We start from the raw sequence: 57,671 nt of genomic DNA on the forward strand, positions 1-57,671 counted from the left end.
CCTCTAAAAAATCAACTTAAAAATCTTCGACTCCGCTGGCTCCAAGAGAACGCTTAAGTCTCCTGACGACTGATGGGTGGTTTCCTCCCAGAGATCGTGCAGCTCATATGTCGTATTTTGGGGCAGACCCAAACGCTCAATGGATATACGTTTCTCAACCGTTTCATCTTTATTATAGTTAAACACGGCTATAAAGCAGTCATCATCTGCCATTTGGAAAAAAACATCAGCAGAAGCAGCATCGGTATTTCCCTCAAGCGGAATAAAACTTTTACCTGTCTTTGCAATTTTTAGCAGCTCCGGCCGGGTCAACCAGTCCTCTGCCCTAGTTCTTGCTTCCTCTTTGCGGAAATCATCCCCCATGAGAAGAACTGTTCCGGCAATAAGGGAAGCGTTTAAACGACTCCTACCTTCCTGCACCATCGTAGGTTCTTGATTAAAGCTCTTATATAGAACGGTATGGTCAGGATCATTGAACGGATAAATGGTCCCATTCATCCACCATCCGTATGTAAGTGAATTCAACATGTACTCCGTATCCTTCAGTGTACCGAAAGCATCACAAGAGATGCGCCTGCTATGGGCGTATTGATGTGGAAACATCGGCGCGATGGACAAGTTGATAAAGAATGGACGTCCGATGACCATGGGATCAAGTCTATTCTTGATCAACGCCATGCCAAGGTTATACGCTTGAAGCCCTGTACGCACTTCCTTATCGAAGTGCACGCCCTCCAAAGCACCGTGTCCAAGGAAGTCGAGTTTGATGTAATCGAAGCCCCACCTGACAAAACGTTCAAGATGCCACTCCGTCCGCATCAGATTGCCAGGGTGCGTAGGATCAATTGCAAATCCGTCGTCTAAATCGGGTAAAATTTGCCCTTGCTCATCGCGCAGCAAGAGATCTCGGTACGTATACTTGCCGTCCGTGCCTTCCACAACCCGATCGAAATCGTTCCCCCAGAAGGCAAAAGGTGTCCAATAAATGCCGGGCTTTTGTCCATTGTCACGAACGTGGCGCACGGCGTCTTCGAGCTGCTGCTGTGTTAAGTTCGTCCAGAAGGAATCAAAGTTTATATAGACCGTCCCCTGATGATGAAATCCACCATCGTGCAATCTCTTTAGGAAGTCCGACGTATGGGTGTAAAGCTCGTAGTCGAGTTCTCCACCTGCCGCCGACCAGCTATTCCAACCGAAAGGAACACCGTGTTCCCATTGAAGAGGTCGAGCTATCACAGCATTGGCCTTTCCGTATTCCTCCAGTCCGGTTCTGTAATCCGCATACATCCCCACAAAGATACGCGGTGAAGCAATCGTTTTGCCGATCAGCGTACCGTGAGGAATGGTATCGCGCGTATACTCGCCAGCAACTCCACCGTATACCTCCAGATGGTGAATAGCAGCTCCTTCATGTCCGACTACTTTCAGACCTGTTTTCCATGTATCATGGGTAACAGAACCAACAACTAGCCCTTTTCTCGATGCAGGTTCGAAAATAGCCGTTACCTCATAGCTTTCCAGCTGGTTCGGCATGGCGGTTGATTCGTAACGTACCCACTTGTCGTTATCGAAAGGCACCAACAGCGCGCGCAGTTCCTCTGCCGCCATTTCCAAAGCTGATGATCCCTTAGCAGCATCCACTGTCAAAGGAGAAATATAGTTTGTCTCCAATTCTCCCGAGACACCCTCCAGCTCAACCTGAACGAAAAAATATGGCACTTTTTCATATAGCCAAAACGTCTGCGTCATAACCGGAAGCGACTCAGCCGAATGAATCACAGAGAACCGACAGCCGGTGCCGAAATCATCACGGATCATTTGAGCGCCGCTAGCGGCCAGCTTGTGCTCCGAATATTCGGTCGAAGCAACGTATTTGCCTCCATCGATCCGCGCTGCGCTGTAAGCGCCACTCAAGCGGCTTCCGGAATCCCATTCATACTCGATTAATCCGCTCGCGAGATCGACGATAATTCGGCATAACCCATTTTCTCCCACCACTTGGTTATTCAACTCTTGAAAGCTCAATGTCATCTTTATCCGCTCCTCTTCATACCAATAGACATTTAAATGAAGAAGGAAGCCGGATCAGTGCCTCGGCTTCCTGATCTTCATCTTATTTCCAAAGATCCATGCGTTTCTTGTAGTTGTCGTTAATGATTTTCTCCACCTTCTCGTCACCTGCTGCCTTCATATCGGCAAGCATTTTATCGAAAAGAGCGGCTGCATCCGTATCGGTCTTGGAGATGATGACTTTCGTAATCGTTTGGCTCATAATATCTGAAATCTTCTGACTGACGAGCGCATCCGGGGTGCCGCCGGCAGGGCCGAGATTATCATAAGCCGATGTTTCCCACACCGTATCGGACAAATTCTTCAGAGCCATCTGGTCGATCTCTCCACGCTGGTAACGGCCCGGCAAATCATACGGCGTACCGTCGGAGCCTTTACCGTTCTTCACGAACCAAGTCCATTTGCGAATACCTGTTTTCTTCGCGAAGTTATCCCAATCGTCTTTAAAGCCTTGAAGAACTTCCGGACGCGGCGTATGCTTGCCGTCCTTCTTATCCCAGTGCACACCCTCTATCCCCCACATGAGAAGGTATTGACCTTCTTCGCTAGCTAGGAAGTCAATGAGTTTCATCGTTCTTTCTGGATTTTTATTCGTCTTTGTGATCGCAATCGCATCCCAACCAAGCGAGCTTTTTGGCCCTAAAGTCGTTTTTGCCGGGTCAACGCCAGGTCCTACTAGCTTATATGGATAAAGCTGCTTTTCAGGTCCGCCTGCTTTCTTAAGCACACCGTTAGGCGTACCGAAATCCCAATAAGCGCCTGGTGATGCAAATACGAGTCCGTTAGAAATCTTTTGCTCCCACGTTTGCTTCTTGTTGACTGGCCATTCCGGATCAATCAATCCTTCGCGGTACAACTTATTCAAGTACATCAGCATGTCCTTATATTTCGGGTCCTTTACATCGTACTTCAGTGTTCCATTCTCTTCGTAATATGTCTTCATCCCCCACATGCCTTTAAACGTTCCGAGCAAAGCGCCCATATTTTCACCGTTGAAGCTCATCGGGAATACGTCTTTGCCGTCCACTTTGCCAAGCTTTGTTTTGAAATCCTTCAGCAGCGCCTCGAATTCATCTGCCGTGAACGGCTTTCCGCCTTCAGCTTTGTCCGGAGCAATCTGTTTAAGCCAATCCATGCGCATATTTATGCCGAATACAGGCTCATTCTCCGCGCCGTACCAGTTAGAAAGATAGTAGTTTTTCCCGTCGGTAAACCGCGTCTTTTTCAAAGTGTCCCCATACATTTTCTGCACGTTGGGACCGTATTTCGCAATCAGGTCATCCAACGGAATAATCGCCCCTGCGGCGATGTACTTACTAACGATGTCTCCTCCGCGGTCCATTAGCACAAGATCCGGCAAATCGCTGCTGGCGAGCATCAGATTCAGCTTTTCTGAAGGATTGCCCGTTGGCTGCTGAATTTCGATCGTAACGCCCGTCCGTTTCGTAATTTCCTTGGCAACCTCGTTCGTGAAGGCGTCGCCTGTATTTTTATCAAAGAACGTCATTTTAATCGGTGTCGTATCGTTTGCTTTGTTATCGGTTGCAACAGCTGGCTTATCGCTTGGCGAAGCCGTATTTTCTTTTGTAGAGCAACCGGCGATGACGGAACCCATAAGGACCGTTGAAAGCAGCACGTTGAACGTTTTCCTGGTCTTGAACATGGAATAAAATCCCCCTTGACTAATTGTATTGGAAACAGCTGATTACCTTGCTTAATAGGATATCGTCCTATCCTCTGCGGATTGCGCTCCCAACCACCGCCTTTCAAGAATGAGAAAGCTGGATTAGGCTTTAACTGCTCCCACGGTCATGCCTTTCACAAAATACTTCTGCAAGAACGGATACACGATGACAATAGGCACCGTTGCCACGATCGTTGCAGCCATGCGGATCGAATCCGACGATACGGCGAGGCGTTTGGCCGAATCCGCCATCTGTTGCGCATCCGACACCATAGAAGACGTCTGATACTGATTCAAAATTTTGACGAGAACAGCCTGCAGCGTCTTCAATTCAGGCTTGTAGGTGAATACATAGGAATCGAACCAAGAATTCCAATGGCCGATCGCCGTAAACAATCCTATCGTAGCAAGCACCGGAGTCGTCAGCGGCAATACGATCTTGACGAAAATTTGCAGATCGTTCGCGCCGTCCATCTTCGCAGATTCATCTAATTCCCCAGGAAGCTGCTGAATAAATGTGCGTACCAATATCATAAAAAACACATTCATAAGACCTGGCGCGATGTACACCCAGAAGGTATCAATAAGGTGAAGACTCTTTAAGATCATATAGTAGGGGATTAAGCCTCCGCCAAAGTACATCGTGAATATGAAGAAAAGTGTGATGAACTTCCCACCGACCAAATCACGCTTGCTGAGCGGGTAAGAAAGCAGACTGATTACCAGAACAGCTAGTGGCGTGCCGATCAACGTACGTGCAAGAGTCACTTTGACCCCATTAATAATTTCCTGATCGCCTAAAATCTGTGCATAGCTTGTTAAGGAAAACACCCTCGGCCAGAAATAAACGCCGCCCAGGATCGTATCCTCCGCACTGTTTAGAGACAGCACGAGAATATTCCAGAAGGGGTAGAACGTTGCGATAAATACGAGAAGAAGGAACACATAAACGACCCAGGTGAAGACGATATCGCCACTTGATCTTGTTCTCATTCAGACCCACCCTTTCCTATCTTTTCTTATTAGAACAAAGATTGCTGATTCATTCGTTTGGAGAGTGTATTGACGCTGACGACCAGGATGAAAGCAATGACCGATTTGAACAGCCCAACCGCAGCACCATAAGAGAACATGCCGTTCTGCAGTCCGTATCGGTATGTATAGGTATCGATAACGTCCGAATATTTCAAGATGGTGTTGTTTTGCAACAAATACTGCTGATCGAACCCCGCGTTCAAGATACCTCCTACTGACAAAATGGCCAGAATAACGATCGTTGGGCGTAAAGACGGAAGTGTGACGTGAAACATTTGGCGTAAGCGGCTGGCACCGTCAACTCTTGCCGCTTCATATAGTTCGGGATTAATAGCGGAAATTGCAGCCAAATACATGATTGCGTTAAATCCCATATCTTTCCACATATTGGATACAGCAATAATCCCCCAAAAATAATGGCCGTTTTGGAAAAATTGCACCGGTTGCTCCGTGATGTGCATAAGCATCAACAACTTGTTGATCAGCCCCTGCGAGGATAGCAGCGTTATGATGATGTTTGCCGCAATGACCCAAGATATAAAGTGAGGCAAATACGATACCGTTTGTACCACTTTTTTGAATAAGCCGGTCTTCACCTCATTGATCATTAGGGCTAACACAATCGGGGCCGGAAATCCAACCAACAGCGATAAGAAGCTTTGCGCAATCGTATTACGCATGATGATATAAAAATCACCGCTTGTAAAGAAGTACCGAAACCACTCAAAACCGACAAACTTGCTCGTAAAAAACTGGTGGAAAAAGGAACCACCGCCTGGCGAGTAATTGATGAATGCCATGTACAAGCCGAACATCGGACCATAGGAAAATAAGATGGTAGAGATGAAGGCGGGCAGGATCATTAAGTATAAATATTTTTGTCCTTTCATCCTTCTGAGTCGCGCTTCCATATGTATAACCCGCCTTTTCCAGGCTGCGGCGGCTTGTGCCGCTCAGTCACAACCATAATCATTTTGTATATTCTCATTATAGGAATGAGCAGAAAACAATTCTATACAAGCATCTTCAGAATTATATTCCAAATGAACGATCCTTTGGCGGGGTCATTGTTTATTTGAGTTATACGTTTTACAATAAAATGGGTCATATCAGCGTTTGGAAAGGTGGGAGCGCTTTCAATGTACAGCATACTGCTTGTAGATGATGAAAAAATGGAGCTCGAGATGTTGGCCGATTACGTTCGTTGGGGAGACATGGGCATTCGTGTCGCTGGCACGGCGAAGAATGGCAGAGAAGCACTTCTGCGCATGGAAGAGCTTCGTCCTGATATCATATTAACGGACGTCCGTATGCCGATTATGGATGGACTGGAATTCAGCAGACGGGCCAAACAACTCAATCGCAATGTCCAGATCGCATTCCTTAGCGGCCACGATGAGTTTCACTATATCAAAGCGGCACTGTCCGTGGAAGCGATCGGCTATTTATTAAAGCCTCTCGACATGGGGGAGCTCCAGCATTTAATGGAGAAAGTCAAACAGAAGTGCGAGGAATTCCGGATTTCCTCCCAAACCTCGGAAGTACTAAAGGAATCTTATCTGAGAGAGCTGATCTTGGAAAGTAGTCCCATGGTTAGGTCCCAATGGATTGATAAATTGTTACTGCTGCCATCCATGATGCCTTCGAGCGTTTTTTTTCAAATTTTATATATAACAGTTGACCCTATCCGCAATTATGGTGTGGAGCTCGTGACACTTATCCGTCATTTCGCGCAGACGGAAATCCCCCGTTCCTTTCTCTGTCAAATCAAGGAAGGAACATTCGTACTTCTCTGTCACAAGCCTGATACTCCGTCAATAGAGCTTTGCCATACAGGAGAGGAACTGATTCGGTATGTAAACGACAGAAACGACGCGATCATTTCAATCGGTGTATCGGACGTTGCTATGGGCCTCGAAAGCCTATACGAGTTATGTGCAGGCGCCAAACGAGCAAATGAAAGTAAATTTTATTTCGGCTTGGGATCGTGTACAAAGGCCGATCAAGCCGCTGAGCCGGTCTACATAGAGGTGAACCCTGAACCGGCAATTGCATCACTTTGTCATGCCATTTCCCACTTGCAGGAATCTGCAGCTATTACCGTGATTCGAGACTTCTTTGAAGCAATGCGCACCTCGAAGGTCGACAGGGATCTGGTATGTTCAAGCTCTTTACGCCTTATTACGGCCATTGAGCAGCATTTTGCCAATTTACTCGGGGGTGACTCCGTCAATTCGATGTATGTCGACGATTGGAAGCGTATCGCCAATTACTCCACCATAAATGAAATCGAAAATCACATCCTGGAGGTCTGCCATTCCATCCTCTCCCTTATGAAGGAAAAGGACAAGGACAAGAATCTTCATATCATTCATCAAATCGCTAGTCTCATCGACCGCAGCTTCAGCAGACAGTTGACCATCGAGGATATCGCTAAACAGGTGTATTTGTCGCCCAATTACGTGCGAACCATATTTAAGGATAAAACAGGAGAAACAATATTGGAATATTTGACACGTGTGCGGATTCATCATGCTGCTGAACTGCTCAAAGATAAATCCAAAAAAATCCATGAGATTGCTGCATCCGTTGGCTACGAAAACGTCTCCTATTTTTGCTCTGTGTTTCAGAAGTTCAAAGGAACGACACCCAACGAATACCGGAAAAAACTTTTATGATACAAGGACGATTGCCATTGCCACTACGGTTTATAGCCAAAACATTTCTTAATCTCAGTTTGCGCAGCAAGTTATTCGCCGTCTTTTGCATCGTTTCGATCTTACCGTTATTATTTTTCGTAAAATATTCGTATGACACGACCAAACGGGAACTAACGACGCAAATCTATACCAATATGATTACAACGACAGATCAACTTAACGCCAACTTGGAAACGAAGCTAGATTCCTATTCGAAAATATCTGCATCCATTTATTTGGATAATACGCTGCGTCTGCTGCTGACCAAAGATTACACCGAAAACAGTACAGACTACTTGGATTCGTACATTTACTTCAATAATGTGATTAATAATGTACTGGCCACGAATCCCGACATTCGGGCGGTATCCATCTACACAAGCAATACGACATTTCCTGCGGACAGTGTATATATAAAGCGAATTGATGCTGAGGCAAAAACAACCAATTGGTACGAGTCGATCGCCCACTCTTATGGGAATGTGACTTACAGCGTTTCCGCAACTACAGCTGTCACTGAACCCGTATTCAAGCTGGCGCGTTTGCTTAATAACAACAGCCTTAACTATCCTTACGGTATTCTTACGTTCGATATTGCCGAAGCCGACATTTATCGGCTCATGGAAAAGGAAGATAAACAAAAAGACATTTATATCGTTAACGAAAACGGAAATATCTTATCTAACCGCAACAAAGCGCTTCTGAACCAAAATATCGGCACACTGATCCCCGGTACCTTTGGTGAGAAAAACTCAGGAAGCTTCGACAGCATGTACAATGGCGAGAAATCGCTCGTCGTTTACAACACGATCAAGAATGGCTGGAAAACGATTTCCGTCATCCCTTACAAGAGCTTCATTACAAACGCACAAATCGCCTCCAAGCGAATTCTAATCATTGCTTTGAGCAGCATAGCTATCTCCGTTGTTTTGATATATATAACCGCACGGTTCTTCACCAAACGGATCGAATCCCTGCTTCAAGTCATCCGGCGGGTAGAACGGGAAGATTTTAATGTCAACATGAAGTTCATGGGCCATGACGAAATTGGCCAGTTATCATTTGCATTCAAAAAAATGACAGGTCGCCTGAAAGAACTGATCAATGAGGTCTACAAGAAGGAAATTTCGAAGAAAGAAGCGGAAATGAACATGCTGCAAGCCCAAATCAATCCGCACTTTTTATATAATACGTTAGCGTCCATCTCAGCATTGGCCGTTAAACACAAAGATAACACGACTAACGAAATGGTTTCTCACCTTGCCAAGTTTTACCGGATCTCCTTAAATAAAGGAAAAATGATACTGCCCATCAGTGAAGAAATCAAACTCACCAAGTATTACATTGCCATCCAGCAGATCAGGTTTGAGGGACTCCTTCGGCTCCATTATGCGATTGACGATTCCGTACTTGTTTATCAGACGGTCAAGCTGGCGTTACAGCCATTTGTCGAAAATGCCATCAATCATGCCGTTTGGGACGATGAAGTTGGAATTAATATCATTATCAAGGTGTACAAGGATGATCGCGATATTTATCTGGAAGTGATCGACGACGGAATGGGCATGCGAGCTGAAACACTGGAGCGTGCTCTGAATAAAACCGACAACGTCTCGGGGTATGGGATTACCAATGTTGACCAGCGGATCAAATTAGCCTTTGGCGACGAATACGGTGTTACGCTTTATAGTAAGTTCGGCGTCGGAACGAAAGCGCAAATTCGTATTCCGCTGCATGGTATTAGTTCATAATTATGATTTGAAAATAGATGGCTTATGCCGACCTTGGGTGAGAGTAAGGTCGATGCAAATCAGACTGAACCCAAGAGACGAAATGCATATGCTCAGTTGAATGATGTTGTATAAAGTGCAACAATTTCAGTCAATATCCCCCTCACTCCCCTTGAAGTTGTATAATGTACAACAATTTGGACCCAATAAGGCTATTTCGCAACAAATGGGTTCAAATTGTTGTACAAACTACAACTTCAGCTTGCAAAATAGCCTTTTGACGTGTGAATTGTTGTAGAAACTACAACATTGCCTAACCACGATAGCCTACCTACCTTCATGAAGCTGTCCGTCGCCTACCCCCAAAAATTGTAAAAAATAACTCTCCCAACAATGTTAAATACATTAGAGGGGCAGCTTTTTCATGGATACATTGCATCCATCAGGGTAGGCTTACTCTAAGGGGAACGTAGCGACGCTATTTACGTGAAATATGCTCTAATTCAAGAAACGAGGAACGTAGAGACGTTATTCCATTGTTTTTAACTTCGAATTGCACAAATTTCATTAAATAAAGCCTCCTCGTTCCGCTAATTCAATTTTCAGCTCATTTCATCCACTTTAGCGGCTTGTCGTTCCGTTAAGAACAACACTGACTAAAAAGGACCTCCCCCTATTGGCGGAAGTCCTCATGGATACGTGTAACCATCTTCATGGTAGATACCCCTCAGGGTCTATAACCCTTTTGGGACAGCCCTTTGCTTTACGGCTATTTACTGGCATTCTGGATGAAGTAATCAATGTCGGCGATGAGGATCACAGAGAATTCCTTGGTGATCTTTTTGCCAGTTAAAGCTTCCACAAAGAGTCGCAGCGCCTTTAATTGACGGACAGTCGCTTCTTTATTGTTGCTACGAATAATCGTTTCCACTTTGGCAAGCAACTCCTTGCCTTTGTCTGAAATCGTGATCGAACCGTTCGCAACACCGATGTTGATGAGATCAATGAAATGATTGGTATCAATCTGTACCTGAAGCGAATACGTACTCGCCGTTACATTGCCAGCCAGATCCGTCCCGGTTATCTCAATCACATGGTTTCCAACGGCTAAAGCAGCTGGGGCAACTTTGATTGGATTACTCGTGATTTTCTTATCCAGTTGAACGGTGCTATTGCTTATGCCGCTTAACGCATCCGTGATCTGAACAGGCAGGCTCAACGGATCTGTTTGCCAGATTGTTAATGAATCGGTTATTTGGACAACGGGTGCTGTACGATCAATGCCTAAAGTCACTTGCTTGGCATCCTCCACATTACCAGATCGATCCTTCGAACGATAATGAATGCTGTAAACACCTTCCTCGGAAAGCGTCACAGGTCCGTCTACCGTTACCCAATTTCCACCGTTCACCTGATATTCAGTCAATAGGAGGCCGGTGCCTCCCAGTTGATCCGCTGCGTTAAATGTCATAGTGATGTCTTTGTTGGTAAAGGTTCCAGAACCGCTGATCCCATCCAAAACGACGCTCGTCGTAGGAGGAATAGAATCAAGATGAAGCTTAAACAGTTTAGACTCGGCGGGCTTCAGGATTACGTTCAGCTTACCGCTCACCTTATCCTCGGCTCCCGTCCATAAATCCGTTCGTTGATAATTACTGATGCCATTCAATCCCGCACGAGCCAGATCGATGGACTTCGTCGATGAGGAAGCAGCGCTGTAATTGAAAACAGCCACATAATAAGTTCCGTTGTCATTCAGTACGAACGTATCAGCCGCATTTGCTCCCGTGTTCCCTTCGACCGCTTGGAAAGCTTTACCTAGTAAAGTGACTCGGTTAATTGCCTTATTCGTCAACAACTCGTTCATATAGGCTTGAGCGCTCACATTACGAACGTCATCGGAATTCAAGAATACCGTGCCGGAAATAACGGCAGAATTTACACGACTGCGTGCTTCGTCCAAGGAACTTGCCCTCGATAACGCCATATGATCTGGATCTGTGTATGGGTAAATCGTACCATTCTGCCACCAACCATAGGTGAGCGCATTTAGTTCATATTCCGTTTCACTGATTTTGCCGTACACATCACAAGAGATTCGACGGCTGTGTGCATATTGGCTGGGGAATAACGGCGCAATCGATTCGCTAATGAACATGCTGCCGTCAATGACACGGTTCACGTAAGCCATCCCTTGATTATATGCTTGAATACCGGTGGTCACGGTTGGGTCGGCATGCTTCCCTTCCAAAGAACCGTGCGTTAAAAAATCCAATTTGATAAAAGTGAAACCTAAGGTCTTAAATTTGCCCAAATAATAGTCCATTCGTGCCTTCGTGCCCGGATGAGTCGGATCAAGTGCATAGGCGCCGTCCAGAGTAGGCAGGATCTTTCCTGTGCTATCCTTCAAAACAATGTCTCCGTACGTATATTGATTGTTCGTACCCTCGACAGTCTGACTCATATCATTGCCCCAGTAAACGAAGGGTCCCCAATAAATACCAGCTTGCTGACCATTTTCCCGGATTGTTGCCACCGCATTCTGCAGCTGGGTATCCGTTAAATTGTCCCAATAGGAGTCCAAGTTAATGTATAGTGCACCTTTGTTGTTAAAATTATTGTTTTGAAGGTGCGTCTTGAAGTAATTCGACGTATCTATGACATCTTGGTAGGTGAGATTACTGCCGTAAGCCCCCCAACTGTTCCAGCCAACAGGAACTTCTTGGGCAACTGGGCCGCGGATGTTTAAAGGCGGAGTGAGAACGGCATTCGCACGGCCGTATTCCTCGAGACCGGCACGGTAATCCGCGAAGTAACCGACAAACACGGTTGGTGACGTTAATTTAGTACCTGAAATGCTCCCGTGAGGTTCGGCATCGTGCGTTATGTTGGATGATGCTCCGCCATACACCGTGAGATTATTCAATTTGTTATTAAACCCGTTCCAGGAAATGCCCGTCTTCCAAGTATCGTGAGTGACGGAGCCGATCACGATACCATTCCGATTCGCGTTATCATAAATAGCCGTTACTTCATAACCCGTGTTCGAAGTGTTGATCGATTGGGCCTTATACCGAATCCAATTATCATTATCAAATGGGACAAATAACGCTCTGTTATCCGCATAGCTTCCAATATCCACTCCGCCGCTATTGTTTACAACGATAGGAGCCATGTTATTCGTCGTCATGGATGAAGTGTTAACCGCCTCTAACTGTGTAAGGAAGAAGTTCTTTCCTTCATACAAGGTATAAATTTGATGCAGCGCAGGTTTACCGGATGATTCGTTGATAACGGTAAAACGAAGCCCAGTACCGAATGCGTCATGAACCGGGATAATCGCAGCATCCGATAAGGTGTGACTGGTATAACTCTTGCTAGTGACAAGTTCGCCCAATTGTAAGCTGCCGTATACGCCTTTTACAATTTTGGCGTCTTTCCAAGAATAATCCGCCAGACCGCTGTCTGTATGGTACGAAATGGTAGTCTCGCCGTTCGAAAAAGTCGCGCCATACGTATAATGCGTTACAGTGATGGAACCATACTGTTTCGACTCGCCGGGATCGCCGAGGCTGCCCCCAACGTTATCGTCTTCGCCAGGATTCGGTTCAATCTTTGGACCGACCACGATTTTATCCAAATCCGGGGAGTAGCCGTTGCCGTCTGCAAACTGGATCGTATTGCTGCCAGCCACTAAAGCTAAAGGAATAACGTACGTATTCACCGTGTTCCAGTCGGGTGTTTTCGGAAAATCGTACGTTTCAGCGGCTCCACCGTTTACACTGACTTGTACGGAACGAGGATCGCCGGATATATAAGAAACCGTTACTTGATAATTCCCGGTTGATCCCACCTCAACCCCATTAAATTGCAGGGAGCTACCTTGATATAGATTGCCGACTTTTTTGCCTTCGGAACAGCTGCTGCAGTTCGCAATGCTTGCTTTGCCTGCAAGTGTGTTAGCGGATGATTCCGCTTCATAGGTAACGATTTTGGGCGACACAGCGATCCTATCGATATCAGGGGAGTAAGCATTGCCGTCAGACAAGATGATCGTGTTGCTGCCCGCTTTTAAAGAAAGATCGACGTCAAACGTCCCAACTGTGTTCCAATCCGTCGTTTTCGGCAGATCATACAGCTCGGACGCCCCTCCGTTCGCACTCACTTGAACAGACCTAGGATCTCCGGATATATAGTACAGTTTCACCGTGTAGATACCGGGAGCATTCACTTGGATTTGATTGAATTGCAACGAGCTTCCTTGATACAGATTGCCGACTTTCTTGCCTCCTGAACACGTGCCGCAATTGGAGACGGAAGCTTTGCCAGTAAGCATATTTACAGCAGACTCAGCCTCGTAATTTTGTGCAAATGTCGGCTGCGGTTCGCTTCCGCCTCCACCACCGGGAGTTGCTGTGGGCGCTACTACGATCTTATCAATGTCCGGCGAATACCAATTACCATCGTCGAACACGATTGTATTCGTACCGCCATTTAATTGAAGCGTGACATCAAAGGTGCCGACCGTGCTCCAATCAACCGTTTTGGGAAAATCGAAATTTTCCGCACTCCCTCCATTTACACGGATATTCACCGAACGAGGATCGCCGGATATGTAAGAAACCGACACCTTGTAGCTCCCAGCTTCGTTCACGGTAATTCCGTTGAATTGCAGCGAGCTTCCTTGATAGAGGCCGCCTACCTTCTTTCCTCCCGAGCATACGGTGCATTCGGCCACTAATGCGTTACCGCTTAAAACATTAACCGAGGCCTCGGCTTCATAGGTCTGACTATCCGCATACGCGGTTTGAACGCCAATACCCGCGTTGGTTGGGACCGTCAAAAACAAAAGCATGAACAAAGCTACCCATTTCGCAATCCTTTCTCGCATAAAATCTCTCCTTGTACAATGTAATTACATTCATGTCCATTATAGGAATGAAATCAAAGAGATCTCTACACGATTATTTTCAGAAATATAACGATAATTAACGGTCTTTGTAATTTGCTAGCAAAAAACCCACAGCAACGGGCTGAGGGTCTAAGTTTTGAGTCAATCAGGAAAATGTTCAAGAAGTTCTTGCTTGAAAAATTGGTAAAGCTTTGAGCTTGCCTGTTTCAACGGATATTCCGAAGGCTTGGAGAGAAGGCCGAAAGTCATGTCTATAAGACTGCCGCTCATAGGCCGTATCGTCGTTCCTGTAGGAACTGGTTTCAAAACAATCTCTGGCACAAGGGCAATACCTAAACCGCTTTCGACATAATATTTCAAAGCTGTCATACTGCCAATCTCCATAGTATCTATTGGAATGTTCCCCGATTCCTGCAAAACCATCTCAAGTTTTCTGCGGTAAGGACAGGTTGCTGACGTGATAAGCAGACGATGTCCCGGAATATCCTCCGGCGCGATAACAGCTTTTTGGGCAAGCGGATGGTTCTCCGTCATCAAGACCACAAACTTTTCCTTAAATAAAGGTTCAAAATAGAGATCGGAACCCAGATCCGGTGCCGAACAAAGAGCCAAATCGATATCCCCTTTGAGAAGCCGCTCGCTCAATGTTGGCGTGTTTGCAAATTCCACAGAGATACGGATTTTCGGAAATTGTGATAAAAACCTCTCTAAGATACCAGGTAATCGATAACTGGCAGTTGGCTCCGTCACCCCTAAACGGATATTCCCCGTTTCGCCTAATCGCAAATCCGACAAGTTCGTTTGTAATTGCTCTATATTCTTTACAATTTGCAAACTCTGTTCATAGAACAGTCTCCCGGCTTCTGTTAACTTGATTTTTTTTCCGCGTTCGATAAGCTGAACTCCCAAGTCGGATTCAAGCTTTTGAATTTGCATCGTAACGGTCGATTGCACATAATTCATTTCATCAGCTGCGCGGATAAAACTACCGTACTTTACAATCATTTGAAACGTTTTTAATGTTTTAAGATCCATCGTAGTCCCCCTTGCGACCAAGTTCAATTTTTTTGAACATATCGATCAATTACTTCAATTATACAAATTCGAAATAGCAATATACAATCATTTATATCAAAGTGCAGCAAAAGGAGATGGCTACATATGGAATTAAAAGACAAAGTGGCTCTTGTTACTGGAGGAGGTACAGGGATCGGAAGGGCTACTTGCCTAGCACTTGCTGAGCGTGGGGCAACTGTCGCGGTGAACTATTCGCGGTCTAAAGACGATGCGGAAGAAACAGCACAAATCATCCGTACAAAAGGTGGCCGCGCAATAGCCATACAAGCCGATGTTTCTCAAGACAAAGAAGTCAGTAAAATGGTAGATACATTGGTTCAACAATTTGGGACAATTGATTTGCTTGTGAATAATGCCAGCATTACACGGCATATCCCGTTTGATGATCTGGAAGCGGCAACAGAAGAAGTATGGGATGAACTTTATGATGTTAATGTCAAAGGTATGTATTTCTGCGCTAGAGCTGTTGCCCCCTTCATGAAAATGAATAAACAAGGAGCGATAGTCAATCTCGGCAGTATAGCGGGACAAACAGGATTAGGCTCCTCACTTCCATACGCCGTATCCAAAGCGGCAGTTCACGGTCTTACGAAATCGTTAGCACGCGCCTTAGCTCCAGATATTAAAGTCAACTGCGTTGCACCGGGAGCCGTCGCTACAAGATGGTGGACTGGAAGAGAAGAACAAATGAACAAGTTAGCTCCTAATCTTCTGCTGCAGCGCATTTCCGCACCTGAAGATATTGCTAAATTTATCTGTGCAGCCTTGGAACAAGAAGCAATGACAGGTCAAATCATTACTGTGGATAGTGGACAAACGTTATAATCAAATTAAAAACAAGGAGTAGCTGCAACGGCAGTCTGCTCCTTGTTCAAAAAACTACTAGTAACCAGTCGATACTTATCCGTTTTTTACGTCCTCCATCTTGCCCATGATCACCCCGCCAGCAGAGGGACTTTTTTTCCTGAGGAAAAATGTGAGTGGTACCGCTATGACAACAAGTATCGTGCCGATTATAAACACGTCCTTTATGCTAAGGGAGAGTGCGCGCGAAGCCGCTTGGCTATCATTAGCTCCTGATTGTCCCATATAACTAAGAGTTCTGGAAGAAAGAATGGTGCTGAAAAGGCTCACAGAAAGCGCAGCGGTTCCTTGACGGATCCAATTCATGAGTGCCGACGCTTGACCTGACATTTGCGATGGAATAGCGGACATGCCGGCATTTGTTACAGGCATATTGCTCATAGCGATTCCAACGTAACGAATGGCAATCCAGGTAACGATGAAGATTGTACTAGAAGTCATGCTTAATAGGGACATAGCCCACGTAGCCACAGCCATCAGTATAACGCCAGACAGGACCAAGCGGAATGGCCCCACCTTGCTATATACTTTCCCCACCAGTGAAGAAACAAGCACCATCGCCAGTGTTCCCGGCAGCATGACAAGCCCGGTGTGCAGTGTGGATTCATGTTGAATTTTTTGCAGGTAAATGGGGATAAGGAAAGTTCCTGCATATAGCGAAATTGTAATGGTGCAATTCAAAATTAGACTGTACGTAAAACGCGGTATTTTGAATAAGCGCAAATTAAGCAGCGGTTCGTTTGAGTTAAGCGACCGCATAACAAAGTAAGCAATCATGATAATGCCCACAAGCATAAGCAACATCGTTTTCCATGATGTCCACCCCCAGCTATGACTTTGACTAAAGGATGTAAGCAGCGAGCTCGTTCCGATGATGACTGTTATGAATCCGATGAAGTCCAAGGATAAACCTTTCCCCAGCCGATAGTACGGAATAAATCGCTGTGTGACGATCATTGCTACGATTCCGATCGGAATGTTCATGAGGAATAGAGCTTTCCAGCCATAAAATTCCGTTAACCAGCCTCCGAGCGTAGGGCCGAATGCAGGTGCCAGCATCGCAGAAACGGTCCAAAGACTGATCGCGCTGGCTTGCTTCTCTTTGGGAATTACCTGATAAATAATTGTCATCGTTGTGGGCATAATAATGCCGCTAAAGAGCCCCTGAAGAATTCGAAAAGCGATAAGCGATTCCATACTCCATGAGAAAATGCAAAGTAAGGAGGTTAACATAAATCCACCTAACGCGTACACATACAACCGTTTGTAGCTTAATTTATCCCCGATGAATCCAATAACAGGAGCAATAACACCTGTTGCCAGCATAAATCCGGACATCATCCATTGAACGGTATTCAGCGGAGCATTAAAATCGTCCATGAAAACGGGCAAAGCGACATTAATGGAAGTCGTGCTCAAAGTCGCCATGAAATTCCCAAAAAATACAGCAAAAACAATACGCCAGAATGGTTTCTGTATTGAGTCTCTACTCTCCACTTCTTTTCCTCCAACTTGCCGCTGTACGTTCTATCCTTTCCTTTGGCATCCTTATAAAATGGACTGGAAGGAATGCCGAATAACATCCCCCCTGCTAATTATTCCGACAAGAACGCCTTGGTTTAGAACCGGCAGTTTTTTAATTCGTTTTTTACCCAATATGGCAGCAATTTGTTCAATATCCTCATCCGAATCTACGGTAAATACCTTCTTTCGGGCGATTTTCATCACATTCAAAGGAAGCAAGCTCTGAACTCTTTCGTGGAACTCTTGATTGTCTCCCTTGATGACAGCCGTGTAGAAATAAGAACCGAAGACATGGTCGTCATGCTTGCCGATAAAACGCATAATATCCCCATCACTAATGTAAGCAACCACTTCATTCCGATCGTTAACAACGGGAAGCCCACTGATTCTGTGCTTAATAAATTTTTCAATCACGTCGCGTACAGAATCGCCTTCCTTTACTTTGTAGACTTGACGAACCATGATTTCATTTGCCTTAATGACGGTTCCCCTCCAGTTTAGAAATTGCCTTCTGTTCAAATAAGTTGTATGATGAAACTATATACTTGCATTATACAACTATGTGATGCGAAGTCAATCCATATTCAGTCCGTATGTTCGAAGATATTCAAAACATACCGGGTATGTTACGATAAAAGTAATGAAGTTGTATAAAGAAATTAAAGACGAGGTAACCTATGACGAAACATCCAGCCGAAACCATTGAGCTTGAATTAGCCATTCTTATGCGCCGATTTATGGCCGCAACTACCAATAAAAAAGTTGGAAATCTTGATCGTTCTGCCTATCTTTTACTTCATCAAATCTCTTCACACGGATCTGCAGGTGTCAAAGCCTTGGCAGAGGAATTTCATCTGGATATCTCGACAATCAGCCGACAATCGGCCGCTTTGGAACAAAAAGGCTATGTATACCGGATTCTAGATCCTCAGGATGGACGTGCCTATTCCCTACAAATCACGGAAAGCGGGGCCAAAGAACTGGCTTCAAACAAACAGGCGCGATTCGAACGAGTAGCGGAGCTATTGCAGGACTGGTCTTTGGAAGATCAGCAAATGTTCGGAGAACTTCTGAGTAAGTTTAACCGCACTTTTATATAGCTCCTCCCATAGTTCCACCCTCATTGGATTCACGCTAATTTGCTTTGCAGACTTTTGTGTGATAAGATACATCTTATAAACAGTTTTCACATGAATTCACATATTGAAAAGGTGATCATTTGTGTAATGGTACCTTTTTCAATGTGTGATTTTTTTGTTAAAAAAACATGTTAATAACTATTTGGAGGTAATTTATTATGGAAACAGGAACAGTAAAATGGTTTAACGCAGAAAAAGGTTTTGGGTTTATCGAAGTAGAGGGCGGAAATGACGTATTCGTACATTTCTCCGCGATTCAAGGCGATGGTTTCAAATCACTAGACGAAGGTCAACGTGTTGAATTCAACGTAGCTCAAGGCAACCGCGGACCACAAGCCGAGAATGTTGTAAAACTGTAATACACAGACACAGTAAACTGTCCTTAACACGTGTTAAGGGCAGTTTTTTTAATCTAAGGAGGATAAACTATGTATTTTCGAAGAAAATCGTTAGAGGATCTCCCTCAAGAAAACACTACAATCTGGGCTTGCAAGAAAGAAGATTGTAAGGGTTGGATTCGAGACAATTTTGCGTTTGAATACGTTCCAACTTGCCACCTTTGCCATTCACCCATGATTAGTAGCGTGAAGATGCTTCCTCTGCTTGCCAACTCCAACATAGATATGAAGTCCCTAAATAAAGGCAGACAGATCTCGTAGGGGGAACCATATTGATTACGGTGCATACAAAAAAAGCTGGTTTCTGTTACGTACAGGAACCAGCTTTTTCGTTGTTTTATGAGACCCGTTGTTATTCCACGTTATGATACACCTGCTGCACATCCTCTAAATCTTCCAAAGCATCAATCAATTTATCGAATTGGGCTTGGCCTTCTTCTGATAAAGTGATGCTGTTTTGAGCTAACATCGTCAGTTCAGCAATGGCAAACTCCGTGATTCCAGCCTTTTTGAATGATTCTTGAACAGCATGGAACTGCTCCGGGTCAGCGTAAACCATAACCATTTCATCTTCTTCAGTAATGTCACGAACGTCTACATCCGCTTCCAGCAAAATTTCCATGATGTCATCGATGCTCTTGCCTTCAATACCGATGACAGCAGTGGCATCGAACATGTAAGCGACTGAGCCGTTTACGCCCATATTACCGCCATTTTTACTAAATGCTGCACGTACGCTTGAAGCAGTACGGTTCACGTTATTCGTGAGTGCGTCCACAATGACCATCGCACCGTTTGGTCCGAAGCCCTCATAACGAAGCTCCTCATAAATTTCATCTGAGCTGCCTTTTGCTTTATCGATAGCACGATCAATAATTGCTTTCGGCACATTATAAGTTTTTGCCCGTTCGAGGACAACTTTCAAAGCACGATTCGCTTCAGGATCCGGTTCACCCTTCCGAGCGGCTACATAAATTTCTAGGCCGAACTTAGCGTAAATTCGACTTGTATTTGCGTCTTTAGAGGCTTTCTTCTCTTTAATGTTATTCCACTTACGGCCCACGATTGATCCCACTTTCTATTTTTATTTCATTAATATAATAACCGATTTTCATTCTAAATGGAAAAAAAGTTGCATTCGTATTCCTGAGCTCATGTTTTTCGTTGTTGAAAATCATTTATGAGCTAATCACAACAGACGTGTAGGACGGTCTGCCACAGACTGTTGAGAAGTCGATTTTCGGCTTCTCAGGCTCTACCGACGAGCTTCGGCTCGCGGAACCATAAGGAAAGGGCTATCCCCGACCGATTCCATTCGGATTCGGAGGATAGCCCTCGAAGATAGTTCACCTATAGATTTACTTACTGCTGAAAAACTACCGTTGGATTGGACGAGGTATCGGTCACGCTTTCCTTGTGTGTCCCCAGGTAAGAGATCCCGAACGTATAAGAGCCGGGCAGCAGCTCTTTGCTGACCTCGCCGCCGCTTGTGCTTCCGATCGTCCGCCAACTGCCTGCATAATAGGCGGCCACACCTCCGTCAAGTGGATTCCCTTGACTGTCCTTCAGCTCCACCTTGACCTTCACCGTCTGGAAGCCAATAATAGCGTTCGTCGACGTATCCTGCACCTTCTCCTTGTATGTGCCTTCGTAAGTCATCGCAAATGTGTAGGACCCGGGCAGCAGCTCCTTGCTGACCTCGCCTCTGCTTGTGCTGCCGATTGTCCGCCAACTGCCTGCATAATAGGAGGCCGCACCTCCATCAAGCTGATTCCCTTGACTGTCCTTCAGCTGAAGCTTGACACTCACCGTTTGGAAGCCAACGACGACGTTCGTCGACGTATCCTGCACCTTCTCCTTGTATATGCCTTCGTATGTCATCGCAAATGTGTAAGATCCGGGCAGCAGTTCCTTGCTGACCACTCCGCTGCTTGTGCTGCCAATCGTCCGCCAGCTGCCAGCATAATAAGAGCCCTCACCGCCATCAAGCGGATTCGCTTGGCTGTCCTTCAGCTGCACCTTGACGTTCACCGTCTGGAAGACGACGACGGCGTCGGTACCGGTATTTTGCACCTTCTCGTTGCGTGTTCCTTCATACGTCAACCCGAATGTATAGGACTTGTTCGGCAGCGATTTACTTACCGATCCGGAAGCGTCGGTGATGCCGAAACCTTTCCAGCCGCCGTCATAATACATCACATTGCCGCCGCTAAGCGGATTTCCGTTGCTGTCCTTGAGCTGCACCTTGACAGCCGTCGTTGCGAGTATAAAGCCCAACTGCTGAGGAAGCTCGACATTTCCCGCTTGATCTGTAGCCTTGTAGAGCAGGCTGTAGGTGCCTTTTTTGTCAAACGTAACAGGTGTCGTATACAACTGCCAGGAAGTCCCGTTGTCCAGGCTCAACTCGGTTTTGCCCACACCCGATAAACTGTCGCTACCGATCAAGGTGACCGTGACCGGATTCACGTATGTCCCGTTCGGACCGTCCGGTTGCGTAGGAGATACACTCGCGCTTGTAACCGGAGCTGTACGATCAATATTGCTTACTATATAGCTTGTAACGTTAGACACTTTGCCATCAGCAGACGTTCCTCTAGCAAACACCGTGTTATTGCCGGAAAGAACGATAGGTGCTGTGTAAGCCGTCCATAAACCTGTTTGGCCGATCTTATATTCTTTTACCACTGCATCGGCAGGGTAGTGGATCGCCACAATGACATCCGTGTTGGTCGGCGCTGTCTTATCTGCCGTAAAGGTTGCATCCGCTGGAGCCACGGCATTCTTATATAGCGTGACATAATCGAACAAAATTTTACTCGTAAAGCGTGATGTACTAAAGCGGAAGGAATCAATGGACGTTGCCGTCGTATTGTTGTTATAGAACGGTATGCCGTTGATACGATAAGTACCGTTCGTTTTATCCAGGATGCCCGGAGTATCCACCGTACCGGTGTAACTTTTAAAAACGTCAGCCTGCATGATAATGTCATATGTCTTCGCAGCCATATCCATATCAAAGCGAAGCGTGATCCACTGATCCCGTGGAAGTGCAAGGCCAGCGGCTTTCGGAATTTTGACGGTCGTATTGGTGCCGCCGATCATCTTCCAGTAGCCGAATGTGCCATCCGAGAAGCCGTTGAACCGTACGACATCGGTTCCGGCATTGCGCAGCTTCAGATCGAAATTCGCGATATCGCTATTCACCTTGTTGAACATGAATTTGGTTTCGAACGAGAGCTTGCCGCCAAGCGCAGCATTTGCTCTCAACGCAACCGGACTTTCTGTATAATCGCTGTCCGATAAAGCGTAATTGTCCAGCAGCTGTAGTGCTTTACCCACACCATCCGGCGAAGATACGACCGATACGGACGTCCCGCTATTCGTACTCACCGTCCAGTTGTTGCCATTCGATACGTTTCCTGTCGTCCAATCGTCAAAGGAATCATAGTATACGCCGCTGCTGCCTGCTGTAGGAAGCGTAACCGTCGTACTCGGGCCGTCGATCGATTCGTTGCCCTGTGCATCTACAGCCTGAACACGGAACGTATAAGTGCCTCCCGGCTGTAGACCCGTCAAATCATACGCGTACGTACTGCCGCTCACCGTTGCAGCTTTCACGAAGGACGATTGTGCTCCTTCCTTTCGATAAATCGAATACGATGCTACCGTACCTGAGTTGTCGGTTGCCTGATCCCATGTAAATCTAGCAGCATTCGGGAACAGATAAACCGGTTGAATCGAGGCTGCTCCGCCCCATGCAGGAGCCGTTGTATCAGCCAAAGATGTCTTGTACAACGTCACATAATCCAGCAAGAATTTGCTTGTGTAACGGAACGAACTGAAGCGGAAGGAATCGATCGCCGTTGCCGTCGTATTGTTGTTATAAAACGGAATCCCGCTAACCTGATAAATGCCGGTTTTCTTATCCAGCTTGCCGGGAACAGCCACCGTTCCGTTGTAGATTTTGAAGGCTTCCGCCTGCATCGTAATGTCATACGTCTTCGCAGCCGTATCCAGATCGAAGCGGAGCGTGATCCACTGATCGCGTGGAAGCGTGAAGCCGGTGGCATTCGGAATTTTGACAGGCGTATTGGTGCCACCTATCATATTCCAGTAGCCGATTGTGCCGTCTGAGAAGCCGTTGAACCGCACGACATCCGTCCCGGAACCGCGCAGCTTGAGCTCGAAATTGCCGATGTCACTGTTTACCCTATTAAACATAAATTTGGTTTCGAATGTGACCTTACCACTTATAGCCGCATTATTTCTTATAACAATCGGGCTTTCCGTATAGTCACTATCCGATGTTGCGTAGCTATCCATCAACTGGAGCGCGTTGCCAATCGAAGCCGGCGACGGCACGATCGAGACCGACGTTCCGCTGTTCGTAGTCACCGTCCAGTTACCGCCAGAACTCATTTCCCCCGTCGATCTGTCGTCAAATGATTCATAATAGTCGCCGCTGCCGCCTGCCGCAGGCAGCGTTACCGTCTTGCTCGGGCCATCCGCCGATTCGTTGCCCAGCGCATCCGTTGCCTGAACCCGGAACGTATACGTGCTCCCCGGTTGCAGACCCGTTACGTCATAGCCATAAACACTTCCACTCACCGTACCCACCTTCACGAAGGACGATTGTACGCCATCCTTCTTATAGATCGAGTACGTCATTACGGTGCCCGAATTGTCCGTCGCCTGATCCCACACAAATCTTGCTGAATTCGGGAACAGATGCTCCGGCCGTAGTGAAGCCGCCCCCCCCCATGTAGGGGCTGAAGTGTCTTGGGTCAATACATTCAAGACATCACTTACCAGCGACCGATTATTGCTCGTATCCACTGCTACAATTGTGATGGCAAATGTATTTCCAACTGAGAGACCCGTAATCGTCGCAGTCACAGTATCGCTCGGAACGACGGTTTTCAAAACACCGTTTGCATACACAGCGTATTCCTTTACGGCAGCATTGTCCGTCGAAGCACTCCAACCGATGGTAACCGTCGTATCCGTCTGCGAAATAAGATGCACCCCGCTCGGCGTTGTCGGACGCTCCTCATCGCTTTTCCGCTCGATAAGGCCGATCCAGTCCAGATTCATGGGGCCCATATCGCTCCACATCGTAATGTCGATCGGTCCTGGCGCCAGCTGCTGCCCCAGCTTGACCCGGAGCCCTCTCCAATATTCCGGCTTCGTCCCGTAATCAAAGGTCGTCGGGGCCTGAAAGGCTGTCGCATTATTTCCGATCATGATGCTTCTGCTCGTGAGCTCCCCAGGATTCAGCCCAAAGCCAGCGACATACTTGAGCACAAGGTCGTAGGTACCTGCCTTCGGAACGTTAAAGCTCCACTGGACTTTCTGTCCCAACTGATTCCAGTTACCCAAGCCCTTCCCGCCGGACAAGAACGGCCTTGTCGTATAGGTGCTGATTCCTGGATCCGCATCCGTATAGGACTCCGCTTCAATCCAGTCAAAGGATAGCTGGTTCCTCATCGCGTCCGGGTCTGTCCATGAATCCGCATCCGCAAAATTACTGCCTCCGACCTTGCTCAGTTTTACGGTGCTAAGGTCCCCCCGGATGATAATGTTGGCATTCGCTTCGAGGTAAAGATCTTTCGGATGGCCGTGCTTTTCAAAAATAAAACCTGGAGGCGCTTCCACTACGTGGTACAAACCCGATGTATTCCCTAGTTTGCCCCAAGCGACGGGAATCCCTTCCTTATCGCTGTACACCTTAAGCGCCGCCTGCCCCTGCACCCCGTCGAAATCGGTTTGAAAGGTTACGGGAGCCATCGCTTGCGGCATCGGCGCATTGCCGAGCTTGAACGCATGCTGTCCTTTCTCGACATTAAGGGTAATGGTGTTCCCTGCAGCACTCCAATGCACGCCCCGCAATCCCATTGCTTCCGAGACCAATCCGCCGCTCGGGATGTCCCGGCCGCTGTCTGCATCACGCAAACGTGTGGTTCCAGGCACATTTACATCTACCTGTGTATCCGACGGACTTGACACGGATAATTGATCGCCGCCGTAAACTACCGTCGCAGGCTGACTGCTCTGGATAAGGGTGACGCCGTCTTTCACAAGCTTCGTACCGTCTACGAGCAGTACCGTACTTCCCTTCACTGCCACGGCGGTTCCGTTGAATCGAATGCCGCTTGTGTCCACTTCCCCGCCCGAGGTTGTTCGCACGTAGACGACTGAACCATCTTCGAACGAAAGTTTCGTATAAGTTCCGTGATTCTCCGAGACCACATTCTGAGGCTCTGTCCCCTGCTTAAAGGCTTCCATTGTAGAAACAAAAGTGGTCGCATTCGTTTTCGGCGTAATGAAAGCCGCATGCAGCTGCTTTTTGTCTGCATAAACCGAGTCTTTATTCGGTTTCCTTTCCACTCCGGCCGCGTCCAAATATTGATCCTCAAACGTCGTTCTAAGCCCCTGAGGCGCCTGGAAACGGACTTTCAAGCCGGCTTCTTTCTTCCAAATCGTCGCGCCCGCCTGATCGGCGTCGAGATCCATTTGATTATCGGCATGGAGGCGCCATTCGAATTCCGAGCCCTGCGGATTAGCCGACTGGAGCTGATCAATGACGACGAACATATCGGGTCTGACATAAACGATACTTCGGTTCGCCTTATTCAGCTTACCTGCATAGGCGCCGGCGGCATCGCCGCTCGTTGCATCAAAATCCGGATGCGTGACGAAGCTCATGATCTTGCCGTCCGCATCGATATTGTCGATCGGCTGTCCCTGCTTCCCGTCAACCGTAATTGCATTAGTGGCAAACGTCTGTTTCGTATAGTTTGTATTGTGATCGCTACCGTAGTAGTCATAAAAACCACTCTCGACAGCAAGCGATTCGCCGAAGGCGTTGACAATGAGACCATTCTGATCCGCAAGACTATGGTTGTAGGTGCCAAATGGGCTCGATTTGAAATAGAGCGACACGCTATCGGGATCGTATAATTTCGAATGCATAGTCACAAGACCGATGTCCTGAAACCACTTGGAGTCCGGCAAATCAACCGGGGGTCTCGCTTCCAGATTGTCGTCCCCGTAAAAGTAGTTGCTCAATTCCCCGTTCAAGCCCGTACCAATGGCTCCGGCCGCCCATTTCATCCGGGGGTCGTTGTACATTTGCGCGAGACGGTTGTATACTGTCACACTGGGTGAGCCTGGGGCGTATTCACTATCGTCTCCAAAAATCCCTTTCGGGCTGCCTTTCGGAAACGCATAGAGCGGATACAAACCTTCGTTTCGCGAATAAGCTTTATCATAGAGATTAAAACTGCTTGCGCTCAGGATGACGTCCATAAACTGCTTCTGGACCGTAGATGACCATTGCCAATAACCAGTGCCCTGTGACCAACCTCCGTCCTCCCCGCCCCACGGAGGCAAAATATTGATATACGCAGGGACAACTTGCCGAAACCAAGTTTCGGCTTCCGGTATATCGTTCAGCAGAGCTGTTGCGATGATGCCGACAAATCCGAATGCCGTCCAACCGTGTGAATCATAAGGTTTACTCTGAATCGGGTATTTGATAACGACTTCATTCACCAGCGTCTGAGTGCGCACTTTCACCATATTTAGTACCGTCTGTCTCTCCGAGGGTGAAAGCAAATCGCTCAGCCAGTCGTAGGCAATAGCTGAATCTAACGCGATGAGCCTATGTACCTGATCATGAATGAAGTAACTCGTTGTTCCGTCCGGATTCCAGCCGGAGAGGTCGAGCAGACGGGCTTTCGCGTACTGACCAATTTCCGGGGAACCCGTCAGGAAGTAAATAAATGCGGCATTAAACATCTTATTGATAGCCGCTTCCGAATAAGTACGGAGGACACGTTGTGAGGCTACAAATTCAGGAGCACTATGATTATAGCTAGCCGGATAGGGAAAGCTCGGTTCGATCAAGTCGCATCGATGCGGATCCTGGGTAGTCGTCGTACATAAATTGGCATTCACCGACTGACTTATCCTTTGAAACATATCTTTTCCGACCGTAAATCGCAGATTTCGAAAATCGGCAAGCGTCGATGAATTCGCCCAGATGCGCGGATGCGTGGGGCTGATATTGCTCAATAACTGATCGATGGAAGGAACCACAAACGGGACATTCTGCTCCTCAATCCGGAATTTTCGAATGTCGCTCCATTCTGACCAGCCAGAGGCCGGTTTGTGAAATCGGACGCGCCAATACCAGGTACCAGCGTCAAATACATGATTAAAATTGTAGAAATTCGACGTTAGTGTTTCTTGTTCATATACAACATTAGCTACTGTAGAGCTGCGGCTAACCTGCAGATCGTAATTATCGGCCCCGCTAACAGCAGGCCATCTAAAGTCGGGCGGATTTTGCGTCGTGACAAGGGAATCTACCGGGCCGAACGGCATATTGGTCCCCGATAATACCGAAGCTGGCCATCCCTCAGCCGCTTCCGCAACGGGAAGACGGGCAAACGGCAAAGCACTGAAACAACCAAAAATCATGACAAATACCATAATAAGTGCGAGTTTACGATTTGAATTCCGGACCATCATTGTTAATAATCAGCTCCCTTTTCAACTTACAAATATCCTTACATCCAATCCTTTCAATCCATAATTTACCATTTTAAAATATCGAACATCCCCCCTTTCATCGCAACCTTCTCTTAGAATAAGGCGCTTTCTTTTTTGAATCTTTTTACGGATTCATTCGTGATCAGAATAATGAGGAAGCAAAGGATGGACTGGTATAAGCCGACTGCCGCCGCCATGCCGAATTCCTGCAAATCGAGAAGCGCCCGAAATGAGAAAGTGTCGATAATATCCGTTTTATCGTATAACAGTCCGTTATTCCCGATCAGCTGGTAGAACAAGCCGAAGTCGCCTCTCGCAATTTGGCTGACTTTAAGCAACACCAGAATGATCATCGTCGGAATGATGGAGGGGATGGTAATATGGATGATCCGCTGAAGGATGTTCGCTCCGTCGATTTTGGCCGCTTCATACATTTCCGGATCAATCCCGGCGATGCTCGCAAGATAGATGACAGTTCCATATCCCACCGACTTCCATGCGCTAAAAAAGATCAAAATAAAAGGCCACAATTCCGGATTATTATAGAAGTTTACCGGTGTGAAGCCGAGCGACTTCAAGAACGTATTCACCGCACCGAACTCATAATTGAGAAAATTATAGACAATTGCTCCGGCTACGACCCATGAAATGAAATAAGGCAGAAAAATCACCGACTGCAAAAACTTCTTGATGTATTTGCCTGCCAGCTCGAATAAAACAATGGCGATACTAATTTCCAGCACATTATTCACAATCATGAACAGGAAGTTGTAAACGATCGTATTTTTCGTAACCAGGAAAGCTTTGCCCGAATGAAGGAAGAAATCGAAATTAGCCAGACCGACCCATGGGCTGCCAAAGATACCATCCTTGTAAGAATAAGCTTTAAAGGCAACCACCATTCCCGCCATCGGGAAATAACAGAAAATAAGAAAAAATAAAAACGCTGGTAATATCATCAGATACAGCGTGCGATTTTTCCGCAAATCGCCTAGTAAACCTTTCGTATGCATAAGAATCTCCTCCTGATAATAGAAAAACGAGAGTGACTGTTGCATGATCACCGCAGCCTCTCTCGTCCTTTCTTAAACGTTATTTATTATTCTTTACATATTCGTCAAGCTGTTTCTGTGCTTCGGTGATCACTTTATCCAGACCCGCTTCTTTATATTTGGTGTTGAGCGTCTTGACGACGGCTTCCACCGAATCATTCATGACACCAAGATTAATTGGATTCCGGTATTGATCCCTAACGCTTTTGAGCGCTGCCAATTCATTCTTCACATTCGTCGTATCGAACACAAAGTTAAGCAGCGGATTCGTAATCGCAGTTTTCGTCCAAGCTGCTTTAATGGCTGCAACCTCTTTCGGTTGATCGGCAAGCGGCTTAATCAGCCCTTCTGTTCTCCAGCCCCAAGGTGAACCGGAATCAATCTTGTAGCCGGAATCAGTTCCGCCCAGAGCCTGTATTTTTTTGTCCGCCGTCAACTCGTAATGTTTGCCCTTGATGCCGTAAGTCGTAAGGTTAAAATAATCCTCGTTGTTCCGGAATAAATCGAGCATCATCAAAGCTCTCTCCGGGTTTTTGGCATTTGCGTTGATCGACATCCCATTGCCGATATACGGATTCACATAGGTCGCCTTGCCGTTGTAGAGATCGAAGAGCTCAACTTTCCATTCAGGATGTTTTTGATTCGCTGCCGTTACACCTAGACCCATATCCTGAATGTTTCCGGCCATCGAGGCACTTTTGCCGGCAAGGAACGAATCTTTGACTGGTGTCTTATTGAGCAGAGCATTTTGGGACCAGTAGCCTTTCTTGTTCCAATCCGCCATTTTCTTCGCAAATTCCAAATATTGCGGAGTTTGCACAATGTCAATCAGCTTCCCGGACTTATCTTTTAGGTCGATTGAAACGAGTGAATTACCAATAATGACCTTTGGCGTGAATTCGGTGCCGACCATGAAGTCGAACATCGCATTAGCATTTATACTTTCATCGAAAGGCACCATGTTTGGCTCGTTTTTGGAAATAGCTTCTAAATATTTCTCGAAATCATTGATCGTTTTCAGTTCTGGGATGTTGTACTTCGCTCTCAAATCCCCTCTGACGCCGACAACCGACATTGAGAAATCTTTGGTCGAGGCAGGCATCATATACATTTTATTCTGCACCTTTGCCTGCTCCCAGGCTTCTTTCGGCATTTCCTTCATCGTCTGCGGTGCATATTTATTTAACAGATCCGGCGTAAGCTCAAGGAATGCCCCTTTAATCGCTTGCTCGCCATACTTGATCCAGTTCGCTGAGAAAACCAAATCGAAGTCTTCACCCGTTGCAAAAAGCAGCGGATACTTCTGCAGGTAATCGCCCCAAGACAAGAAAATAGGCTCTACCGTAGCGTTAATATCACGTTTCAGCATTTTATTGACTTCGTCATAGACAAGCCCGATGTCCTTGGGCTGATCCCCGATCAGGTACATTTTAAGCTTCACTTCTTTGGAAATATCCGGTTTGTTTGATGCTGTTTCTTTACTCGTACTTGCTGTCGGTTTAGGCGATGCCGTTCCTTGACTCGAGTTCGTCGAGCAGCCTGCCATAAGCATAACTGTAGCCAAGCTGACAGCCATCAGCGTCTTTACATGTTTCATTGATAAAACCTCCCCTGATCTTGTTCACTCATCTATGATCAACGGCTAAAGCCGGAGTCATCCTTTGACCGAGCCAATCGTAATACCTTGTATAAAATACTTTTGAACAAAAGGATAAAGCAGAACGATCGGTCCCGTCGCGATCACCGTCATGGCCAGCTTGAAGGATTCCTTCGGTGTATCCATAACGACAGAACCCTGCGAAGCAACCGAGGAGTTGGCAAAGGCGATACTGCTCAAGATTTTATAGAGAAAATATTGCAGTGGATACAGATTCTCTTTGTTGATGAACAAGGTGGCATGATACCAATCATTCCAATAATTGAGAGAAATGAACAGGCCGATCGTAGCCAGAGCCGGCTTGGTCAGCGGCAGTATGATGGAAAGAAAGATGCGGAAATCGCCGGCACCGTCCATCTTGGCCGATTCGCTAATCGCATCGGGGATCGTGGAGCTAATGAAGCTTCTCATAATAATGATATAAAACACGTTTAATAAAGCAGGCACAATCAAGGCTAAGAGCGAATCCTTCCACCCTAAATACTTGACGATCAAAATATACCATGGCACAAGTCCACCGGAAAATAAGGTGGTAAAGAAAAAATAGAAGGAAAATACATTTCGGTTCTTGAAGTCTTTTCGCTGCAGAACATAAGCCGTCATCGCCGTTATGAACAGTCCGATCAGCGTACCAACGATCGTGACCAATAACGTAATTTGATAGGCGGAAATGATCTGCTTCGGATTTTTAAAGATAAACTCGTAGGCGTCTAATGAAAGTACACTCGGAATGAGGCTATAGCCGTTTTTAATAATATGGGATTCCTCCGTTACTGATCCAATTACAATCATTAGGAATGGAATCAAGCACATAATTGCGAACAGCGTTATGAAGAAATAGCCGATGATTTGGAACACGTATTTCTCTACAGTATGCTTACTCTCCATGCAGCCCTCCATCAATTCGCTTTGTTTAGGACAACCGGTTTCCTAATTTCATAGTAGACTACAATCAAGTTCCCCGTATACTTCACAAACTGGTGAAAAGTCTGCATTCTTTTGTGAAAAGCAACTAAACGAATTTGTTCAGCTTTACACTTTTTGTACGTGCACTTACCTGTTTACAAATTATTCATTATAATAATGAATGCAACGATCCCGAATAACGAAGGAGCATGGACTTTACGATGAAACTCACAGCGTCTCGCACATCCAATAAGCTTTACGCCAACATCTTTCTTTCGCTCATCGTTTGCATCATCCTCACCATTGTGACCTTGTCCTCAACGCTCTACGCGAGCTTCGAGAAGATCGCCTTATCGAACATTTATGCATCGGAGAAAAGCAGCTTGTCCCAGACGAGCTACAGTGCCAAATCGATGATCGAAAACTCGACCAGCTACGCACTTCAAATATACGCCGATCCTTTGTTCGATAAGCTCCTACACTATACGTCCCCAGGCAGTGTGGAGACGAACGCCGCTTTAATTCGCTTGAATGCTTATTTGAATATGAACTATTTCATTGATTCCATCTACCTTTACAGCAAAAGCTCGAAAACGTTTTACTCTGCCACATTGTCCTCCGTCAATACGATTCAGAGTTTCGACGATTTCTACGATGCGGACGCGCGCAAACTGATCGAACATTTCAGCAGTTATAAACGACTGGCGCCTATTCCCCGGGAAATACCCGTTCAAACTCCGTTTCAGGAGGTCAGAACGGCCAATGTGTACTCGTTTGTCTTCTATGATCTGCAAGGCCAATCCAAGGATCTCGACAATATGATTATGCTTAACGTACCCGAACGATGGATGAAGGAAGCCATTACAAGCCTTGATATGAACAAAAATGGGTCAACGTTCATCATCGACAGCAAGGGCACGCTGGTGACCAGCACCGATTCGATGCCTTTCCTGGCAGATCTGAAGGATAAGCCCTATGTGCAAAAAATATTGGCCGCTTCCGCCAATCAGGCATCCGATTATTTTGTCGATGAGGTGGAGGGTGTGAAATCGTTAGTTGTGTACTCCAAACATGAAGTTACCAACTGGCTTTTCATCCGGGTACTTCCTTATGACACCATTATGGGAAAAGTCGAACTGATGAAGAAGACCGTTCTTCTTATTTGCTTCGTCATTTTGTTAATCGGGCTCAGTATTTCCTTCTTCTTAACGAAAACGCTTTATAAACCGATAGAGAAGGTCATTTCCAAATTAAATGTACTGATGAAAGAAAAACGCAATAATCACCATAAACTGAAGCAAAATTTCTTGCTGCAGCTAGTTCATAATAGCGGGTTTAAGAAACCGCTTGATATAGAAACCAAGCTCAAGGAATTCGATATCGCGATGGATCCGGCCAGTGACTATGTGATCGTTCTTTTCGTGATCGACCGTTTTGATTCGTTTTCCAAGCAGTATCACTTTGAAGACCGCGTGCTGCTCAAATACGGCATGATGAACATCGCTTCCGAACTGTTCGCTAAAGTCGGCATCTGCGAATGTATTGATATGGACGAGAAGACCATTGCGGTTCTACTAAATGGCAGCTTCCTGAATGACCACGCATGGTTGGACACGGTAAAAAACGTGCAAGACTCAGCTGAGCAATACCTTGGCATCTCGATGTCCGCCTCCATCAGCAGAACCGGCGACAGCCTGGTTGAAGTATCCGAATTATACACAGAGGCGCTGCAGCAGTTGAAATACAAATTTACAGACGGTTACCGCTGCATTTTGCACAGCCGTCAGCATCGTCCACAAGCGCTCACTCCGTTCATCCATCCTGCTGTTCTTGAGAATAACATGTTGGAGACGCTTAAGCTTGGCAAATCGGAAGAGTCTAAGAAATGGTTCGGTGAAATCGTACATGCCGTCGAACCTCCCTCCTATATCGTTTACAACATGTTATTTAATCAGTTGGCCTTCTCAATTAGTACGACGGCGCTCCAAATGGATAAGAACTCTGGCCTACCAATGGATTACGATTTCAGTTCCTTTATCCATTACATGCATAAACTGGAGACGCTTCAAGACGTACACGATCATTTCTGCGAATTGATCGATCAGCTTTGTCTGGGCTTCAAAGACAAGAAAAGCTCAAAACATGATAACTTGATCGCATCCATTGATAAAATCATTCATCAAAACTACTCCGACAGGGAATTGTCATTATTTAAAATCGCAGAGCTTCTCGATTTGTCCCCGGCCTACCTGGGGCGTATTTTCAAAAAGCTTGCCAACCAGTCGGTCCCCGATTATTTGAACGAATACAGAATCGAGCGAGCAAAGGAGTTTCTCGCTTCCACGCAGGCCTCGATTGAGGAAATCTCACAGAAGACCGGCTATAACAACAGTACCTATTTCTATAAAGTGTTTAAAAAATATACCGGAATTACGCCAGCTGAATATCGAAATAACGGATATTAACACCAAAAAGGCTTACGCATGCAAGATACAAGCGTAAGCCTTTTTGGTGGTTACATCTATTATTCGCCTTCCTTCTTCAACCATTGATCCAGGAACAGGTAGGCTAGCATCCGTATCTCCTCCGGAAAATCATGTCCGCCCGTCCCGAGGTAGGACTGAAAGCGGTCTTCCTTACCTAACCATCGGTAAAGCCTCGAGAGTTCTAACATCCCTTCCCCAACCGATTTCCAATGAGGAAATATATGGTCGTCCTGTCCCGCATAGTTGAGAAAAGGCGTAGGGGCGCATAAGGCTACAATTTCGTGAAATTCAAATGGGATCCGATCCTGCTGCAAATCCGCCGAAACTTTCGGGATATGCGTGTATGGATAAGGCCGGTAGCCCCAATGCTCCGGATGCGGATCGCCAGTGAATGGACTGAACCCGCAGCTGGAAACAACAGCCTTAATTCGATCATCCATGCCAGCCAGAAAATAAGCGTTATAACCGCCAAACGAATGTCCGATCGCTCCAATGGCATTCGGATTTACATAATCCAATGAACATAAAACATCAATGCCCTGTAAGTGATCTGTTAAGTTCTTGGCTACTGTTGACCACTCGGGATACTGTTCATAAAAAGGCTCACTCTCAAATGCCGCTCTGCCCGGATAAATCCGTTCACCCGCAGTCAGTGCATCAGGGACCAGCACCACATAACCGCGCTCAACCAGTTCAACGGCATACATACGATTTGTCCCACCAGTAGAAAGAGCAATAAAATCTTTCCCTTGCTCATTTGTCGAATGGAGCGCAATAACAGCAGGGTAACCTGCATTCCTCGGACGATTGGATACATTTTCATCTGGAATAAGGATGTAAGCGGTAATTCTATCCCCATAAACGGTATCATATTCTACATGAAACCGAGTATGGCTTGATTGCTTGCTCTGGGATTTGACTTGTACTCGGACAGGTACCCGTGCAGGCAGTTCACCAATGTAATCAAGCCAGATCCGGCGAACTTCAGACAGCTTCTCTATCCACTGCTCATAACTCTCAATCCTATGCAAAAGCGGCGGAATGCCCATTTGGTTAATTTGAGATAATACATAGGCCAAAATTGTATCCCTTCTTTCTTGAAAAATGGACTCACACGTTAAAGCTCCAACATGAACTTGAGAATTTTATCATTGAGTCCAGGCAGTCCCTCATGACCAAAGTCAGGGTAAATTTCGAGTCTCTTTTTCGCAGTTATCTTGTTATAAGCGGCAAACTGAGTCGAGGGAGGACAAATGCTGTCCATTAAGCCAACACCCATCAACACTTCTCCTTTGATTCGTGATGCTAAATGCTGAATATCAATATAACCCAGCTTCGTGAAGATCTCTTCCTCATTCGTATGTTGAGGATCAAAATAACGAAAAAAAGTTCTAAGCTCCTGATAAGCATCCTTGGCTTGGTCCATCTCCCATACCCGCTTGTAGTCACTTAAAAACGGATAGACAGGTGCAAGCTTCTTAATTCGCGGTTCTAGCGCTGCACAGGCTAATGTAATCCCTCCACCTTGAGAAATACCAGTGACCCCAACTCGATCCGCATCGACTTCAGACAAGTCCATCACGATTCCCGCCAGCTGTGCCGCATCCAAAAAAATATGTCTAAACAACAAATTATTAGGCGTATCGTTTAACCCACGAATGATGTGACCGCTCTGCGTTGTTCCTTTTATTCCGCCAGTATCTTCCGATGATCCACCTTGCCCGCGACAGTCCATTGCAATTACAGAAAACCCGAGTGAAGCGTAAATTAGTTTATCGGCCCAATCTCCGGCGTTTCCTGCATAGCCATGAAACTGAATGATTGCCGGATGAGGCTCTGCGATATGTTTCGGACGGACATATTTCGCATGAATTCTAGCCCCCCGTACACCTGTAAAATATAAATCGAAACAGTCCGCAAACGGTACCTGGAAATTACTTTCAACCAGCTCAACATTGGCGTCAACGGATTTCATTTCGTCGAGCGCACGACTCCAGTACTCCTCAAAATCTGTTGGCCTCGGATTGCGCCCTTCGTACTGCTTTAACTGCTCTAATGGCATATCTAAGATTGGCATGTTCTTCATTTCTCCTTATACAATGGAATCAAACATAGGACGACCGGTTTCCTAATCTCATAGTAGTCTATGCCTCAATCCCCCGTATACTTCACATTCTATTGAAAGAACTGAATTTTTTAATGCAGAGAACTATACTAATTTGTACATCTGTACACTTTTTGCACATTGACTTACATGTTCATGAAGTATTCATTACAATAAGCCTGAACGTGAATCTTGGGAGGAGTGGTATGATGTTAGCCGTACTCAAAGTCTCAAAGGTAACAAACGTTTTACTAGTTTTACTTTTACTCAATTGACGCATATGGCGAAGGAGCTAATCCGATTATATCGAGGCCGTGGTAGGACCGTTAACTTTCTGCCCGTTTTGGCTAGGTATGCGAGGTTCTGGATCGGCGGAGGCTCCGTAAACGGATTCAACCATTTTGTTGAGCTGCAGGTATACGGCACGACGCCGTGAGATAAAAAGGCGGTTAATTTAACTCTTGTTCCATTAGCCTATTATGATTACTTATAAAGGAACAATGACTGAAGCATCACGTTACGGAACTACAATGACCCGAGACAATTTGCCATTTCCCAATACGATACTGCCAAACACGAGTGTAACAGAACTCGCCTTCAAATGGAGTTCCGAAAGTACCAGTTAAAGTCACTCGTGTAACGGTTACGGCTAACATATCCTAGAGTCTAATTCTTTGGTCTAAAATATCAATTCCAGTAATTTTCAATTTTCCTGAACGGTGGGCTTCAATATCAGTTTCTTTTGATAAAATTTGTCCGAAATGATTGACGAAGATAAGGTCGTCAGCAATCAGTTCATCTAACACTTCCACATTGCTGGATAGCATTGCTGTCCGAAGACGTTCTTCACAAGCAATGATTTTGGTTTCATCCACAAAAAAACCTCCTTTTAATATCTGTCTATCATACTCTACTGCCCAAATTTTACCAAGATAATTACCCATTTTGGGACAAATACTCGTTAGCATATGCTCCCGTTAATTCAACGAACATCTAAAAGAAGCTGCTTTCGCGGCAGCTCCTCACTATTGTTCTCCGTTCAATGATTATCAATTACCCTTTGCGATTGCTATATACAAGCCGAGGTCGGCACGAGGCACATAGCGGTGAGCCGCAGCTTGGCAAATCCACAAATTCGCCAAGGCACGAAGATCGTTCGAGACCATTCGCACGAACTATCTGGTTTCCATATCCATGACATTGTATATTTCCAAAAATTTCGTATTAAAATCCCCTTTTACAAACATCTCATGCTCCAACAATCTCTGGTGAAATGGAATCGTTGTCACAATCCCTTTTATAGTAAATTCGTCGAGTGCCCGCTTCATTCTCTGAATCGCTTCCTGGCGATCTCTTCCCCAAACTATCACTTTCGCCACCATAGAATCATAATAAGGAGAAATCTCATAGCCGGAATAAACCGCACTATCAATTCGTACTCCGAATCCACCCGGCGGGTTATACTGTTCCACTTTCCCAGGTGACGGCATGAAATTGTTGTAAGGATTTTCTGCATTAATCCGACATTCAATCGCCCAACCCTTGATGTCGATATCTTCTTGGCTAAAAGAGAGCGGAACGCCTGCCGCCACAGCAACTTGCTCTTTAATTAAATCTACTCCCGTAACGAGCTCTGTTACCGGATGCTCTACTTGAATTCGGGTATTCATCTCCATAAAATAAAACCCGCCGTGTCGATCCAGAAGAAATTCCACAGTTCCAGCGCCATGATAATTGACGGCTTTGGCGGCTAAAACGGCTACCCGCCCCATTTGCTCCCGCAAAGCTTGATCAAGGGCAGGCGACGGCGCCTCTTCCAGCAGTTTCTGATGACGACGTTGAATCGAGCAGTCCCGTTCCCCAAGGTATACGACATTCCCATATTTATCTGCCATAATTTGGATTTCTACATGCCTCGGCTCTTCCAAATACTTTTCTATATACACCCCTGAATTACCGAAAGCCGTTTCCGCTTCCTGCTGAGCCTGACGAATGGAAGTTATCAGTTCTTCCTCGCTGCGAGCTACCCTCATTCCTTTGCCGCCGCCGCCGGCCGTTGCCTTCACAATAACGGGATACCCTATCTCTCCAGCGACCTTGACGGCAGACTCCAGATCTTCAATGATGCCTTCGGTACCGGGCACCGTAGGAACGCCGGCTTGTTTCATCGTATCTCTGGCAACGGCTTTGGCACCCATTTTTTTAATCGCGTCGGCATCTGGCCCTATAAAGGTGAACCCGGACGCTTCGCAGATTCCAGCGAAATCAGCGTTTTCCGAAAGAAACCCATACCCCGGATGAATTGCATCCGATTGGGTAAACGTTGCCACGGTAAGAATATTTATCATATTCAAATAACTGTCCTTTGAAGCAGTCGGTCCAATGCAGTACGCCTCGTCCGCGAGCTGCACGTGCAGCGCTTGCCGATCTGCTTCCGAATATACGGCAACTGTAGCGATGCCCATTTCCCGGCAAGCTCTGATCACCCGTACGGCGATTTCCCCTCTATTGGCAATCAACACTTTGTTAAACATCACTTAATCCCCCTTTTTAACTAAAAACAGAGGTTGGCCAAATTCAACAAAGTCGCCTTCCTTAACCAAGATTTCTACAATCTCCCCTTCGACTCCGGCACGAATCTCATTAAACAGCTTCATCGCTTCCAACACACAAACCACCGTTGAAGAAACGACGTTTTGGCCGATTTTTACAAATGGATCCTCCCCCGGCTGCGAAGTAGCATAAAACGTCCCTACCGTGGGAGACGTAATTTTTTGCAATTCGATATCTTGTCGGATTTCATGCTGGACTTCTTGTAGGACTTCAACCGAATCCGAGCTAACGGCTGGTTTTACAGGACGTTCTTCCTCTTCCGTCTTACCTTCGATGACTGTTGATTTTACTGCATGCAAATCATTTTTTACGATAACGATCCGGCTCGTCTCATGCTCGAATCTCTGTATGGTAGACTCCTCAACCATTTTAATCATTTCTCGGATCTCATTTATTTTTATCATGACGAATAATCCCCTTTAACTTCATTCTTAACTTCAGACTTTGAATATGTTTTTCTCTAACAAAATAAAGCCTTTCCGCCTCTTCTACAGTAATCTCTTGAAAGGTTAATTTCTTCCCTGGCTTCATTTGGGCGATAATCGAAATATCAACCGCAGCGACCTGAGCAATTTTCGGATACCCACCTACCGTCTGCCTGTCGGCTAACAATAAGATCGGGTTTCCATCGGGAGGAATTTGAACGGTTCCAAGGGATACCGCTTCAGAAATCATTTCTACCGGCCTCTTTAACTTCACCGCTGGACCTGACAATCGATAACCCATACGATCCGATTGGGGTGTAACCTGAAACGGTTCATTTAAAAAAGTAGTCACACTGTCTTCATCAAATAGCTCAAACTGACTGCCGCGCATCACACGGACCATCGTATGCCCTTTATCCTGCGGGATATAACCTCTTTCTATATACCAAGAGGTTGGTACAAACGGCCTCTCTCCGGCTTTCGCTTCCAACCCTCTCATCGTGTGAACTGCTTGTTCCGAAGGCCTGTTAAGCTCGAGCACATCCGCCTCTTTTAAAGCTCTTCCGTGAAAGCCTCCTAATCCAGCTCTCAAGTAAGTGCTCTTGCTGCCCATCACTTCGGGAATGTTAAATCCACCCGCGACCGCTAAATAAGACCGGCATCCCGATTTGCATGTTCCGAACCGAAGCACGCTTCCTCCCTTGATATAAACAGGTCTCCACATCGGGATCGACTCTTCGTCGATGCTGGGCGATAAATCTCCGCCGGTAATGGCCAATAGGGTATCTTGCTCTATAAGAAACGAAGGACCCATTAAGGTAATCTCTAATCCCGCTTCACCCTCTTCATTACCAACCAGCAGATTGGCAATCCGAAGAGAGTACGTATCCATGGCGCCACTGACAATGACTCCGTGTTTTTGATACCCGTATCGACCCAAATCTTGGATGCTGGTAAGAAGACCTGGCTGCAACACTTTCATACTCATTGGCTCTCCCCCTTGTAAAGCTCATATTCCTGTAGGGAAATGGAACGGAATTTTACGATATCCCCTGATTGAAGGAGACTTGGAGGATTGTCGCTTGGACGGAATAATTTCAATGGGGTACGGCCAATCAACTGCCAGCCCCCCGGGGTTGAGATCGGGTAAACACCTGTTTGTATTCCTGCAATACCTACGGACCCTTCCGGAATGGATTGGCGGGGAGAAGACCGCCTGGGAGCCGAAATCCGCTCAGACATCCCTCCTAAATAAGGAAAGCCTGGAGCAAACCCGATCATATAAACAAGATATTCGCCGCTGGAATGAATCTCAATGACCTCATCCGGCTTGATCTTATTATGCGCTGCCACATCTTCCAAATCCGGTCCGAATTCCCCGCCATAGCAAACCGGAATTTCCATAATCCTTGGTTCATAATGGTTGGAGACTTCGAAGCTGGACGCCATTTGCTCTATTATTGAGACTACTATTTCATATGAAGAGCGATTGTTACTCTCCCGGTGGTCTGCATTTAAAATCCTCACCTTCATTGGATCATACAACACAGTAACGCTCGCAAAAGCAGGAATACATTCAATCATCCCTAGAAATGGATGCTTTTCGATGTAATCTCTTAATCCGTGTACCTTGCGATGTATATCATCATCAATGCTTTCTCCCAATTCGATGCGAATCGCCGATTCCCCATGCGGGGACAGCTTCATCCGGAATTCACCATTTCCCATAGAGTTACCCCCTCTTAAAACGCTAGAAAATACATCAGGAACACATTCACTGCCAATAACATTAGCGCTGTTGGCACTTGAGCCTTAATTACGCCGTTCTTATCGGGTAAATCCAGCAAAGCCGCAGGCACAATGTTGTAGTTCGCCGCCATTGGCGTCATCAGTGTCCCGCAATAGCCGCTGAACATGCCGATCGCAGCTAAAGTGGCCGGATTGGCACCGTGAATATGAACGAGCAGCGGCAGCGCGATCCCCGCGGTCATGACGGGAAAAGCAGCAAACGCATTCCCCATGATCATCGTAAACAGCGCCATCCCAACGCAATAAGCCAGCACAACCAAGAAGCGATTGTCCACAGGAATCGCGGCGCTAACCAAATCGGAAACCGCTTTGCCGACACCCGCGGCAGCGAAGAGACCTCCCAACGTAGCCAGCATCTGCGGAAGAATGGCCGCCCAACCAATTGCATCAAGCAATCGGCGGGATTCTTTGATCGACCGCAAGCCTGTTTCCTTCGTCAGCACTAGCGCTGCAATTAATGCGATTACACAAGCGACGCCGAGACTAACGAGCGTAATGTTCTTTTGATCCAACAATTGAAGCCCGCCTATAGTCACGTTTTTTAAACCAACTGTCCCTACCAACGTAATCAATGGGATCAAAAGAGCCGGCACAAATAAAAGGTTACCCAGCTTTTTCGACCTGGTGGCACGTTGCTCCTCATCAACTTGATCATAGGATCCGATCCGAACGCCCCCAAAGCCGGCAATCAATGCCAGAACAATGACGATAATTCCCATATATAAGGAAGGAATGACGGTTCCAAATAAGAACGTAACCGCGAATAATCCCCAGAAGATAGCTGTCATTACGCGTCTCGGGTTCCCTTTGTCTCTCAGCGTTAGAAGTGCTATGACCGCCGTAAAAATACCGGCAACGTAATAAATATATTCGAGACTAATAATCATGCTGTTCTGTTCACTCCTTCTCGGATGAAATCTTACTTGCTACCGCATCAGCTTCTATCTCGCGCTGAATTGTCCGATCGAACAGGAAAAGCCGGGTACTATGAATAAGGAACGCTGCGATAGCCGTCGGAATCCCCCATACAGCAATATCCAACGGCTCCAACATAATGCCATTCTGTTCAAAGAAGCCTTTCATCAACAAAATTGCGCCAAAAGCAATGAATATATCTTCCCCGAAAAACAATCCGACATTGTCAGAGGAAGCCGCAAACGCCTTGATTTTATTGCGGACCTTTTCCGGTAATTTCCCATATTTATTTTCGGCTGCCCCCTCCGCCATCGGAGCAACGAGCGGACGAACCATTTGCGCATGTCCGCCTAGACTGGTTAATCCCAAAGCTGAAGCAGCTTCGCGTATGAAGAGATACAAAATCAGGATGCGGCCTGGTGTGGCGGCTTTGACCTTGCCGATCAATCTTTGCGCTTGTTCCTTCAAGCCGTTTCGTTCTAGAAGTCCTATAACAGGCAAGGTCAAAATAAACAAAGACAAATAACGATTTTTTACAAATGCTTCCCCAAAGGTCGTAACAATCTTTTCCAACGGGAGATGTCCGGCCAAACCAGTGGCAATACCAGCTACCGTTACGACGAGCAGCGGATTAAACCGCAAGGCAAATCCGACTATAACGATAAGGATACCAATGAGTGATAACATATATTAGCTTCCCCCTTTTCATTTTTGTTTACTTTTTCCAATGGCCTGAACAATAATACCCGCAGCTTCAAATGATTCCCGAATATGACTCGCCAAGCTCAACGCGTTCGGGCTGTCGCCATGGATGCAGAGCGTATCTGCCATGATTGAAATGTCTAACCCTTGCATTGTTTTTACTTTTCCTTCTTTCGCCATACGAATGACCTGATCGACCGCTTGACGATGATCTATGATCAAGGCATCATGTTGACCGCGGGGCGTTAACGATCCGTCTTGCTGGTACGTTCTGTCCGCAAAAACCTCGCTAGAGGTTTGAAGTCCTACTATCTGTCCAGCAGCAATTAAATTGCTCCCAGAGAGCCCAAACAGGATCAATTCCGGGTCGACTTTATAAACCGCTTCGGCAATCGCTTCGGATAACACCGGGCTCTTCGCAGCCATGTTATATAAAGCACCATGGGGTTTCACGTGCTGCATCTTTCCGCCTTCCGCCTTTACGAAACCGTACAATGCCCCAATCTGATAAACGACCATATCAAAAGCTTCCTGCGCTGAAATATCCATATTTCTTCTGCCGAAGCCGACCAAATCAGGAAGTCCTGGGTGCGCTCCGATGCCGATCCCTCTACCCAGCGCCAGTCGTACCGTTTTACGCATGACAGACGGGTCCCCCGCATGAAATCCGCAGGCAATATTCGCCGACGTAACAAATTGGAGTATCTCCTCGTCTTCCCCCATCCTGTAAGCGCCGAAGCTTTCACCCATATCACAGTTCAAATCGATTGTGTACACAATTATATCCTCCCTTCCCTTTCGTCCCGTTTTTCGGAACATCCATTCCGAAATCATTAGGATATACACATTATATTTGTAACCGCTTCATATTTCAACAAGTTATATTTTCCCCTTGCTATATTTTCCCCAATCCTCCAAATAAATTATGAGAAAACCTCTATCGAGGCCAATCAGGGATGTGCGACCGCGTTTAACGAGGAGAGACTTTGGTCTACGACCAAAGATCCCTATATTAGGTTTTATCGCCAATAAGTAAGCGGTTTTCGGGATCCGAAAACTTATACTTTCTTATGTGGTCAAAAAAAAGAGCCCTTCTCCCCGCTGACATAGACAGCAGGATGATGAGCTCTTATATTTAAAAGTCCGGTGATAATAGACCGCTGCGTGAGCGGATCATTCATACAATGATCCGCTCAGATTGTATCCAACCTAATTTCCGAGAAATTTGATTGGCTGTATTTTTAACCTTCTCAACCAATTCCGGCAATCGATCCTCATGAAAGTGGACATCGGGACCGGCAATACTAAGCCCTCCAACAATTTCTCCGGTATAATTAAAAATAGGAGCAGCCAAGGCGGCTGTATAATTCTCCTGCTCTGAATAGCTGACGGTATACCCCTTTTTTCTGGAGTCAGCTAATACGAGACGGAGCTGGTTCTTGTCCGTAATGGTACCCAATCCAATAGGCTCCAGTTTAATCTCATTCAAATATTGTTCTATTTCCTGATCGGGTAAAAAAGTAAGGAGCACACGAGAACATGCCCCAGCATAAAGCGGCGATCTACGCCCAATTTTTGTATACAGTCTCACGGGATGAGTCGATTCCAGCTTTTCAATGTAAATGGATTCGTTGCCATCCTTAATAATAAGATTTACCGCTTCATATACATCATCACGGAGAGCTTGCATAAAAGGCAATGCAACTTGCCGCAGATCAAGCCGGTCCGCTACCAGTTGTCCGAATTGAAGAAATAAAAGACCCAGTGAGTATTTACCTGCCTCATCCTTTTGAAGAAATCCCATATCCTCAAGCGAACCAATCATTCGATGAACGGATGTTTTGGGAATACCGGAGAGTTCTACCATCTCATTTAAATTTAACTTTGCATTCGTCAGAAAAAGATTAAGGAGGTCCAGCGATTTTACAACCGTTTTATTTTTGTTTTGCACCTCTCATCCTCCTTGTAGTTGGTAATCATTTCACACAGAATGGACTTTCCATCCAAGCACCATATTCTAAACGTCCGGTGAAAAACAGGCCGCTGCGCGGGATAATCGTTCTCCGATTGCTTGTGTTTCCGAACTTCTAAATATAAGATTATACATTCTTACCATGGTTAATTCAAATGGCACCTCTAACGTCACGCTGCTTAGAAAATTGGAGGAATTGGAGGCCAAAAGCTAGATTTCGAATAGAAACTACTCGCGGCTGAGGGTTAAATGTGTTATATCATGTTCTATAAGCGGCCCTCAACAACCTCTTGTAAGATGTATTCAATTGTATCTTTTATAACACTCACGCTCTTCGAACTGCATGTAAACAAGGGGGAATCCCACTTTTCTGCCTGGTGTTCTACATCTACTAACTCAACTAACATAATCTTATACTGTCCGTTAGGATTGAAGGAAGGATACCAACCAAGATCTAATATTCTTTTGTTATCTTGGCTAACAATTTGCAAGATGTCTTCGTCCAACTCCAAAACATGTTCATAAGTATCATCTGTATATTCATCTGTTGAGATTTCAATAAAATTATTTTTGGAAATCATCCATCTTGATGGTATTCTGAGAGGAACCAATTGGGGCCTCAATGTGAATTCACGCCTTTCGTAACCACTTCATCATTCAAACAATATAACTCTAACCATTATACCTTTTTGAGATAACACCCTTCCACGCACTGCCCGTCAGCTTCATATGCTGGAACTTTCATATCAATAACCATAACTATTTCTTCACCCTTATAAAGTCAAAACCCAGAAATTCAAAAGCCACATTCATCCCTCTTTTATCCAAAAATTAGATTATGAAGAGATTGATATATCCACCACCTGGAACAAATAGGAAGATAATAGATATATTTTCTTATTCGGTATTGCGTTTTCATATTCCTTCATTTGTTACGTTTATCTGCCCGTCCCTCAATAAAGACAAGGAGAGACTGCCACGGCAGAACTGCTCCTTGTTTTGTTTGAACTATTGTTCTCCATAGTTGAATAATCTTATGAATTTAGAAAACAGTCTTTTACTTCCGTTTTATTGGAAAATGCAACAAAAAATCCGCATTTCCTCGTTCTAATGGTGAATGTACTTTCGAATACATCTCGAACCCGAAAGTTCCTGCTTGTTCATACTCTGAATTACTTATCCACTCATACAACTCCCCATAAGCATCACCAGCCCTATCGATGTCTCCTTGGTATTCTAAAACTGCATAGGTCGCATTAGGAAGTTCATATAAAATCATATTTACTGGCGGCTCCACATCATGATTAACTTCAACGCCAGCTATCCATGCAAACAGGTCAGTATCAGGATTATAATTTGGCGGGTCAATGAATACGCCATATGTAATCGGAAGTCCTACGGCACCAATTACCTCTTCTAATCTTTCATTGAACGATTGCTGGAACTTAGGAATTATCATTTGTTCTCTAGTGTCTTGCAATAATGTTTCCAGTTTCATTCCTATGATACGGGAATGTTCTCTTTCAATGATTTTTATAGCCATCACATAACCTCCATGATTAATTTCAATATTACTTTCTCGAAGGTAGACTTTTTTCCTTTTTTTGGATGAGCAATTTTGCCCTTTATTTGAATGAACAAAAGAGGAGCTTTCGTGAGATTATAAAAAAAGGCCGCCGAGCAATTTATCGGCAGCCTAGTGAGTACAATATTATTATGAATCTATTCAGTTCCACCCTTTAGCGATAATCGGTTTCTTCTTATTTTTAAAAACCCTACCGAATAAGTTCAATTTCTTTTTTCGCTTGAGAGTAAGTTTAAGACCTTCAATAAGTAATCTCGATCTCAATTCGTCGCGACGATTAAGCGTGTGTAACCTCTTTATGAACTGCATGTCCATGTTGACCATCCCTCCCAAGTGTCTGTAAATGAGAAGCAGGACTTCTAATTCTGATATATACATTATAACCTTGTATTGGATAAATGTTTGTCACATTATAGACGAGTACAGCGCTTATTTTGTCGACATTTAGGCAAGCACAAGGAGATCAGAAACACCTTCCCGCTATCCCCACATAGTAAAGAAGGGTCAACATGTTTATGAAGTCATATATCTACCCGCGAATATATCCACGTACCCATTCACGTATTTGAAGAGCCACTTCATTTACCCCCGTTTTTGAAGTATCGACGGTAGACATAGGTGGTGTGTATGCTTTGTCAGCATTTTCAAGCAACCACTTTGCAAAGGATTTATGGTCTCGAATCATTTCCTCTGACCAATTTCTTGCTCGTAATCGTAATTCACGGGTTTCATCGTCACAATGTAAGTTCAAATAGTAAATATGCTTGAAGTAAGGATAATCCTCACACTTTTCAACATCCCACGGCATCATTGTTCCAACTATTATTGATATTCGCCCACTTTCGGCTATATTTCTTGCAACACGAAGCCAAATATTTTGAATTTTGTTCCAATCTTCTCCAACAAATGGATGAATGGAATCAATGTCGAAAATATCAACATCTGGTAATAATCCTCTGAGTTCCTTAATAACTGTCGTCTTCCCTGCACCACTTGCACCTGTCACTATAAACAACGTTTTTTCGTCCATGCTGCTTCCCCCTTGAAAAGTTTTGAATTATTTTTTACTTTAGGAGGAAATCCAAATATTGTAAAGTAAAACTTTGAATTTAGCATGCTACACGTATGAGAAAAAACAGCCAATCCATTCTGGACGGCTGTCTTCTCCTAATTGAACTTTCGTTAAATTTCATTCCACAATTTTCTTAAGTTATTCATGCCTATCCGTGAACCGATTTCGCAGTCTTCCATCCCTTCGAATTCTACGGTTACATAGCCGTCATAGCCCGTATTTTTGATCAGCTTTATGATTTCTCTGATCTCGATGTCCCCATGGCCGACGATTGCGCCCCTTAAATAATTTCCGTTTGTAGTCCGGAACCAATTGCCTTCTCCCGGGTCTTGATAGTACGGTCTGAAGTAAAAGTCTTTAAAATGGATTAAGGAAGCGTAAGGCAGATTTTTGCGCACGCCGACAAGCGGGGCTTCGTCCACGCACATAAAATTGCCTACATCCAATGTCGTTTTAAAATTGGGGCGGTTCACTTCGGCTAGCACACGCTGCACCCGGTCGCTCGCCTGAACGGAGAAACCGTGATTTTCAATCGTTGTCGTTATGCCGTAGTTTGCCGCATAATCGGCAATAATTCGGCTTCCACGAACGATGAGCGGTAAGCTATTTTCAAAGTATTCGATTGTCATTTTCTCCGGAGGCAGTGTAAAGGCAGTAACATCATGGCGCATATGTCTCATGCCCAATCGATGCACGAGATCAACGTGCTGCTTGACGCGATCCATCTCCGCTTCGAACTCTTCCTCCGTCCCCTGCACGAAGTTAGCGGGTATTGAATAATTCGATAAATCGATGCCGACCGATCTTGCCTTATCTCTGAGCTCATCCGCCAACTCTAGGTTATCCACAAGCGTATAACCATACGGAACAAGCTCCAGATGCTCACCGCCGTTGTCTTTTACCCACTGAACAACATCCAGAATTGTCATTTTTTCCGACTTCAACGCCTGCAGCAAACTATAAGAACTAAGCCCGATTTTCATCTTCATACCTCCAAGTATTCATCGATTAACGTTCTACCTTCGAATCAGTTTACCGAATAAGCAGCAAATTTGCGCACAATCGGCGTCGCTGCGTACGCGGTAAACCGAACTCTCAGTTCGCTTGTCTCAACCGCTGGAAATCTATCGATTTTCTTGTGACCGATAGCGCTTCCTTTTACAAGCTCCACCCACTCGCCGTTAAGCTGCGCTTCAAGCACATATTCCCGTACCCGTTCGCCGTGTGCAATGTCTTCCATAATCATAACATGGTCGACGGATTGCTCGCCATCCAAATGAAGCGTTACTTCCATGCCTTCTCCTATTGTGACAGCTAGCGGAGCATCAAACCGGCGACGGATTTCATCGCCCAGTTCGATTACGCGCTGCACGTCCACCTCCGGCAGTAAACCGCGGTCATCAGGAGCTACGTTTAACAACAGTGTCGCGCCATGCCCGACAGAGCGGTAGTAAAGATCCATCAAGTGTTCCAAGCTGTGCAGGCTGCTCTCGTCGTCCGGATGCCAAAACCAATGGCGTCTGCGGATCGGCACATCGCACTCCGCAGGCACCCATGACGTAGTTCCTTCCATCCAAGTAAGCATGTCGCTTGTGAACATACTCTCTCTTGCACTCTCTGCCGTATTCCAGCACGGGTATGGGGCTACGCCATCTTCGTTTCCAACCCAGCGAATTGTCGGCTGTCCCATGTTAAACACCATTGCATCCGGCTGGTACTGGTTGACAAGTCCGATAATTCTTTGCCAGTCGTACTCCCGTCCCTGAGAGCCTGCCCCATCAAACCATACCTCGACAAGCGGTCCGTATTGTGTCAACAGCTCAGTCAATTGTTCCGCATAGAAATCGTCGTATGCCGCTTTGTCCGAATAACACGGCTCATGACGGTCCCAAGGCGACAAGTACAAACCGAACTGCAAGCCTTCCTCCCGGCAAGCATCGGACACTTCACGGACAACGTCCCCTTGTCCGTCTTTCCATGGGCTCGACTTGACCGAATAATCGGTCGTCTTCGTTGGCCATAAGCAGAACCCGTCATGATGCTTGGCAGTCAGAACAAAATATTTAAACCCGGCCTGATTGGCCGTCTGCACCCACTGGCGCGCATCCAGCTGCGCTGGATTGAACTTCTGTGGTGAGTCTGTGCCCTCTCCCCATTCCTGATCGCAAAACGTGTTCATGCCAAAATGACAAAACATGCCCAGCTCCAGATCCTGCCAAGCCATCTGCTGCAGGGTCGGTTTCGCTAAAACTTCAGTATCCATGAATCAGCCACACTCGCTTTCTATCATTTGTATGATCATAGCCTTAGCTATAGTAGTCAGAAATCGCATAGTTCCGCCATCCGATCAAATCCGAAGGCGGAACCTATTTTCGTATTACTTTTTGGCAATGGCCTTTTGATAGATTTCGATATACTTGCCTAGCTGCAAGCCGTCAAAACCTTTTACATAGCTATCCCAATCTTTCTCGATGTCTTTGCTGCCCGTAATGAACTGCGCCATGTTCGACTTAATGTAATCGCGAATTGTCGTTTTCAGTTGGGCTGCCACTTCCGCATCTTCCAGTGCGATGAACACGCTGGACGGGTACATTTGCTTCGATTGGAAAGGTTCATATTTCGCCGATTCACGCTTCAGTCGAACTTCGTATGCGCCTTCAGCAAACGGATCCTGAAGAGCTGCCCACGAATCGCGGTATTGGAACGTTCGGAGAGACGGACCGATCTGCTCCCAACCATCGTTATGCGTCGTTTTGGTTTCAGCTTTCGTAATAATGGCATATTTCGCCGGCTCGCCGTTCATATCCTGCTCGCCGTCCTTCGCTTTGCGCCATCCTTGGCCTTCCGGACCGCGTTCTTCAAGTACGATCGCTTCCTCCGTATACAAATAGTCGGCCAAACGGATTGCGGCAATTTGCTGTTCTTTCGTCGCTTTATTCGTAATCGCCATCTGCGAGCTGCCCACTCCCGCAAAATACCCTGCTTGCTGCACACCGTTCGGTCCTTTGAGCGGAGGAACGGTTACATAGTCTTTATGGCGCGGGTGCTTTTCGTCCGGCGAGTGTGCGTAACTGATCAAGGCCGTTGTAATGCCTCCCATCACATTTACGTCCTGTCGGTTGCCCAACTGCTGAATCGCGTCGGAATTTTGCGTAAATGACGCTGGATCGATCAGTCCTTCCTTGTATAACTTGTTCAGGTACAACAATCCCTGCTTCCATTCTGCCTTATTGGCGGACAAATCCACTTTGCCGTCTTTCAACTGGAGGAACGTGCCGCTGTCTTTGTCCACCTGGTCGTCGATAATGAACGAGTTCATCAAGAAGGAGGCGATGTTGCCTGCCCACATGTCGTCGGAACCAGTAAGCGGAATCTCGTCTTTTTTACCATTGCCGTTAGGATCTTTTTCCTTAAATGCTTTCAGCACTTCGTAAAACTCATTCGTCGTTGTCGGCATTTTCAGCCCAAGCTTATCCAGCCAAGACTGGTTAATCCACAGCTTCTGGGCGTAGTTACAGTGATAGCATTCGTTTATTTGCGGAAGCGCATAAATGTTGCCATCCGGTGCCGTGATAGAGCTTTTCAGATATGGCAGATCGGTCATCGCTTTTTTGAAGTTCGGCGCATATTTATCAATCAAATCGTTCAGTGGAATAAATACGCCCTGCTTGCCGTACTTCATCTGCTCATCTTTGGTCAAGGATCCATGTAAAATCACTTCCGGATAATCGCCGCTTGCCAGCATTAGTTGTTTGCGGTCATTTAGCGCTTTGTCAGGTACGAGGTCCCATTTAATTTGAATGTTTGTCTTGTCCTGAACGTATTTCGTAAATGTATTGGTCTCCATATTCTCGATGCTGGCGAGCTGAGGTGCAAACATTTTGATCGTCATCGGTTTCTTTACGATCGGGTATTGTCCAACAGGTGAGAACGCATCGCTAGCAACAGGCGCGCTGCCTGAAGGTGTGTTTGCCGCAGGCGTACCTGATTCTGTGCTGCAAGCGCTCAAAACGAGCGAAAAGCTTAATGCTACCCCCATCGTACCCGTGTAAGCTTTATTCCATCTTTTCATATAGATGACTCCTCCCGTTTTATCGAACCATTGAATTTGAACCTAAAGGAAGTAATCTAAGCTGCACGACTAACTTACCACCACCTTTCATGTTAATTGGCTGCCATAGCGTTACCCTTTCAATGAACCGATCATGACGCCCTTAACAAAATGCTTCTGCACAAAAGGATATATAATCAGCACGGGGGCACTCGCAACAACGATCAGCGAATACTTGAGCAAGTCCTTCAGCCCTTGCTGTGCCAACATTTGATCCACTTTGGACACCATGGTCGCATCAATTGTGTTCAGAATCAGAATGTTGCGCAGCACGATTTGCAGAGGGAACAAATTCGGCGATTTCAGAAAAATCAAGGCATCGAAGTACGCATTCCAATGGCCGACTGCATACATCAGCGTCAGCACAGCAAGAATCGGTTTGGAAAGCGGAATCACAATACTGGTAATGAACCGGATATCGCTACAGCCGTCGAGTTCAGCAGCTTCTGCGATTTCATCGGGAATCGTTGTCTGGAAAAAGGTGCGGGCGACAATAACCTGAAACACCGCCAACGCTCCCGGCAAAATCATAGCCCAGCGAGAATCGAGCAAATGCAGGTTTTTCACGACCAGATAGAACGGGATAAGCCCTCCGTCAAACATCATCGTGATGACTAGAAGTACCATAATAAAATTGCGGCCGTAGAACGTTTTTCTGGCCAGCGGATAAGCAAGCATAACTGTCAAGGCAACGTTCACAGCCGTACCGGCGACTGCATAAATGAGCGAATTCGAGTAACCGGATACGATTTGCGGATTGCGGAACACTGCTTTATAGCCCTCCAGCGTAAAATCTACTGGAAACAACCACACCTTACCGGATACGACTGCTTGCGGTGAGCTAAACGATGAGCTGATGATGAAAATGAGCGGGAACAGGACGACGATCAGCACCACTGTTAATAAAATGTAGATGCCTAGCAGAAACAACCGATCGCCCTGCGATTCTCGAATCGTTGTCGTTTTTAACATAAATGATCCTCCTTACTGCGGACTGACGCTCCTGAATTGTGCGCAACATCGGGTTCTTGCGGCTCCGTCCGTTACCACAAGCTCGAATTGGACAGCTTCTTAGCTATGTAGTTGACACCTACGAGAAGAATCAGGTTGACGACTGAGTTAAAGAAGCCGATTGCTGCTGAGAAGCTGAAGCTAGAGCTAAGCAGACCCACCTTGTACACATAGGTCGAAATGACTTCCGACGTGCTGACGTTGAGTGGATTTTGCATCAAATATATCTTTTCGAAGCCAAGCTTCATTATGTTACCTAAATTCAAAATGAGCAGGATGACGGAAACTGGGATCAGACTTGGGATATCGATATTGATGATCTTCTGAGGTCTGGACGCGCCATCCACTTTAGCCGATTCATACAGTTCAGGGTTAACGCCTGACAGAGCCGCTATATAAATGATGGCACCGTAACCCGTATACTGCCAAACATCTGACCAGACATAGATCGATTTGAACAAGCTGGGGATGCCCATGAAGTTTGTGTTATCCACGCCGAGCATTTGCAGAAACTTGCTGATGATTCCTACGTTCGGCGACAGTGTTACGATGAGAATGGACACCATGATAACCGTTGAAATAAAGTAAGGCGCGTAAGTGACCATCTGCACGCTCTTTTTGAAAAATCCGTTGCGTATTTCATTCAAAGCCAACGCCAGTATGATCGGGGCTGGAAAGCCGACAAGCAAGCCGTACATACTGATGCCGAGCGTGTTCTTCATATACATCCAAAAATTCGGCGATTCGAAAAATTGTTCAAAATATTTCAAACCGACCCAGGGGCTTCCCCAAATGCCTTTGATGACGTTGTAGTCTTTGAAAGCAATGACAACACCAGCCATAGGAATATACTTAAAAATGACCAAATAAAGAAGCGGCAGCAATACAACCAAATATAACTGCCAGTGACGCTTCATTTTTTTCCCAACGATGTTTAAAGATGACTTGCTGCCAGGCATTGCCGTTTTATGCTGCTTGCTGTGGTTTGGAGGTGTGGACGTCCTTAATTCCTTTTGGATGATTGACATAAGCTCCTTCTCCTTTCGTCTGTGCTGATTGCGCTTTCATATCCTAATACTAGAGTGCGATAACAGGTTGCTGCAAGAAACAAGAATCGTGGCCCTAACCTTTTTCGCATAGCCTGAAAATACGCGCAGCTCCGGTTAATAGCCGGAGCTGCTGATTGATAACCATTATTAAACTGATAGGTGAACAAGCTCGGCAAACTCTTTTCTACCGCTTAACCAATTTCACCCAGTCTCCCTACGTACCGCTTCCTCACGAAATTCGCTAGGGGAGCAGCCAATCACTTTCTTAAACGCGCGGCTGAATGAAATCGCGCTCGTATAACCGACCTGTTCGGCTACCTCCTGCATGGAAGCTTGCGATTCCGTAAGGAGACGCTGCGCAACCTGCATGCGGATATCGATCAGGAAGTCGACGAACTTCTGTCCGGTCTCTTCCTTAAACAGCTTACTTACATATTTGGCATTGATGTTGAAGTTTGAACTAAGATATTCAAGCGACATATTCGGATTGGCGAATTCCTCTTCGATGAATTTTCGCATATCACGAATCGTAGCTGCATGCAGACGCTGCTCCTGCGCTTCCTGCAAAACGGTGCCCAGACTATTCAGCACGACTAAAGTCTCTTCCCGCATTTGATCGAGAGAATGGCAATTATCAATGGTTTCGCTGAGCTTCGGCAAACCGTCCCTTACCCATATTTCTTGAAACTCTTTCGTCATGCCCGCCATTTCCCGTCCTAAATAGTAAATTAAATAATTCATCAGATTCGTAATCTCATCCTTCGTCAGCAGCCCCTGTTTCATTTCGCCAAAAAGTTCGTCGTACTTCGCCTTCCACTCGTCATCGAGCAATCTAAACGACTGGACAATGGAGCGAATCGCGTTCAGATGCGAGAAGACTTCTGCTTGGCCGTGATTTGCGATGTGTTTGCTTGTAATGATCCGGTTTTCCCCCAGCACAATTTTGTGTTTCAGCGCCGTAAGCGCCTCTTTGTATGAATTTGCAACATCGGAAAGTTGTTCAACCTGCTCGCCGATACCGATAGTTACCGTAAACTTAAGGTTATCCTGCGTCCATAATCGAACGCTCTCAAAAAGCTCGATAATCACAGAGTGCTCGCTGGCCTCCTCCTCGCTGTCGACGAACACCATGACGCTGAGCTGAGACGCGGAAGTCCACTCTGCCCACAGCTCGAGCTCATGCTTGGGCGCAAGCTCTTGAATGACGCTGCGAAGCGCGAATTTAAGCAGATTCTGGTCTATGCGCGAGTATTGGCGGCAAAAGTCATTGTATTTATCCATTTCGATCACAAGCACCACTTGTCCGTCGGAAGGGCGCGGAAGCTGCAGACTGCTCGTTTCTTCCATCCATTCATCGATCGTTAATCCCGTGCCGCCTTCAATGAGCTGATGAAACAAATACTTCGTTCGAAGATGCATGTCTTCTTTGTGCTTTTGCTGATACTGATTGGACTGCTCAATAATATTTACGAGCGCCGATTCGATGAACGAGAACTCATCCCCGCCCTCCTTAGACAAACTACCTGACAGCGGTAGGCGGTAACCTCGAATACGCGCCACAATCTGCTCAAGCGGCTTGGAATTGCGTCTGGTCACATAAACGAGCCATATGAATCCAAACACAATCATCGCGATCCCGATAATAAACCACACATTATATAGCGAGGAGACGATATGAAACACCCTGCCGTTGACAAGTCCGCTTTGATAGGACCATCCTGTATAGCTCGATACGTAATTGGAGAATACCCTTGCCTGTTCATTAGAGCTTGAAGCTTTAAATAAATCGTTGCCTGATGCATCCTGAACCCCGATAAAGCTTGCTTTCGAATCGTACAGGTCGGCGATATTTTTTTGCAAAGAATCGGTCGCCACATTGACAACGATCATTCCTTTCTCGCTCGTTATGAACGGCGCCCCCCGGACAAGACTGACAACAGGCTTGCTGCCTTTTACCGAAAATTGCTCAAAGTCTCTAACGCCCGACCAGTGTTTGGACAGCTGCGGAACCATGGCTCGTTTAATGAACGGCTCATCCTTATAATTGCTGAGCTGATCGCTTGTCGCATTACTGAGAACAAAATTGTCTTCAAAACGCACCAAATAGATCGAATCTATAATTGGATAGGAAGAGATCATATCCTGCATTTTTTTTACCGCACTTATGTTGATGTAAACGTTATCTTTTGCTTCATTATTAAAGAAATCAATCAATTGGTTATTATTAATCGATTCGGTCATCACCATATTGTCAATCGCTTTCAGTGAGGTGTCGATCAGGCGCATTGCCTGCAGTGACAGCATTTTGTTGGCATTCAGCGCCTCCTTCCGGCTTTGCTCGCTTAGCAGCTGAAAAAACACGAAAAACGTAAACGTGACCACGATAAAAAAGATCGGTACATACGAAAGCAGCAGCCGATGAAATAACGTTTTTCCCATATTCAGCCTCCAGTTTAGAATACCTGCTACTGTTTATTTCTTTATTCAGAGGTCATTCCCTTTGAACTTATTAAAAACTTATTGAAAAAGTTAATCTTAATGGAACTATATGGCCTTTAGTTGAATAACAAAAAGTGACCCACAGCAATGGGCTGAGGGTCTGAGGTTTATATATTTAAACAAATCGTCGCATTAGTCTCTATTTAGAAACATAGAAACATGTTCGGCAAACAAATCCGCATATTGGAACAGGAATCCGTGACCGGAATCCGGATAAATAATCAATTGTGCATTAGGAATACGCTGGGACACAATATAAGAATTGATAGTCGGAATCATAATATCGTTGTCTCCATTAGCTACAAGAACAGGCTGTTTGATCTCTCCCAGTTGGTCGAAGGATGATTTCGTTCCCCATGCCATAGCTCCCTTTATTTGCGCTTGTACGGATTCAGGTCTAACTAACGGAGCTCTGTTGTCTTTTCTCCCAGCAAGCCGTTCCAGATATTCAAGTCCTGCAGCTCTGCTCGTTTCCGTTTGTTCGAAGAATAAGTACAGGAAGTCCTCCGGTTCGTTAACCGGCTTAAAAGCGACTTGGAACACCTCAGGTTTGCCCTGCTGCGTACCTTCCCCAGTTCCACCTCCCGTACCTGCCAAGATCAAACGACGGACCAAGTCTGGGCGATCAAGCGTTACTAGTTGCGCTATATAGCCTCCCATAGAGAAGCCGAGAAGGTCCACTTGTTTAAGACCAAGTGCTTCAATGAAAGTAACTGCATATTTCGCTGTTCCAAAGAAAGTTTCTGCGACCTCTCCTGAAGTTAATCCCACACCTGCGCTATCGAATAGGATGACCGTACGTTCCTTCGCCAATGCATTGACAAAAGCAGGATCCCAATCATCCATCGTACCTCTGAATCGTTGGGTGAATACAAGTGGAACATCGGATGTTTTACCGAAAATTCGGTAGGCGAATCGAATTCCGTCAGCTTCAATATAAGAAGTCTCAACTGTTTCTGCTGTTGCTCCATTTTGTTTAACTGTATTCATGAACTATCTTTCCCCCTGAGATTGATTTTTAGTATTAGTCCAAAAGATGATTCTTATTTAAAACTTATGCCATTTGTGGTTTTCTTAATGTCAATCGGAGGTATCCGATCGCGCAACCGATGGATAAGAATACAACAATCGCCAGACCCCAATAGATGTTGCTATATGCACTCGCTTGAGGAATGTTCTTCTGCCAAACTAGAGCACTTGCTGTCATAGCAACGCCAAAGGCTCCGCTAAAAAATTGGAGAAGCTGAAAGAGACCGAGTCCAGAACCAATCTGAGAAGGCAGCAGTATTCTAGACATTTCATTGGATACACTACTATTCAAAATAGTGATACTAACACTCATTAGCATGTAGATCAACATGATCGAAACAAATGAAGTTCCTTCGAACAAGGCGAATAAAATGACAGAAGCGAGAAGGAACAAAGGTAGAAATCTGATAATCGTATTGTTTCCACGCGCATCAATGATACGTCCGACCCGTCGAGAAACGAACACGGCTAAAATCGAGCCTGGAAAAATGACAAGTCCGGCTTGAATAGCACTTAGGCCATACTGTTTAACAAGGATCTGCGGCATTAGGAATAGTGTAGCAAAGCTACATAGATACGCTGCAATCCCCACTGCTCCTAGAATGAGAAATGACCGATTCTTGAATAGTGATGGGAGTACGAAAGGCTCCTTAACCGATCGAATGCGAACGATAAATAAGGCAAGAGCGATAAGCCCAATCAACAGCATAAACCATGAATGGTTGGTTAAGAAAAGAAGGAGTCCTGTCGTTCCAACGCCAATAAATAGTGCGCCTAGGGCATCAAAAGACCCTTTCCGCGGCTCTTCCTTAGGAATGAGCACTACAAAAAAAGGTACTAACAGCAAAGTAACTGCCGTCACGGCGAACAAAATGTGCCAGCCTAGGTATTGGACAATGGCTCCACCTACAACCGGACCTAATCCAAGACCAAGCGAAATGGATGACATGATCAGAGCCATTGCTTTACCCCGCCGCTCAACCGGA

At 45.8% G+C, this 57,671-nt stretch carries 42 protein-coding genes (1 of these 42 running past the window's edge); 7 read left to right on the plus strand and 35 right to left on the minus strand.

The features are described 5' to 3' along the window. Positions 1-3 precede the first annotated feature (3 nt). The 4 genes from GC098_RS17935 to GC098_RS17950 all read right to left on the minus strand — a co-directional run bounded on the left by GC098_RS17935 (position 4) and on the right by GC098_RS17950 (position 5,679). Positions 4-2,031: an alpha-galactosidase gene (locus tag GC098_RS17935; RefSeq protein ID WP_171644519.1), complete on the minus strand. Its 2,028-nt coding sequence runs from the start codon at positions 2,029-2,031 to the stop codon at positions 4-6. An 82-nt stretch (positions 2,032-2,113) separates the two neighbouring features. After that, entirely contained in the window at positions 2,114-3,733 is a 1,620-nt protein-coding gene (locus GC098_RS17940; RefSeq protein WP_171644521.1) for an extracellular solute-binding protein, read from the minus strand. A gap of 123 nt (positions 3,734-3,856) precedes the next feature. Then, entirely contained in the window at positions 3,857-4,747 is an 891-nt protein-coding gene (locus GC098_RS17945) for a carbohydrate ABC transporter permease (protein WP_171644522.1), read from the minus strand. A gap of 29 nt (positions 4,748-4,776) precedes the next feature. Continuing rightward, a complete protein-coding gene (locus GC098_RS17950) occupies positions 4,777-5,679 on the minus strand; it encodes an ABC transporter permease (RefSeq protein WP_312880186.1) in 903 nt (300 codons plus the stop codon). A gap of 249 nt (positions 5,680-5,928) precedes the next feature. On the opposite strand from GC098_RS17950, the gene GC098_RS17955 reads away from it, so the two are divergent. Both GC098_RS17955 and GC098_RS17960 read left to right on the plus strand, forming a co-directional pair. Further along, on the plus strand, positions 5,929-7,467 hold the full coding sequence (locus GC098_RS17955) for a response regulator transcription factor (protein ID WP_171644526.1): 1,539 nt from the start codon (positions 5,929-5,931) through the stop codon (positions 7,465-7,467). Between the two features lie 17 nt (positions 7,468-7,484). Beyond that, on the plus strand, positions 7,485-9,239 hold the full coding sequence (locus GC098_RS17960; RefSeq protein WP_171644528.1) for a sensor histidine kinase: 1,755 nt from the start codon (positions 7,485-7,487) through the stop codon (positions 9,237-9,239). A gap of 748 nt (positions 9,240-9,987) precedes the next feature. Here the strand turns inward: GC098_RS17960 and GC098_RS17965 are convergent. Both GC098_RS17965 and GC098_RS17970 read right to left on the minus strand, forming a co-directional pair. Further along, positions 9,988-14,109, minus strand: coding sequence for an OmpL47-type beta-barrel domain-containing protein (locus tag GC098_RS17965; protein WP_171644530.1), 4,122 nt, complete (start codon positions 14,107-14,109; stop codon positions 9,988-9,990). Between the two features lie 162 nt (positions 14,110-14,271). Continuing rightward, entirely contained in the window at positions 14,272-15,165 is an 894-nt protein-coding gene (locus tag GC098_RS17970; protein WP_171644531.1) for a LysR family transcriptional regulator, read from the minus strand. 126 nt (positions 15,166-15,291) lie between these two features. Here GC098_RS17970 and GC098_RS17975 point away from each other — a divergent pair, with 126 nt between their 5' ends. Continuing rightward, positions 15,292-16,032, plus strand: coding sequence for an SDR family NAD(P)-dependent oxidoreductase (locus tag GC098_RS17975; protein ID WP_171644532.1), 741 nt, complete (start codon positions 15,292-15,294; stop codon positions 16,030-16,032). 75 nt (positions 16,033-16,107) lie between these two features. On the opposite strand, the gene GC098_RS17980 is transcribed toward GC098_RS17975, so the two are convergent. Next, the gene (locus GC098_RS17980) at positions 16,108-17,568 is read right to left on the minus strand and encodes an MDR family MFS transporter (protein WP_312880188.1); all 1,461 of its coding nucleotides are present in this window, start codon (positions 17,566-17,568) and stop codon (positions 16,108-16,110) included. A gap of 51 nt (positions 17,569-17,619) precedes the next feature. Beyond that, positions 17,620-18,075: a CBS domain-containing protein gene (locus tag GC098_RS17985; protein ID WP_171644599.1), complete on the minus strand. Its 456-nt coding sequence runs from the start codon at positions 18,073-18,075 to the stop codon at positions 17,620-17,622. Between the two features lie 197 nt (positions 18,076-18,272). On the opposite strand from GC098_RS17985, the gene GC098_RS17990 reads away from it, so the two are divergent. The 3 genes from GC098_RS17990 to GC098_RS18000 all read left to right on the plus strand — a co-directional run bounded on the left by GC098_RS17990 (position 18,273) and on the right by GC098_RS18000 (position 19,393). Then, positions 18,273-18,695: a MarR family winged helix-turn-helix transcriptional regulator gene (locus GC098_RS17990; protein ID WP_171644534.1), complete on the plus strand. Its 423-nt coding sequence runs from the start codon at positions 18,273-18,275 to the stop codon at positions 18,693-18,695. Positions 18,696-18,892: 197 nt separating this feature from the next. Beyond that, the gene (locus GC098_RS17995; protein WP_028553508.1) at positions 18,893-19,093 is read left to right on the plus strand and encodes a cold-shock protein; all 201 of its coding nucleotides are present in this window, start codon (positions 18,893-18,895) and stop codon (positions 19,091-19,093) included. 69 nt (positions 19,094-19,162) lie between these two features. Then, complete coding sequence (locus tag GC098_RS18000; protein WP_171644535.1) at positions 19,163-19,393, plus strand: cold-shock protein; 231 nt, start codon at positions 19,163-19,165, stop codon at positions 19,391-19,393. A 91-nt stretch (positions 19,394-19,484) separates the two neighbouring features. Here the strand turns inward: GC098_RS18000 and GC098_RS18005 are convergent, their stop codons facing one another. From GC098_RS18005 to GC098_RS18025, 5 genes are all read right to left on the minus strand, one after another. Then, positions 19,485-20,195, minus strand: a complete 711-nt coding sequence (locus tag GC098_RS18005; RefSeq protein ID WP_171644537.1) for a YebC/PmpR family DNA-binding transcriptional regulator — start codon at positions 20,193-20,195, stop codon at positions 19,485-19,487. Positions 20,196-20,494: 299 nt separating this feature from the next. After that, complete coding sequence (locus GC098_RS18010; RefSeq protein ID WP_171644539.1) at positions 20,495-27,664, minus strand: fibronectin type III domain-containing protein; 7,170 nt, start codon at positions 27,662-27,664, stop codon at positions 20,495-20,497. Between the two features lie 116 nt (positions 27,665-27,780). Beyond that, complete coding sequence (locus tag GC098_RS18015; RefSeq protein ID WP_171644541.1) at positions 27,781-28,701, minus strand: ABC transporter permease; 921 nt, start codon at positions 28,699-28,701, stop codon at positions 27,781-27,783. Positions 28,702-28,780: 79 nt separating this feature from the next. Further along, the gene (locus GC098_RS18020; RefSeq protein ID WP_171644543.1) at positions 28,781-30,337 is read right to left on the minus strand and encodes an ABC transporter substrate-binding protein; all 1,557 of its coding nucleotides are present in this window, start codon (positions 30,335-30,337) and stop codon (positions 28,781-28,783) included. A 57-nt stretch (positions 30,338-30,394) separates the two neighbouring features. Continuing rightward, the gene (locus GC098_RS18025) at positions 30,395-31,285 is read right to left on the minus strand and encodes a carbohydrate ABC transporter permease (protein WP_171644545.1); all 891 of its coding nucleotides are present in this window, start codon (positions 31,283-31,285) and stop codon (positions 30,395-30,397) included. A gap of 239 nt (positions 31,286-31,524) precedes the next feature. Here GC098_RS18025 and GC098_RS18030 point away from each other — a divergent pair, with 239 nt between their 5' ends. After that, entirely contained in the window at positions 31,525-33,768 is a 2,244-nt protein-coding gene (locus GC098_RS18030; RefSeq protein ID WP_171644547.1) for an AraC family transcriptional regulator, read from the plus strand. Between the two features lie 59 nt (positions 33,769-33,827). Here GC098_RS18030 and GC098_RS18035 read toward each other — a convergent pair whose 3' ends face one another. The 22 genes from GC098_RS18035 to GC098_RS18140 all read right to left on the minus strand — a co-directional run. Further along, entirely contained in the window at positions 33,828-34,868 is a 1,041-nt protein-coding gene (locus GC098_RS18035; protein ID WP_171644548.1) for an alpha/beta hydrolase family protein, read from the minus strand. Positions 34,869-34,906: 38 nt separating this feature from the next. Beyond that, positions 34,907-35,866, minus strand: coding sequence for an alpha/beta fold hydrolase (locus GC098_RS18040; protein ID WP_171644550.1), 960 nt, complete (start codon positions 35,864-35,866; stop codon positions 34,907-34,909). Between the two features lie 686 nt (positions 35,867-36,552). Next, positions 36,553-36,768: a nuclear transport factor 2 family protein gene (locus tag GC098_RS41220; RefSeq protein WP_312880191.1), complete on the minus strand. Its 216-nt coding sequence runs from the start codon at positions 36,766-36,768 to the stop codon at positions 36,553-36,555. Between the two features lie 300 nt (positions 36,769-37,068). Further along, complete coding sequence (gene accC, locus GC098_RS18050) at positions 37,069-38,427, minus strand: acetyl-CoA carboxylase biotin carboxylase subunit (RefSeq protein WP_171644552.1); 1,359 nt, start codon at positions 38,425-38,427, stop codon at positions 37,069-37,071. A gap of 3 nt (positions 38,428-38,430) precedes the next feature. Next, positions 38,431-38,910 carry an acetyl-CoA carboxylase biotin carboxyl carrier protein gene (gene accB, locus GC098_RS18055; protein WP_171644554.1) on the minus strand — a complete coding sequence of 160 codons (480 nt, stop codon included), beginning with the start codon at positions 38,908-38,910 and terminating at the stop codon, positions 38,431-38,433. Further along, positions 38,894-39,919, minus strand: coding sequence for a 5-oxoprolinase subunit C family protein (locus GC098_RS18060; RefSeq protein WP_171644556.1), 1,026 nt, complete (start codon positions 39,917-39,919; stop codon positions 38,894-38,896). The genes accB and GC098_RS18060 overlap by 17 nt, the downstream gene beginning before the upstream one ends. Beyond that, complete coding sequence (gene pxpB / locus GC098_RS18065) at positions 39,916-40,659, minus strand: 5-oxoprolinase subunit PxpB (protein WP_246358685.1); 744 nt, start codon at positions 40,657-40,659, stop codon at positions 39,916-39,918. Before pxpB ends, GC098_RS18060 begins: the two co-directional genes overlap by 4 nt. Positions 40,660-40,673: 14 nt before the next feature. Further along, positions 40,674-41,627: a DUF979 domain-containing protein gene (locus tag GC098_RS18070; protein WP_171644557.1), complete on the minus strand. Its 954-nt coding sequence runs from the start codon at positions 41,625-41,627 to the stop codon at positions 40,674-40,676. 10 nt (positions 41,628-41,637) lie between these two features. After that, positions 41,638-42,342: a DUF969 domain-containing protein gene (locus GC098_RS18075; RefSeq protein WP_171644559.1), complete on the minus strand. Its 705-nt coding sequence runs from the start codon at positions 42,340-42,342 to the stop codon at positions 41,638-41,640. An 18-nt stretch (positions 42,343-42,360) separates the two neighbouring features. Then, positions 42,361-43,134 (minus strand): LamB/YcsF family protein, encoded by a 774-nt coding sequence (locus GC098_RS18080; protein WP_171644561.1) that lies wholly within the window; start codon positions 43,132-43,134, stop codon positions 42,361-42,363. Between the two features lie 400 nt (positions 43,135-43,534). Then, positions 43,535-44,308, minus strand: a complete 774-nt coding sequence (locus GC098_RS18085) for an IclR family transcriptional regulator (RefSeq protein WP_171644563.1) — start codon at positions 44,306-44,308, stop codon at positions 43,535-43,537. 287 nt (positions 44,309-44,595) lie between these two features. Beyond that, complete coding sequence (locus GC098_RS18090) at positions 44,596-44,910, minus strand: hypothetical protein (RefSeq protein WP_171644565.1); 315 nt, start codon at positions 44,908-44,910, stop codon at positions 44,596-44,598. A gap of 476 nt (positions 44,911-45,386) precedes the next feature. Further along, entirely contained in the window at positions 45,387-45,872 is a 486-nt protein-coding gene (locus GC098_RS18095; RefSeq protein ID WP_171644566.1) for a GyrI-like domain-containing protein, read from the minus strand. Between the two features lie 571 nt (positions 45,873-46,443). Then, positions 46,444-46,944 carry an ATP-binding protein gene (locus GC098_RS18100; RefSeq protein ID WP_171644568.1) on the minus strand — a complete coding sequence of 167 codons (501 nt, stop codon included), beginning with the start codon at positions 46,942-46,944 and terminating at the stop codon, positions 46,444-46,446. Between the two features lie 152 nt (positions 46,945-47,096). Beyond that, a complete protein-coding gene (locus GC098_RS18105; protein ID WP_171644570.1) occupies positions 47,097-47,969 on the minus strand; it encodes a sugar phosphate isomerase/epimerase family protein in 873 nt (290 codons plus the stop codon). Positions 47,970-48,013: 44 nt separating this feature from the next. Then, the gene (locus tag GC098_RS18110; protein ID WP_171644571.1) at positions 48,014-49,249 is read right to left on the minus strand and encodes an alpha-L-fucosidase; all 1,236 of its coding nucleotides are present in this window, start codon (positions 49,247-49,249) and stop codon (positions 48,014-48,016) included. Between the two features lie 114 nt (positions 49,250-49,363). Beyond that, positions 49,364-51,058: an ABC transporter substrate-binding protein gene (locus GC098_RS18115; RefSeq protein WP_171644573.1), complete on the minus strand. Its 1,695-nt coding sequence runs from the start codon at positions 51,056-51,058 to the stop codon at positions 49,364-49,366. Positions 51,059-51,169: 111 nt separating this feature from the next. After that, a complete protein-coding gene (locus GC098_RS18120) occupies positions 51,170-52,069 on the minus strand; it encodes a carbohydrate ABC transporter permease (RefSeq protein WP_171644575.1) in 900 nt (299 codons plus the stop codon). A gap of 71 nt (positions 52,070-52,140) precedes the next feature. Beyond that, positions 52,141-53,067, minus strand: coding sequence for an ABC transporter permease (locus tag GC098_RS18125; protein ID WP_171644603.1), 927 nt, complete (start codon positions 53,065-53,067; stop codon positions 52,141-52,143). Positions 53,068-53,358: 291 nt separating this feature from the next. After that, positions 53,359-55,596: a helix-turn-helix domain-containing protein gene (locus GC098_RS18130; protein WP_171644576.1), complete on the minus strand. Its 2,238-nt coding sequence runs from the start codon at positions 55,594-55,596 to the stop codon at positions 53,359-53,361. A 192-nt stretch (positions 55,597-55,788) separates the two neighbouring features. Continuing rightward, a complete protein-coding gene (locus tag GC098_RS18135) occupies positions 55,789-56,646 on the minus strand; it encodes an alpha/beta fold hydrolase (protein WP_171644578.1) in 858 nt (285 codons plus the stop codon). 64 nt (positions 56,647-56,710) lie between these two features. Beyond that, positions 56,711-57,671, minus strand: the 3' portion of a protein-coding gene (locus GC098_RS18140; protein WP_171644580.1) for an MFS transporter. The gene runs 404 nt beyond the window's last position; 961 of the gene's 1,365 nt are visible here — the last part of the coding sequence; the start codon falls outside the window, past its right edge — the gene reads right to left on this strand; it ends in the stop codon at positions 56,711-56,713.

The organism is Paenibacillus phytorum, from assembly GCF_013141715.1.
GTDB lineage: Bacteria > Bacillota > Bacilli > Paenibacillales > NBRC-103111 > Paenibacillus_E > Paenibacillus_E phytorum.

Excerpts from the sequence above, each read along its gene's own strand:
- GC098_RS17935 (WP_171644519.1), bottom strand. The coding sequence starts at position 2,031 with ATGACATTGAGCTTTCAAGAGTTGAATAACCAAGTGGTGGGAGAAAAT.
- GC098_RS17940 (WP_171644521.1), bottom strand. The coding sequence starts at position 3,733 with ATGTTCAAGACCAGGAAAACGTTCAACGTGCTGCTTTCAACGGTCCTT.
- GC098_RS17945 (WP_171644522.1), bottom strand. The coding sequence starts at position 4,747 with ATGAGAACAAGATCAAGTGGCGATATCGTCTTCACCTGGGTCGTTTAT.
- GC098_RS17950 (WP_312880186.1), bottom strand. The coding sequence starts at position 5,679 with ATGAAAGGACAAAAATATTTATACTTAATGATCCTGCCCGCCTTCATC.
- GC098_RS17955 (WP_171644526.1), top strand. The coding sequence starts at position 5,929 with ATGTACAGCATACTGCTTGTAGATGATGAAAAAATGGAGCTCGAGATG.
- GC098_RS17965 (WP_171644530.1), bottom strand. The coding sequence starts at position 14,109 with ATGCGAGAAAGGATTGCGAAATGGGTAGCTTTGTTCATGCTTTTGTTT.
- GC098_RS17970 (WP_171644531.1), bottom strand. The coding sequence starts at position 15,165 with ATGGATCTTAAAACATTAAAAACGTTTCAAATGATTGTAAAGTACGGT.
- GC098_RS17975 (WP_171644532.1), top strand. The coding sequence starts at position 15,292 with ATGGAATTAAAAGACAAAGTGGCTCTTGTTACTGGAGGAGGTACAGGG.
- GC098_RS17990 (WP_171644534.1), top strand. The coding sequence starts at position 18,273 with ATGACGAAACATCCAGCCGAAACCATTGAGCTTGAATTAGCCATTCTT.
- GC098_RS17995 (WP_028553508.1), top strand. The coding sequence starts at position 18,893 with ATGGAAACAGGAACAGTAAAATGGTTTAACGCAGAAAAAGGTTTTGGG.
- GC098_RS18000 (WP_171644535.1), top strand. The coding sequence starts at position 19,163 with ATGTATTTTCGAAGAAAATCGTTAGAGGATCTCCCTCAAGAAAACACT.
- GC098_RS18010 (WP_171644539.1), bottom strand. The coding sequence starts at position 27,664 with ATGGTCCGGAATTCAAATCGTAAACTCGCACTTATTATGGTATTTGTC.
- GC098_RS18015 (WP_171644541.1), bottom strand. The coding sequence starts at position 28,701 with ATGCATACGAAAGGTTTACTAGGCGATTTGCGGAAAAATCGCACGCTG.
- GC098_RS18020 (WP_171644543.1), bottom strand. The coding sequence starts at position 30,337 with ATGAAACATGTAAAGACGCTGATGGCTGTCAGCTTGGCTACAGTTATG.
- GC098_RS18025 (WP_171644545.1), bottom strand. The coding sequence starts at position 31,285 with ATGGAGAGTAAGCATACTGTAGAGAAATACGTGTTCCAAATCATCGGC.
- GC098_RS18030 (WP_171644547.1), top strand. The coding sequence starts at position 31,525 with ATGAAACTCACAGCGTCTCGCACATCCAATAAGCTTTACGCCAACATC.
- GC098_RS18040 (WP_171644550.1), bottom strand. The coding sequence starts at position 35,866 with ATGCCAATCTTAGATATGCCATTAGAGCAGTTAAAGCAGTACGAAGGG.
- accC (WP_171644552.1), bottom strand. The coding sequence starts at position 38,427 with ATGTTTAACAAAGTGTTGATTGCCAATAGAGGGGAAATCGCCGTACGG.
- accB (WP_171644554.1), bottom strand. The coding sequence starts at position 38,910 with ATGATAAAAATAAATGAGATCCGAGAAATGATTAAAATGGTTGAGGAG.
- GC098_RS18060 (WP_171644556.1), bottom strand. The coding sequence starts at position 39,919 with ATGAGTATGAAAGTGTTGCAGCCAGGTCTTCTTACCAGCATCCAAGAT.
- pxpB (WP_246358685.1), bottom strand. The coding sequence starts at position 40,659 with ATGGGAAATGGTGAATTCCGGATGAAGCTGTCCCCGCATGGGGAATCG.
- GC098_RS18070 (WP_171644557.1), bottom strand. The coding sequence starts at position 41,627 with ATGATTATTAGTCTCGAATATATTTATTACGTTGCCGGTATTTTTACG.
- GC098_RS18075 (WP_171644559.1), bottom strand. The coding sequence starts at position 42,342 with ATGTTATCACTCATTGGTATCCTTATCGTTATAGTCGGATTTGCCTTG.
- GC098_RS18090 (WP_171644565.1), bottom strand. The coding sequence starts at position 44,910 with ATGATTTCCAAAAATAATTTTATTGAAATCTCAACAGATGAATATACA.
- GC098_RS18095 (WP_171644566.1), bottom strand. The coding sequence starts at position 45,872 with ATGGCTATAAAAATCATTGAAAGAGAACATTCCCGTATCATAGGAATG.
- GC098_RS18100 (WP_171644568.1), bottom strand. The coding sequence starts at position 46,944 with ATGGACGAAAAAACGTTGTTTATAGTGACAGGTGCAAGTGGTGCAGGG.
- GC098_RS18105 (WP_171644570.1), bottom strand. The coding sequence starts at position 47,969 with ATGAAAATCGGGCTTAGTTCTTATAGTTTGCTGCAGGCGTTGAAGTCG.
- GC098_RS18110 (WP_171644571.1), bottom strand. The coding sequence starts at position 49,249 with ATGGATACTGAAGTTTTAGCGAAACCGACCCTGCAGCAGATGGCTTGG.
- GC098_RS18115 (WP_171644573.1), bottom strand. The coding sequence starts at position 51,058 with ATGAAAAGATGGAATAAAGCTTACACGGGTACGATGGGGGTAGCATTA.
- GC098_RS18120 (WP_171644575.1), bottom strand. The coding sequence starts at position 52,069 with ATGTTAAAAACGACAACGATTCGAGAATCGCAGGGCGATCGGTTGTTT.
- GC098_RS18125 (WP_171644603.1), bottom strand. The coding sequence starts at position 53,067 with ATGCCTGGCAGCAAGTCATCTTTAAACATCGTTGGGAAAAAAATGAAG.
- GC098_RS18130 (WP_171644576.1), bottom strand. The coding sequence starts at position 55,596 with ATGGGAAAAACGTTATTTCATCGGCTGCTGCTTTCGTATGTACCGATC.
- GC098_RS18135 (WP_171644578.1), bottom strand. The coding sequence starts at position 56,646 with ATGAATACAGTTAAACAAAATGGAGCAACAGCAGAAACAGTTGAGACT.